General features: G+C 64.5%; 50 protein-coding genes and 1 pseudogene (1 of these 51 running past the window's edge). 13 read left to right on the top strand and 38 right to left on the bottom strand.

What is annotated here, in order from left to right; genetic code table 11:
* Together AC0L30_RS30145 and AC0L30_RS30140 are read right to left on the bottom strand one after the other, a co-directional pair.
* Positions 1-158, bottom strand: partial view of a ParA family protein gene (locus tag AC0L30_RS30145; protein ID WP_007598370.1) — the beginning only. 586 nt of this gene lie to the left of the window's left edge; only the first 158 of its 744 coding nucleotides appear in the window; it begins with the start codon at positions 156-158; its stop codon lies off the left edge, out of view.
* Between the two features lie 280 nt (positions 159-438).
* A pseudogene (locus AC0L30_RS30140) lies at positions 439-1,796 on the bottom strand (serine protease).
* Positions 1,797-2,046: 250 nt separating this feature from the next.
* On the opposite strand from AC0L30_RS30140, the gene AC0L30_RS30135 reads away from it, so the two are divergent.
* Positions 2,047-2,850, top strand: a complete 804-nt coding sequence (locus tag AC0L30_RS30135) for a HesA/MoeB/ThiF family protein (protein ID WP_473405861.1) — start codon at positions 2,047-2,049, stop codon at positions 2,848-2,850.
* A gap of 9 nt (positions 2,851-2,859) precedes the next feature.
* Here AC0L30_RS30135 and AC0L30_RS30130 read toward each other — a convergent pair whose 3' ends face one another.
* Entirely contained in the window at positions 2,860-3,867 is a 1,008-nt protein-coding gene (locus AC0L30_RS30130; protein WP_473405860.1) for an aldo/keto reductase, read from the bottom strand.
* Positions 3,868-3,982: 115 nt separating this feature from the next.
* On the opposite strand from AC0L30_RS30130, the gene AC0L30_RS30125 reads away from it, so the two are divergent.
* Positions 3,983-4,891, top strand: coding sequence for a LysR family transcriptional regulator (locus AC0L30_RS30125; protein WP_007598362.1), 909 nt, complete (start codon positions 3,983-3,985; stop codon positions 4,889-4,891).
* A 140-nt stretch (positions 4,892-5,031) separates the two neighbouring features.
* Here the strand turns inward: AC0L30_RS30125 and AC0L30_RS30120 are convergent, their stop codons facing one another.
* Positions 5,032-6,033, bottom strand: coding sequence for a 2-hydroxyacid dehydrogenase (locus AC0L30_RS30120; RefSeq protein ID WP_007598360.1), 1,002 nt, complete (start codon positions 6,031-6,033; stop codon positions 5,032-5,034).
* Positions 6,034-6,360: 327 nt separating this feature from the next.
* Here AC0L30_RS30120 and AC0L30_RS30115 point away from each other — a divergent pair, with 327 nt between their 5' ends.
* Positions 6,361-6,891, top strand: a complete 531-nt coding sequence (locus tag AC0L30_RS30115) for an SH3 domain-containing protein (RefSeq protein WP_007598358.1) — start codon at positions 6,361-6,363, stop codon at positions 6,889-6,891.
* Positions 6,892-7,043: 152 nt separating this feature from the next.
* On the opposite strand, the gene irrA is transcribed toward AC0L30_RS30115, so the two are convergent.
* Positions 7,044-7,535 carry an iron response transcriptional regulator IrrA gene (gene irrA, locus AC0L30_RS30110; RefSeq protein WP_007598357.1) on the bottom strand — a complete coding sequence of 164 codons (492 nt, stop codon included), beginning with the start codon at positions 7,533-7,535 and terminating at the stop codon, positions 7,044-7,046.
* A 354-nt stretch (positions 7,536-7,889) separates the two neighbouring features.
* Between irrA and fabA the strand changes: the two genes are divergently transcribed.
* From fabA to fabI, 3 genes are all read left to right on the top strand, one after another.
* Positions 7,890-8,411 (top strand): bifunctional 3-hydroxydecanoyl-ACP dehydratase/trans-2-decenoyl-ACP isomerase, encoded by a 522-nt coding sequence (fabA, locus tag AC0L30_RS30105; protein ID WP_007598355.1) that lies wholly within the window; start codon positions 7,890-7,892, stop codon positions 8,409-8,411.
* A 39-nt stretch (positions 8,412-8,450) separates the two neighbouring features.
* The gene (gene fabB, locus AC0L30_RS30100; protein WP_007598354.1) at positions 8,451-9,674 is read left to right on the top strand and encodes a beta-ketoacyl-ACP synthase I; all 1,224 of its coding nucleotides are present in this window, start codon (positions 8,451-8,453) and stop codon (positions 9,672-9,674) included.
* 156 nt (positions 9,675-9,830) lie between these two features.
* Positions 9,831-10,631: an enoyl-ACP reductase FabI gene (gene fabI / locus AC0L30_RS30095; RefSeq protein WP_354200276.1), complete on the top strand. Its 801-nt coding sequence runs from the start codon at positions 9,831-9,833 to the stop codon at positions 10,629-10,631.
* Positions 10,632-10,684: 53 nt separating this feature from the next.
* Here the strand turns inward: fabI and AC0L30_RS30090 are convergent, their stop codons facing one another.
* The 4 genes from AC0L30_RS30090 to AC0L30_RS30075 all read right to left on the bottom strand — a co-directional run bounded on the left by AC0L30_RS30090 (position 10,685) and on the right by AC0L30_RS30075 (position 13,690).
* Positions 10,685-11,281 carry a glutathione S-transferase family protein gene (locus tag AC0L30_RS30090; RefSeq protein WP_007598352.1) on the bottom strand — a complete coding sequence of 199 codons (597 nt, stop codon included), beginning with the start codon at positions 11,279-11,281 and terminating at the stop codon, positions 10,685-10,687.
* A 97-nt stretch (positions 11,282-11,378) separates the two neighbouring features.
* Positions 11,379-12,200 (bottom strand): hypothetical protein, encoded by an 822-nt coding sequence (locus AC0L30_RS30085; RefSeq protein ID WP_473405859.1) that lies wholly within the window; start codon positions 12,198-12,200, stop codon positions 11,379-11,381.
* A gap of 91 nt (positions 12,201-12,291) precedes the next feature.
* Positions 12,292-12,756, bottom strand: coding sequence for a GNAT family N-acetyltransferase (locus tag AC0L30_RS30080; protein ID WP_219678854.1), 465 nt, complete (start codon positions 12,754-12,756; stop codon positions 12,292-12,294).
* Between the two features lie 7 nt (positions 12,757-12,763).
* Positions 12,764-13,690, bottom strand: a complete 927-nt coding sequence (locus AC0L30_RS30075; RefSeq protein WP_027514694.1) for a hydrogen peroxide-inducible genes activator — start codon at positions 13,688-13,690, stop codon at positions 12,764-12,766.
* A gap of 114 nt (positions 13,691-13,804) precedes the next feature.
* Here AC0L30_RS30075 and katG point away from each other — a divergent pair, with 114 nt between their 5' ends.
* The gene (gene katG / locus AC0L30_RS30070) at positions 13,805-15,973 is read left to right on the top strand and encodes a catalase/peroxidase HPI (RefSeq protein WP_473405858.1); all 2,169 of its coding nucleotides are present in this window, start codon (positions 13,805-13,807) and stop codon (positions 15,971-15,973) included.
* A 240-nt stretch (positions 15,974-16,213) separates the two neighbouring features.
* Here katG and pnp read toward each other — a convergent pair whose 3' ends face one another.
* The 8 genes from pnp to rimP form a co-directional block, all read right to left on the bottom strand.
* Positions 16,214-18,367 (bottom strand): polyribonucleotide nucleotidyltransferase, encoded by a 2,154-nt coding sequence (gene pnp, locus AC0L30_RS30065; RefSeq protein WP_007598347.1) that lies wholly within the window; start codon positions 18,365-18,367, stop codon positions 16,214-16,216.
* A gap of 376 nt (positions 18,368-18,743) precedes the next feature.
* A complete protein-coding gene (rpsO, locus tag AC0L30_RS30060) occupies positions 18,744-19,013 on the bottom strand; it encodes a 30S ribosomal protein S15 (RefSeq protein ID WP_007598346.1) in 270 nt (89 codons plus the stop codon).
* Positions 19,014-19,016: 3 nt separating this feature from the next.
* Positions 19,017-20,135, bottom strand: a complete 1,119-nt coding sequence (truB, locus tag AC0L30_RS30055) for a tRNA pseudouridine(55) synthase TruB (protein ID WP_007598345.1) — start codon at positions 20,133-20,135, stop codon at positions 19,017-19,019.
* A complete protein-coding gene (gene rbfA / locus AC0L30_RS30050) occupies positions 20,132-20,563 on the bottom strand; it encodes a 30S ribosome-binding factor RbfA (protein ID WP_007598344.1) in 432 nt (143 codons plus the stop codon). The genes truB and rbfA overlap by 4 nt, the downstream gene beginning before the upstream one ends.
* 156 nt (positions 20,564-20,719) lie before the next feature.
* Complete coding sequence (gene infB / locus AC0L30_RS30045; protein WP_219678861.1) at positions 20,720-23,425, bottom strand: translation initiation factor IF-2; 2,706 nt, start codon at positions 23,423-23,425, stop codon at positions 20,720-20,722.
* A gap of 70 nt (positions 23,426-23,495) precedes the next feature.
* Complete coding sequence (locus AC0L30_RS30040; protein WP_007598339.1) at positions 23,496-24,179, bottom strand: RNA-binding protein; 684 nt, start codon at positions 24,177-24,179, stop codon at positions 23,496-23,498.
* 22 nt (positions 24,180-24,201) lie between these two features.
* Positions 24,202-25,812, bottom strand: a complete 1,611-nt coding sequence (gene nusA, locus AC0L30_RS30035; protein WP_007598336.1) for a transcription termination factor NusA — start codon at positions 25,810-25,812, stop codon at positions 24,202-24,204.
* 2 nt (positions 25,813-25,814) lie between these two features.
* Positions 25,815-26,594 carry a ribosome maturation factor RimP gene (gene rimP / locus AC0L30_RS30030; protein ID WP_035993842.1) on the bottom strand — a complete coding sequence of 260 codons (780 nt, stop codon included), beginning with the start codon at positions 26,592-26,594 and terminating at the stop codon, positions 25,815-25,817.
* A gap of 363 nt (positions 26,595-26,957) precedes the next feature.
* On the opposite strand from rimP, the gene AC0L30_RS30025 reads away from it, so the two are divergent.
* Positions 26,958-28,040, top strand: coding sequence for a DUF2336 domain-containing protein (locus tag AC0L30_RS30025; protein ID WP_007598332.1), 1,083 nt, complete (start codon positions 26,958-26,960; stop codon positions 28,038-28,040).
* Here AC0L30_RS30025 and trmB read toward each other — a convergent pair.
* The 16 genes from trmB to murJ all read right to left on the bottom strand — a co-directional run bounded on the left by trmB (position 28,037) and on the right by murJ (position 43,005).
* A complete protein-coding gene (gene trmB / locus AC0L30_RS30020) occupies positions 28,037-28,747 on the bottom strand; it encodes a tRNA (guanosine(46)-N7)-methyltransferase TrmB (RefSeq protein ID WP_219678871.1) in 711 nt (236 codons plus the stop codon). The two genes, AC0L30_RS30025 and trmB, sit on opposite strands and share 4 nt — an antisense overlap.
* Positions 28,744-29,901: a M20 family metallopeptidase gene (locus tag AC0L30_RS30015; RefSeq protein WP_473405857.1), complete on the bottom strand. Its 1,158-nt coding sequence runs from the start codon at positions 29,899-29,901 to the stop codon at positions 28,744-28,746. The genes trmB and AC0L30_RS30015 overlap by 4 nt, the downstream gene beginning before the upstream one ends.
* An 85-nt stretch (positions 29,902-29,986) precedes the next feature.
* Positions 29,987-30,400: a helix-turn-helix domain-containing protein gene (locus AC0L30_RS30010; protein ID WP_007598327.1), complete on the bottom strand. Its 414-nt coding sequence runs from the start codon at positions 30,398-30,400 to the stop codon at positions 29,987-29,989.
* A 210-nt stretch (positions 30,401-30,610) separates the two neighbouring features.
* Entirely contained in the window at positions 30,611-32,224 is a 1,614-nt protein-coding gene (lnt, locus tag AC0L30_RS30005) for an apolipoprotein N-acyltransferase (RefSeq protein WP_473405855.1), read from the bottom strand.
* Positions 32,221-33,339 (bottom strand): hemolysin family protein, encoded by a 1,119-nt coding sequence (locus AC0L30_RS30000; RefSeq protein WP_473365398.1) that lies wholly within the window; start codon positions 33,337-33,339, stop codon positions 32,221-32,223. The genes lnt and AC0L30_RS30000 overlap by 4 nt, the downstream gene beginning before the upstream one ends.
* Position 33,340: 1 nt before the next feature.
* Positions 33,341-33,850, bottom strand: a complete 510-nt coding sequence (ybeY, locus tag AC0L30_RS29995) for an rRNA maturation RNase YbeY (protein ID WP_007598322.1) — start codon at positions 33,848-33,850, stop codon at positions 33,341-33,343.
* A gap of 61 nt (positions 33,851-33,911) precedes the next feature.
* Positions 33,912-34,970 (bottom strand): PhoH family protein, encoded by a 1,059-nt coding sequence (locus AC0L30_RS29990; RefSeq protein ID WP_219678884.1) that lies wholly within the window; start codon positions 34,968-34,970, stop codon positions 33,912-33,914.
* A gap of 4 nt (positions 34,971-34,974) precedes the next feature.
* Positions 34,975-36,363, bottom strand: a complete 1,389-nt coding sequence (miaB, locus tag AC0L30_RS29985; RefSeq protein ID WP_219678888.1) for a tRNA (N6-isopentenyl adenosine(37)-C2)-methylthiotransferase MiaB — start codon at positions 36,361-36,363, stop codon at positions 34,975-34,977.
* 190 nt (positions 36,364-36,553) lie between these two features.
* A complete protein-coding gene (locus tag AC0L30_RS29980; protein ID WP_473405854.1) occupies positions 36,554-37,234 on the bottom strand; it encodes an HAD family hydrolase in 681 nt (226 codons plus the stop codon).
* A complete protein-coding gene (locus tag AC0L30_RS29975) occupies positions 37,235-37,690 on the bottom strand; it encodes a Fur family transcriptional regulator (protein WP_007598312.1) in 456 nt (151 codons plus the stop codon). It abuts the gene before it with no gap.
* 38 nt (positions 37,691-37,728) lie between these two features.
* The gene (gene rimI, locus AC0L30_RS29970) at positions 37,729-38,214 is read right to left on the bottom strand and encodes a ribosomal protein S18-alanine N-acetyltransferase (protein WP_473405853.1); all 486 of its coding nucleotides are present in this window, start codon (positions 38,212-38,214) and stop codon (positions 37,729-37,731) included.
* Positions 38,211-38,906, bottom strand: a complete 696-nt coding sequence (gene tsaB / locus AC0L30_RS29965) for a tRNA (adenosine(37)-N6)-threonylcarbamoyltransferase complex dimerization subunit type 1 TsaB (RefSeq protein WP_473405852.1) — start codon at positions 38,904-38,906, stop codon at positions 38,211-38,213. The genes rimI and tsaB overlap by 4 nt, the downstream gene beginning before the upstream one ends.
* 73 nt (positions 38,907-38,979) lie before the next feature.
* Positions 38,980-39,549 carry a NifU family protein gene (locus AC0L30_RS29960; RefSeq protein WP_219678898.1) on the bottom strand — a complete coding sequence of 190 codons (570 nt, stop codon included), beginning with the start codon at positions 39,547-39,549 and terminating at the stop codon, positions 38,980-38,982.
* Positions 39,550-39,714: 165 nt separating this feature from the next.
* Positions 39,715-40,209: a universal stress protein gene (locus AC0L30_RS29955; protein ID WP_473405851.1), complete on the bottom strand. Its 495-nt coding sequence runs from the start codon at positions 40,207-40,209 to the stop codon at positions 39,715-39,717.
* Between the two features lie 105 nt (positions 40,210-40,314).
* Entirely contained in the window at positions 40,315-41,367 is a 1,053-nt protein-coding gene (trpS, locus tag AC0L30_RS29950; protein WP_473405850.1) for a tryptophan--tRNA ligase, read from the bottom strand.
* A gap of 87 nt (positions 41,368-41,454) precedes the next feature.
* On the bottom strand, positions 41,455-43,005 hold the full coding sequence (gene murJ, locus AC0L30_RS29945) for a murein biosynthesis integral membrane protein MurJ (protein ID WP_473405849.1): 1,551 nt from the start codon (positions 43,003-43,005) through the stop codon (positions 41,455-41,457).
* A gap of 125 nt (positions 43,006-43,130) precedes the next feature.
* On the opposite strand from murJ, the gene AC0L30_RS29940 reads away from it, so the two are divergent.
* Complete coding sequence (locus tag AC0L30_RS29940; RefSeq protein WP_007598303.1) at positions 43,131-44,132, top strand: adenosine kinase; 1,002 nt, start codon at positions 43,131-43,133, stop codon at positions 44,130-44,132.
* 120 nt (positions 44,133-44,252) lie between these two features.
* Here AC0L30_RS29940 and AC0L30_RS29935 read toward each other — a convergent pair whose 3' ends face one another.
* Positions 44,253-45,947, bottom strand: a complete 1,695-nt coding sequence (locus AC0L30_RS29935) for an AMP-binding protein (protein WP_473405848.1) — start codon at positions 45,945-45,947, stop codon at positions 44,253-44,255.
* Between the two features lie 74 nt (positions 45,948-46,021).
* Positions 46,022-47,215, bottom strand: coding sequence for a serine hydrolase domain-containing protein (locus tag AC0L30_RS29930; RefSeq protein WP_007598301.1), 1,194 nt, complete (start codon positions 47,213-47,215; stop codon positions 46,022-46,024).
* Between the two features lie 348 nt (positions 47,216-47,563).
* Here AC0L30_RS29930 and AC0L30_RS29925 point away from each other — a divergent pair, with 348 nt between their 5' ends.
* Entirely contained in the window at positions 47,564-47,884 is a 321-nt protein-coding gene (locus AC0L30_RS29925; protein ID WP_007598300.1) for a hypothetical protein, read from the top strand.
* A gap of 125 nt (positions 47,885-48,009) precedes the next feature.
* A complete protein-coding gene (locus AC0L30_RS29920) occupies positions 48,010-49,503 on the top strand; it encodes an NAD-dependent succinate-semialdehyde dehydrogenase (protein ID WP_007598299.1) in 1,494 nt (497 codons plus the stop codon).
* Positions 49,504-49,625: 122 nt separating this feature from the next.
* On the opposite strand, the gene AC0L30_RS29915 is transcribed toward AC0L30_RS29920, so the two are convergent.
* The 3 genes from AC0L30_RS29915 to AC0L30_RS29905 form a co-directional block, all read right to left on the bottom strand.
* Positions 49,626-51,842, bottom strand: a complete 2,217-nt coding sequence (locus tag AC0L30_RS29915) for an SLC26A/SulP transporter family protein (protein ID WP_473405847.1) — start codon at positions 51,840-51,842, stop codon at positions 49,626-49,628.
* Between the two features lie 292 nt (positions 51,843-52,134).
* The gene (locus AC0L30_RS29910) at positions 52,135-53,049 is read right to left on the bottom strand and encodes a phosphoribosylaminoimidazolesuccinocarboxamide synthase (protein WP_007598297.1); all 915 of its coding nucleotides are present in this window, start codon (positions 53,047-53,049) and stop codon (positions 52,135-52,137) included.
* Between the two features lie 77 nt (positions 53,050-53,126).
* On the bottom strand, positions 53,127-54,044 hold the full coding sequence (locus AC0L30_RS29905) for a pirin family protein (RefSeq protein ID WP_007598296.1): 918 nt from the start codon (positions 54,042-54,044) through the stop codon (positions 53,127-53,129).
* A 272-nt stretch (positions 54,045-54,316) separates the two neighbouring features.
* Between AC0L30_RS29905 and AC0L30_RS29900 the strand changes: the two genes are divergently transcribed.
* Together AC0L30_RS29900 and AC0L30_RS29895 are read left to right on the top strand one after the other, a co-directional pair.
* The gene (locus AC0L30_RS29900; RefSeq protein WP_007598284.1) at positions 54,317-55,378 is read left to right on the top strand and encodes a helix-turn-helix domain-containing protein; all 1,062 of its coding nucleotides are present in this window, start codon (positions 54,317-54,319) and stop codon (positions 55,376-55,378) included.
* A gap of 145 nt (positions 55,379-55,523) precedes the next feature.
* Positions 55,524-56,948, top strand: a complete 1,425-nt coding sequence (locus AC0L30_RS29895; protein ID WP_473405846.1) for a serine hydrolase domain-containing protein — start codon at positions 55,524-55,526, stop codon at positions 56,946-56,948.
* The last annotated feature ends 120 nt before the right edge of the window (positions 56,949-57,068 follow it).

Raw genomic sequence — 57,068 nt, 5'->3', positions numbered from 1 at the left:
GTGGTGCGGCGGCGCTGCCAGTTGGACAGTGTGCCCTGCGGGTCGGTTTCGATGAGGCGAACGGTGAAGCCGGCCTGCTTGGCTGCCAGCGCGAGGCCGATGGCGAGCGTGCTCTTGCCGCTGCCGCCCTTTTGGGTGGCCAGTACGATCGTGTGCATTGAAGATCCTTTGGAGTGCTCGGGTCAGGGAAGCGCCACGCGAACGTGCATCGATCTCGATGCTGAGCTCTTCTCGCTCAGGACGTGCCGGCCCGATCCAAAGGGGATCGCGGAGGTCCGAATCAGCAGTCACGATGATGGCGGAATCGGAAAAGCCAGCGAATCCGTACCATTACTGGACCCGTACTCGTACGTGTGCCGTGTGCGCTGACGAGTTGATCGCGTGCCCCGGACACAGCGCAGCGGCATCTCATGCCGCACCGCGCCCGTGACACGAGAGTTACTTGCGCACGCAGATCACGCGCACAACGGCGGCTGTCGCATCTGTGGACGTGCCGTTCGCCGCGACACCATTCGCTTTCAGGAAATCACGCACCGTCTCCGCGGAGACCATCACCGCCTGCGACGCCGGCACCGCTGTCGCGGGTCCTGCGACCATCGCCGGCTTCAACAGTGCGATCCCTGCGAACTTGCCGTCGGTGTCGATGGCGGGGCTGCCGGAGAAGCCGACGGCCGGCGGCGGTGAGAGCGGGGAATCGCCGCCACCGACAGATGCCAGCGCGGCCTTGAGGCTTGACACACCGGCGGCTCCGCCCTGGCTCTGCGGATCAGCGATACCGATGACATCGATACTCGTCTTTGCCGCGCCGGCGGCGAGGCTGAAGGGCTTCAGGCCGGGGGCCCGTAGATATGCAGCAGCGCGAGGTCGTGTTCCCGGTCCTCGGCGAGCCGGTCGGCGCTGCCATAGCCGGCGATCGTGATCGCGAGACAGGAATCGGTGACGAGGCGGTCGGTGACGATCGCGCCATCGTCGCTGACGACGAGACCGGTGCCATACTCGACGGTCTTGCGCGGCGGCGGCCCGGCTTGCGGCCCTGACGGAAACGCGTTGAACGCGCTCGACATCGCGATCACGACCGGCTCGACCGTGTTCTCGGTCGCCTGATCGTAGAGGATCGTCATGATGCGGACTTCATCACCCCGAGAAGTGCCGCGCATGTAAAATTTCTTCAGGCCCTGCAGACCCGACAGCACGAAGAAGTCGGGCTTGACCACGGTGTAGTCGACCTTGCGACCCGGCTCCTTCTTCTCCGCTTCGGCAAGCTTGGCTGTGGTCGGGCTCGCCTCCTTGCGGCGGCTGAGCAGCACCTGCACCGTGCCATTGGGCGAGGTCCATTTCGAGCCGTTGGCGTCGGTCGCCTGCTGCGGCACCAGCTTTGAGGGAATGCCAAGCCGCGCGCCGCTGGTCATTTCCGTAACGATCTTCCAGCCGACGCTGTCCTGCTTCCGCCGCGCCGTCTCGGCGAGCGCGGCGCGTTCCTGCGGATTGAGTACGCCGGTCGGCTTGCCGCCCTTGGCCTTCTGATACTCCTTGATCGCCTCGACCAGGCGCGCGCTGACGTCACCGGTGATGGCGCCGTTGTACTGGCCGACCCAGGCGAGGTCGGACTGCAGCGACAGCCGCTCCGCCTGCGCCATGGCATCGGCCGTCGCAGCCGGCGTCTGCAATGCAGGAGGCCGGATCGGAACGGTCTGGACCGGCTTCGGCTTGGTGCCGGGCATCTGCGGTGTCGTCATCTGGGCGTTCGCGCCTGTCGCAGCCGCAAACATCAGTGTTGCCGCAAGCATCGATCTCATGACAAATCCAGCCAGCCCATTGAACGCAATGCCATTGAAGCACATCTCGTTGGTCGCGAACAATGTTGCGGTGGTTCAGGCCGGCGATAGAAGCCGTGGACTCAGGCCCTCATCCTGAGGAGCGGCCTCAAGGCCGCGTCTCGAAGGATCGCCCGCGGCCATAGCAGGGCCTGCATGGTTCGAGACGCGCGTTCCGCGCTCCTCACCATGAGGATCGACAGCGAGAGCGTAGTAGGAGAGGCGTAGGACGATGCTGAGCCCGGACGAACTCGAACGCTATGCCCGCCATATCGTGCTGCGCGATGTCGGTGGTCCCGGCCAGGCTGCGCTGAAGCGGGCCTCCGTGCTGGTGATCGGCGCCGGCGGGCTCGGTGCGCCCGCGTTGATGTATCTGGCGGCCGCCGGCATCGGTACGCTCGGCGTGGTCGATGACGATGTGGTGTCGCTGTCGAACCTCCAGCGCCAGGTCATTCACACCACGCCCGATATCGGCCGGCACAAGGTCGAGAGCGCGGCCGAACGGATCACGGCGCTCAATCCGCATGTCCGCTTCGTCGGCCACGCCACCTGGCTCAATGCCGACAATGCGCTGGCGCTGATCGGCGACTATGACCTCGTGCTTGACGGCTCCGACAATTTCTCGACCCGCTATCTGGCCTCGGACGCCTGCTTCTTCGCCAAGAGGCCGCTGATCACGGCGGCGCTCGGCACCTTCGATGGCTCGCTGACCACCATCCGTGCGCATGAGAAGAACGCGCAGGGCGAATTCAATCCGACCTATCGCTGCCTGTTCCCGGAGGCGCCGCCGCCCGGGACCGTGCCGGCCTGCGCCGAAGCCGGCGTCATGGGCGCGCTGGCGGGTGTGATGGGCTCGATGATGGCGCTGGAGGCGATCCGCGAGATCGTCGGCTTTGGCGACGGCCTGGTTGGCCGTCTCCTCATGATCGATGCGCGCGCGATGCGCTTCGAGACGCTGCGTTACGCGCGCGATCCGGCCAATCCGCTCAATGGCGATGGGCCTGTGATCACCGATCTCAGCGCCCATCGCACTTGATCGCAGCCGCTACGCCGTGGCCGGCTTCTCGCTGTCGAGATGCGCCATCTGCTCGGCGGCGTAGCGCGTACCGGCGGCGACATCGGGCGGGAAGGCCGTTGCCAGCATCGCGAGATGAGCTGGCGTCAGCGTGACCTTGGCCGCACCAAGTGCCTCGCTGAGGCGGTTACGGGTGCGGGCGCCGACCAGCGGCACGATCTCCTTCCCTTGCGCCGCCACCCAGGCGATCGCGACCTGTGCCGGCGTCGCGCCAATCTCGGCGGCGATGGTGCGCAGCTGCTCCACCAGAGCCAGATTGACCTCGAGATTCGATCCCTGGAAGCGCGGCGTCATCAGCCGGTAATCCTTGCCTGCCTTGCCGGAGTCCTTCGACCAATGACCGCTGATGAGGCCGCGCGCCAGCACGCCGTAAGCCGTGATGCCGATGCCGAGCTCGCGGCAGGTCGTCAGGATGTCGCGTTCGATGCCACGCTCGATCAGCGAATATTCGATCTGGAGATCGGCGATCGGGTGCACGGCATGCGCGCGGCGGATGGTGTCGGAGCCGACCTCGGACAGTCCGATATGTTTGATGTAGCCGGCCTTCACGAGATCGGCGATGCCGCCGATGGTTTCCTCGATCGGGATGTTGGGATCGAGCCGCGCCGGACGGTAGACGTCGATGTAGTCGGTGCCGAGCCGCTGCAGCGAATAGGCCAGGAAGTTCCTCGTTGCGGCCGGTCTCGTGTCCATGCCGGTGAATTCGCCGGCAGGACCGCGCAGCGCACCGAACTTGACGCTGATCTGCACCCTGTCGCGCGGCACGTCCTTGAGCGCTTCGCGCACCAGCATTTCATTGTGGCCCATGGCGTAGAAATCGCCGGTGTCGACCAGGGTGATGCCGGCATCCAGCGCCGCGTGGATCGTGGCGATGCTCTCGCCGCGATCGGCGGGGCCGTAGACCTCGGACATGCCCATGCAGCCGAGGCCGAGGCTTGAGACGGTGGGGCCGGTTGAACCGAGTTTGCGCTGTTCCATGATGGCTCTCCTCGAAAAGGCGGTGACTGCGCCGCGTGACGAGGCCAGATATGCGCCTGATCGATTACGCCGATAAGCTGGACAATCGAGAATGGCTTGTTCACAGTGGCGAACAATGCCCGAGCCCGACCTGCGTGATCTCGACGTCTTCGTGGCGGTCGCCCGCACCCGCAATTTCCGGCGTGCGGCGATCGATATTCGCGTGTCGGTGTCGAGCCTTAGCCAGCGATTGCGGGACCTGGAGGAGCGCCTCGGCGTCCGCCTGATGAACCGCACGACCCGTAGCGTCGCCCTGACCGAGGCGGGTGAGTTGCTGCTGTCGCGCGTGGCGCCGGCGCTGCGCGATGTCGGCGACGCCCTGGATCAGGTCCGGGGCCTGCGCGAGGTGGCCTCGGGCCGGCTGCGCATCAACGCGCCGCCGCCTGCGGTCGATCTCGTGCTGGCGCCGATGGTCGGGCCGTTCCTCAAGGCCTATCCGCAGGTCGACCTCGACATCGTCTCCGAGAGCGGGTTCGTCGATATCGTCAGCGCGGGCTTCGATGCCGGCGTGCGTTATGGCGAGCATCTCGCGCAGGACATGGTGGCGATCCCGCTGAGCGGCCCGCAGAGCTATGTCGTGGTCGCTTCGCCCGATTACCTCGCACGCCGCGGCAAGCCTGAGCATCCGAAGGATCTACTCGACCACGATTGCATCCGCGCCCGCTACTCCAGCGGTGTCATGCATGATCTGGAGTTCGAGAAGGCCGGTCAGCTGGTGAAAGTCGACCCGCCGGCAAAGCTGATCTCGACCAACATGGGCCTCTCCATGCGCGCGGCGCTCGACGGAGCCGGCATCTGGGCGACGCTTGATGGTTACGTCGGCGAAGCCCTGAAGTCGGGCGCGCTGGTCAGACTGCTTGAAGACTGGTGCGAGCCGTTTTCCGGACCGTTCCTGTACTATCCAAGCCGGCGCCAGACGCCGCCGGCGCTGCGGGCCTTCATCGATTTCGTCGCCGACTGGCGCAAGCGAAACGCCCGAGGATAGCAGACCCTCATGGTGAGGAGCGCGGAACGCGCGTCTCGAACCATGAAGGCCCGGATCTCGCCTGCGGCAATCCTTCGAGACGACCGCTACGCGGTCTCCTCAGGATGAGGCAGGAGAGCTTATCGCGCAGAAAGTTGAACTCAGAGCATGCTCGGCAGCACGCGATCCGGCGGCTTGTGCGCGTCGAGGAAGGTGCGGATGTTGATGATCACCTTCTCGCCCATCTCGACGCGGCCCTCGATCGTGGCCGAGCCCATATGCGGCAGCAGCGTCACCTTGCCGGCCTTGGCGAGCCGCACCAGCTTCGGGTTCACCGCGGGCTCGTGCTCGTAGACGTCGAGGCCGGCGCCGCCGATCTCGCCGCCTTCGATCAGCTTGATCAGCGTGTCCTCGTCAGTGACCCCGCCGCGCGCGGTGTTGACGATGTAGGCGTCCTTGCGGATCAGCTTCAGCCGGCGCGCCGACAGCAGATGGTAGGTCGCCGGCGTGTGCGGACAGTTCACCGAGATGATGTCCATTCGAGCCAGCATCTGGTCGAGGCTTTCCCAATAGGTCGCGCCCAGCTCTTCGGCGATCTTCGGCGCCACCGGCCGGCGGTTGTGATAGTGGATCTGCAAGCCGAAGGCGCGGGCGCGGCGTGCGACCGCCTGGCCGATGCGGCCCATGCCGATGATGCCGAGGCGCTTTCCGCCGATGCGATGGCCGAGCATCCAGGTCGGCGACCAGCCCGGCCAGGGTTTTCCTTCCGTCAGGATCGAGGCGCCTTCGATCATCCGCCTGGGCACGGCGAGGATCAGTGCCATGGTCATGTCGGCGGTGTCTTCGGTCAGAACCTTCGGTGTGTTGGTGACGGTGATGCCGCGGGCATGCGCGGCCTCGACATCGATGTTGTCGACGCCGTTGCCGAAATTCGCGATCAGTTTCAGCCTGCAGTCGGGCTGGTTGACGATGTCGGCGGAGATGTGATCGGTCACGGTTGGGACCAGCACATCGGCCGTGCGGGCGGCTTCCGCGATCTGCTCGGGCGACATCGGCGCGTCGTCGAGATTGATCCGCGCGTCGAATAGCTCGCGCATCCGGGTCTCGATCGAGTCCGGAAGCTTGCGCGTCACGACGACGAGGGGCTTTTTCTTCACCGACATGTCCTGCCCTCATGAGGCGTTGCGAGCCGCCTCTGTCGCCAAAGGCCGGCCGTTGAGGCCTCATTAACCCGGTTGTTCGACACTGCAACTGCCGTGTCGTCCCCGGCGTTTCCTTCAAGCTCTCCCGACATTTCCGGCCGGAAAATCGGGACAAACCGGTTGTTCAGATGCCCGTCCTCTCTAGCAGAAGGCCGGGCCAAGACAAGAACCACGGGTAAAGGGCTCGGGAACACCCGCATAGGCGGGTCACAGGGACGGCAGCGGCCTGGTTTTGGAATTTTGGGGCGAGGGCCCGGCTCGGCCGGACCTTCGACAGGAGACGGGTTGATGGCGTTGGGGCGTTTTTGTTCGGTGATGGCGCTCGTTTGCACCTGGTTGAGCGCTTCGGTCAGCCCGGGGCATTCGGCAAAGGACAGCACACCCCAGACTGCCTCGGGCCTCCCGGTGCCGCGCTACGTCAGCCTGAAATCGGATCACGTCAACGTCCGCGCCGGCCCGACCAAGGACAACGACGTCGCCTGGGTCTACACCCGCTCCGGCCTGCCGGTCGAAATCACCGCCGAGTTCGAGAACTGGCGCCGGGTCCGCGATTCCGAGGGCGCCGAGGGCTGGGTCTATCACTCGCTGCTGTCGGGCCGCCGTACCGCCGTCGTCACCATGAAGCACAAGGACGAGCTTGCGCCGATCTATGACCGCGCCGATCCCGACAGCGCGGTGGCCGCAAAGCTCCAGGCCGGCGTCGTCACGCAGGTGAAAAAGTGCACCACAAATTGGTGCCACGTCACCGGCAACGGCTTTGACGGCTGGATTCAGCAGGAGCGCCTCTGGGGCGTCTACTCGGACGAGCAGGTGAACTGACCCAACGGGTCATCCCGGGGCGATGCACAGCATCGAACCCGGGATCTCGAGATTCCGGGCTCGGTGCTGCGTACCGCCCCGGAATGACGGCGTAAAACAATATGGCCGGGAAATCCCGGCCATGAAAATCAAATCAGTGATGTAAGACGATCTCAGCGCTTCTTGCGCAGCCGTACGACCATGTCGATGCGGGCGATCTCGTAACCCGCGGGCACCTCCGGCATCTTGGACAGCGCCAGATGCGGATCCTCGATGTCGACCAGCTCGTGGCTGTTCTCGAGATAATAGTGATGGTGGGTCGTGACGTTGGTGTCGAAATAGGTCTTGGTGCCGTCAACGCTGACCTGACGCAGCAGACCGGCGTCGGTGAGCTGGTTCAGCGTGTTGTAGACGGTGGCCAGTGAGACCGGCACCTTGGCCAACGTCGCTTCCTCGTAAAGCATTTCAGCCGTGAGGTGTCGCGCACCCTTGCCGAACAGGAGCCAGCCGAGCGCCATACGCTGGCGCGTCGGGCGAAGCCCGGCGGATTGGAGCATTTCGTTGACGTCGTGCCACGGGCAACCGGTCAAAGCCGGCTGGCGGCCCGACATAAGAGCCGCCGCGTGAGCCTCGTCGTCGCGATGGGGCGCGTTATTTTCGTTCATTTCCAGCTTCGGGCACGCGTGAACACTGTGATCTCCAACATATATGGAGAGATAGATGCAGATGCAAGTTTCTCGCAACTAGAGTGGTTCTAATTAGCGCGGGAACCGGCCCGGCGGCCCGTCATTTTACCTTCATGAGAGCGCTTTGCTACCCGAAATGGCCTGTGTTAGAGAGCCCGCGGTTCCGCTTAACCGATTTTGGCGCGACCCGGCATTGAAGGCCGTTCGCTATCCATCCGGGGTCCTTCGTTATTCTCGTGTGACAATGGCAACAGCTGTTGCTTTTCGAACAGGATGGGGCCCATTTTCGCCGGAAACGCCGCTCAGTCGGGGTTAGAACACAAAGGCTTCCGCATGCTGAACAGGCGCAACGGTTACGAATATGAAGATCTGCTGGCATGTGCCCGCGGCGAGATGTTCGGCCCTGGCAATGCGCAATTGCCGCTGCCGCCGATGCTCATGTTCGACCGCATTTCGGACATCAGCGAGACCGGCGGCGAATTCGGCAAGGGGGTAGTGCGTGCCGAACTCGACGTGAAGCCCGACCTCTGGTTCTTCGGCTGCCACTTCAAGAACGATCCGGTGATGCCCGGCTGCCTCGGCCTCGATGCGCTGTGGCAAATGGTCGGCTTTTATCTGGGCTGGAGCGGCGGTGAAGGTCGCGGTCGCGCGCTTGGCCTGAACGAGCTGAAGTTCAGCGGCCAGGTGCTGCCGGAGGCCCGCAAGGTTGTGTACAACATCGATATCAAGCGCGTGATGCGTTCAAAGCTGGTGCTCGGTATCGCCGACGGATGGCTTTCGGTCGATGACCAGATTATCTATCGCGCGAAGGATTTGAAGGTCGGCCTGTTCAAGCAGGGCACGAGCCTGGGCTGAGCGCATCACCACGAAGATAACGATTGAGGCGAGGCTGTCATGAGGCGGGTTGTGGTCACCGGGATGGGCATTGTCTCTTCCATCGGAAACAACACCCAGGAAGTGCTTGCGAGCCTTCACGAGGCGAAGTCGGGCATTTCGCGGGCTGAGAAATATGCCGAGCTCGGCTTCCGTTCGCAGGTGCAGGGTGCGCCGACGCTCGATCCCTCGACGGTGGTCGACCGCCGCGCCATGCGTTTCCTCGGTCAGGGCGCGGCGTGGAATCACGTCGCAATGGAACAGGCGATCCAGGATTCCGGTCTTTCGCCTGACGAAATTTCCAATATTCGCACTGGCATCATCATGGGCTCCGGCGGCCCGTCTGCGCGCACCATCGTCGAAGCCGCCGACATCACCCGCACCAAGGGACCGAAGCGCGTCGGGCCGTTTGCAGTGCCGAAGGCGATGTCCTCCACGGCCTCCGCGACGCTTGCAACCTGGTTCAAGATCAAGGGCGTGAACTATTCGATTTCGTCGGCCTGCGCGACGTCGAACCATTGCGTCGGCAACGCCTATGAGACGATCCAGATCGGCAAGCAGGACGTCATCTTCGCTGGCGGCTGCGAGGAGCTGGACTGGTCGCTGTCGGTGCTGTTCGACGCCATGGGCGCGATGTCCTCGAAGTACAACGACACGCCCTCCACGGCCTCGCGTCCCTACGACGTCAACCGCGACGGCTTCGTGATTGCTGGCGGCGCCGGCGTGCTGGTGCTGGAAGAGCTCGAGCATGCCAAGGCGCGCGGCGCGCGCATTTACGGCGAGATCGTCGGCTACGGCGCGACGTCCGACGGCTACGACATGGTCGCACCATCAGGCGAGGGTGCCGAGCGCTGCATGCGCATGGCGATGTCGACCGTGAAGACCAAGGTCGACTACATCAATCCGCACGCGACATCGACGCCGGCCGGCGATCCGCCGGAGATCGACGCGCTCCGCAGGGTGTTCGGAAGCGGCGAGAAGTGCCCGCCGATCTCGGCGACCAAGGCGCTGACGGGCCACTCCCTGGGCGCAACCGGCGTGCAGGAAGCGATCTATTCGCTGCTGATGATGAACAATGGTTTCATCTGCGAGAGCGCCCACATCCAGGAGCTCGACCCCGTGTTCGCCGACATGCCGATCGTGCGCAAGCGCATCGACAACGTCAAGATCGGCACCGTGCTGTCGAACTCCTTCGGCTTCGGCGGCACCAACGCCACGCTGGTGTTCAGCCGGCTTGATGCGTGAGGTCCTTGCGGACGCGCTGGTAATTTTCTCGTCATGGCCGGGCTTGTCCCGGCCATCCACGTCTTTGCTCACGTCTTGGCCTCCGGCTTCGAAGGGCGTGGATGCCCGGGACAAGCCCGGGCATGACGAAAGCGGAAAGTGAAAGGTGACCGTGAAATGGAAGGTTTGATGAAAGGCAAGCGCGGTCTGATCATGGGCATCGCCAATGATCATTCGATCGCCTGGGGCATGGCGAAGACGCTGCATGCCCATGGCGCCGAGCTCGCCTTCACCTTCCAGGGCGAGGCGCTAGGCAAGCGCGTCAAGCCGTTGGCGGAGCAGCTTGGCGTCGACATGGTGCTGCCCTGCGACGTCGAGGACATCGCCAGCGTCGATGCCACCTTCGATGTGCTCCGCGAAAAATGGGGCAAGCTCGACTTCGTCATCCACGCGATCGGCTTCGCCGACAAGAACGAGCTCAAGGGCCGCTACGCCGACACCAGCCGCGAGAATTTTTCGCGCACCATGGTGATCTCCTGCTTCTCATTCACGGAAGTGGCAAAACGCGCCGCCGAACTGATGACGGAGGGCGGCAGCATGATCACGCTGACCTTCGGCGCCTCGGAACGCGCGATGCCGAACTACAACGTGATGGGCGTGGCCAAGGCGGCGCTGGAAGCCTCGGTGCGCTATCTTGCGTCAGATTTCGGACCGCGCGGCATCCGCGTCAACGCGATCTCCGCCGGCCCGATCCGCACGCTCGCCGGCTCCGGCATCGGCGAGGCGCGCGCGATGTTCGCCTTCATGCAGAAGCATTCCCCGCTCCGCCGCGGCGTCACGCTCGACGAGCTCGGCGGCTCGGCGCTGTATCTGTTGTCGGATCTCTCCGGCGGCGTGACCGGCGAGATCCACTATGTCGATAGCGGCTACAACATCGTCCTGATGCCGAGGCCGGATGATATGAAGACGGATGACTGAAGTGTGAGCATGACCTTTTCGGAAAACCGCTGCACACTTTTCCGGATCATGCTCTAACCCGCCGCGATCTGCTCCGCGCGCTGGAACGCCGGCCGTGCCATGCAGCGGGTGAGATAGGCCTCGAAGGCCGGGCGCGACGGCACCATCTTGAACAGGCGCACCGCGAAGTTCAGGCCCGAGCCGATCGTGATGTCGGCGGCGGAAAATTCCTCCCCGAGGACCCACGGCCCCTTGGCAAGCGCGGCTTCCAGCACGTCGAAGACCTGCGTTGCGCTGCCCCAGGCCGCGGTCGATGTCGGGATCTCGATCTTCGTGAAGATCTGGATGATGGCGGGTTCGATGCAGCCCGGCGAGAAGAACAGCCATTGCAGGTAACGCGCACGGCGCGGGTCCGTCACGGCTGGGGCCAGCCTGGTCTCGGGATAGCGATCGGCAATGTAGGCGCAGATGGCGGCGGCTTCGCCGAGCGCGGCATCGCCGTCGGTCAGCGCCGGAACCTTGCCCATCGGATTGACCTTCAGGTAGTCCGGCGCCTTCTGTGCGCCGGTCGAGATGTCCGTCAGCACGCGCTCATACGGCAGGCCACTCTCTTCCATCAGCCAGAGCGTCGTGAATGAGCGCGAACGGGGCGACCAATAGAGCTTGATCATGGAAGCGGACCTTTCATCGGTGGCAGCCGAACAGCGCGCAATTTCATGGCGCGTCCGCAGCGAATCCGCAATGCACTACGGTATGGAATGCTCCGGCTCAATCTTCCTTGAGATAGCCGGGGAGTCCGCGGTCGAGCCTGTCTGCGACGAGTGTTCGTGTCCTCTCGCGCAGCGTCGCGTTGGCTGAAGCTGCCGCGGGCGGCTCGGGGAACAGCGAGTTGTCGAGCTTGGTGAGCGGGTCTTCGGTCAGCCGCAGACTTGCGGCGAAGTTCGCGCCGAAATTCACAAAGGGGCGCTTGATTTCCTCATAGCTTCTGCCGTCGATCAGGTTGATCGAGATGTTGGCGAACAAATGCGAATGCCGGATCAGATTTCCGAGCTCCTGATTGAATGTGCCGATGCCGTTTAACATCAGGCGGGTGCCCGGCAGTTCTCCCTTGTACGTGGTCGCAACCAGATAGCGAGCGCAGCTCCCGTTCGGAGTGATGCCGCGCACGATCGCTGGCAGGCGTTCGTTGGGATCGGGAATGAATCGCGATTTCGGATTGTAGAAGGGTTCGAAGGCCCCCTTGGGGTAGGCGATCCTGCGAACACCGGGATCGCCACCCGTTGCGGCTTTAACCCGCGCAAACACGAGATCGTCGAGACCCCAGTCGATGGGAATCTCGGTCTCTTCGCTCTCGAAAATGGTCAGCCCGAATTTCTGGACGGAATAGCGCTCGCCAAGCCGGCACGGGCCGCTCTCGACCGCGACCGGCTGCTTCGCCACCGGTTTGGCCTTCGGCGTCGCCTTCTTGGCAACCGGTTTTGCCGGCACCGCCGTCTGAGTGGGAGGCGCGGTGGTTGCGGGAGGGGTTTGCGCGGCTGCCGTAGTGAGCAGGGACAGCAACGCGATCAGCGAGACAGCAATTCGAAACATCGATTCCGGGAGACCAGGGGCAGGAGGACGGCGGATACGCCACACTAAATTGGAACCGTGACAACCGCAAGCTGCACCAGGCGACCACTGCCTATCCGGAGGGCCGCTGCCGCCGCCAACGATAATACTTCATCACGAACCCGTTCGAGGGCTCGACCGCTTGCTTCTCGAACACAAAGCCCTCGCGCTCGTACCAGCGCCAGGCTTTCTCGTTCTCGCGGACGCAGCGCAGATACATCTCGTCCGGCATTTGCGTGCGCGTGAAGGCGAGCAATTGGCGGCCGAGCGATTGGCCCTGATAGGCGGGCGCGACGAACAGCATGTCGAGATAGAGTTTTGGCAAATGCAGCGCCAGCATTGCGGCGATCGTGCCGTCGTCGTCGGCGACGAACAGGCTCCAACCGTCCTCGATCTCGCGCCGGACGCGTGCACGCAGGTTTGCGAGCAGGAATTCACTCGTCTCGCCGAGCCCGGTCGAGACCCAGCTCTCCATCCAGACGCGGCCGATCTCGTCGTATTCGTCCGCGCGGGCCGGGCGGATGATGGGATGCGACATCGAGGGCTCAAATCGGCTTGCTGCGCACGGATGGGCGCGCGCGCACCTTGCCCGCCGACAGGCACACCACCTCGGAGATTTGCAGGAGTTGCCGCGCCAGCGGGCTGGTCTTGCGCCAGACCATGCCGATGGTGCGTGACGGCTGCGGGTCGCGGAAGCGCGCGAGCGAGACCGAGGCCGATCGCGTCTCCACCGACACGGCCATCTCTGGGATCAAGGTGACGCCGATGCCGGCGCTGACCATCTGGACCAGCGTCGACAGCGAATTGGCATCCAGCATCTCGCGCGGCGGCGCCGATTGCATGTTGCAGAATGACAGCGCCTGATCGCGGAAGCAGTGCCCCTCTTCGAGCAGCAGCAGCCGCATCTCGCGCATCATCTCCCGCGACGGTGCCGGCGTTCCCTCATCTGCGCTCGGCCGCACCAGCAGGAATTTTTCCTCGAACAGGGCGACCTCGGTGAGCGAGGGCTCCGACACCGGGAGCGCAACGATCGCGGTATCGAGTCGGCCTTCCACCAGTTCCTGGATCAGCCGCGGCGTCATCGTCTCGCGCACGCGGATGTCGAGCTCCGGATGCATGCGCGTCAAATTCTTGGTGATCGTCGGCAGCAGATAGGGCGCGATCGTCGGAATCATGCCGATGCGCAGCCGTCCGGAGAACCGGTCCTGCGAGGCGCGGGCGAAATCGCCGAGTTCGTCGACCGAGCGCAAAATGTCGCGGACGCGCTGCGCGAGCTCCTCGCCAAATCGGGTCAGCGCCACCTGCCGAGCGCTGCGCTCCAGCAGCAGGCCGCCGAGCGCCTCCTCCAGCTCCTTGATCTGCATTGACAGGGCCGGCTGCGAGATCGAACAGGACTCAGCCGCGCGGCCGAAATGACTGTGACGCGCCAGGGCGTCGAAATACCGGAGCTGGCGCAGCGTGAGATTTAGCATCAGAAAATCTTATCGCTGCGATCATTAAAGTCAACTTCCCCTGATCGAACGTGAAGCCTAGAGTGCTTCTACCTGGTCAATGGCGCGAGTTCGACGCCACCAGAGGAGGTATTCATGGACGACACTTCAAAGTGCCCGTTTTCGGGTGGAAAACGTGTGCCGGCGAACCGCGATTGGTGGCCGACCCAGCTCAGCATCGAGATGCTGCACAAGAATTCGGCCAAGTCCGACCCGATGGACAAGGACTTCGACTACGCCAAGGAATTCAAGTCGCTCGACCTGAACGCGGTCATCAAGGACCTGACCGCTCTGATGACCGAATCGCAGGAATGGTGGCCCGCCGACTTCGGTCACTACGGCGGCCTCATGATCCGCATGGCCTGGCACAGCGCGGGCACCTATCGCACCACCGACGGTCGCGGTGGCGCCGGCGCCGGACAGCAGCGTTTCGCGCCGCTCAACAGCTGGCCCGACAACGCCAATCTCGACAAGGCACGCCGTCTGCTCTGGCCGATCAAGCAGAAATACGGCCGCAAGATTTCCTGGGCCGATTTGATGGTGCTGGCCGGCAACGTCGCGCTGGAGTCGATGGGCTTCAAGACCTTCGGCTTCGCCGGTGGCCGCGCCGACGTGTGGGAGCCGGAAGAGCTCTATTGGGGTCCCGAAGGCACGTGGCTGGGCGATGAGCGCTACAGCGGCGAACGTCAGCTCGCCGAGCCGCTCGGCGCGGTGCAGATGGGCCTCATCTACGTCAATCCAGAAGGCCCGAACGGCAAGCCGGATCCGATCGCCGCGGCAAAGGACATCCGCGAGACGTTCGCCCGCATGGCGATGAACGACGAGGAAACCGTCGCGCTGATCGCCGGCGGCCACACCTTCGGCAAGACCCATGGTGCCGGCGATCCGTCGCTGGTCGGACCGGAGCCGGAAGCGGGCGCGCTCGAGGATCAGGGCCTCGGCTGGAAGAGCAAGCACGCTTCGGGCATTGGCGGCGATTCCATCACCAGCGGCCTCGAGGTGACCTGGACGACGACGCCGACGAAGTGGAGCAACAACTTCTTCGAGAACCTGTTCAAGTACGAATGGGAGCTGACGAAGAGCCCGGGCGGTGCGCAGCAGTGGACGGCCAAGGGCGCCGAGGCGATCATTCCCGACGCCTTCGACAAGTCCAAGAAGCATCGGCCGACGATGCTGACGACCGATCTGTCGCTGCGTATGGATCCGGCCTATGAGAAGATCTCGCGCCGCTTCCTGGAGAATCCCGATCAGTTCGCGGACGCCTTTGCCCGCGCCTGGTTCAAGCTCACCCATCGCGACATGGGCCCGATCCAACGCTATCTCGGCCCGCTGGTGCCGAAGGAAACGCTGATCTGGCAGGACCCGATCCCGGCCGTGAATCACGAGCTCGCGAGCGAGCAGGATATCGCCTCGCTGAAGACCAAGATCCTTGCCTCGGGTCTGTCGGTGTCGGAGCTGGTCTCGACCGCCTGGGCGTCGGCCTCGACGTTCCGCGGCTCGGACAAGCGCGGCGGCGCCAATGGCGCGCGCATTCGCCTCGCCCCGCAGAAGGATTGGGAAGTGAACGAGCCGGCTCAGCTCTCGAAGGTTCTGGGCAAGCTCGAAGCGATCCAGAAGGACTTCAACGCGTCATCCGGTGCGAAGAAGGTCTCGCTGGCGGACCTCATCGTGCTCGGCGGCACCGCCGCGGTCGAGAAGGCCGCCAAGGATGCCGGCGTCGACGTCAAGGTCGGCTTCACGCCGGGCCGCATGGATGCCTCGCAGGAGCAGACCGACGCCGCTTCGTTTGCTCCGCTGGAGCCGCGGGCCGATGGCTTCCGCAACTTCATCGGCAAGCGGCAGCAGTTCATGATGCCCGAGGAAGCTCTGGTCGATCGTGCGCAGCTGCTCCGGCTTACCGGTCCGGAGATGACGGTGCTCGTCGGCGGTCTGCGCGTACTCGGTGCCAATGCGAACGGTTCGAAGAACGGCGTCCTCACCTCGAAGGTGGGAACGCTGAGCAACGACTTCTTCGTCAACCTGCTCGACATGAGCACGCAGTGGACGCCGGCCGGCACCGACGGCACCTATGAGGCCCGCGACCGCAAGACCAACGCGGTCAAGTGGACCGGCACGCGTGTCGACCTGATCTTCGGCGCACACTCGCAGCTTCGCGCATACGCGGAGGTCTATGCCACGTCGGATTCCAAGGAGCAGTTCGTCAAGGACTTCGCCAAGGCCTGGACCAAGGTGATGAACCTCGACCGCTACGACATCGCGGCTTGAGGTGTTTGACCTCTCCCGCTTGCGGGAGAGGTCGACGCGCTCCGGGCGATGCGAAGCATCGTCCCGCGGCGGGTGAGGGCTCTCTCCTCATTGGGAGTCTCTCTGCGGAAGCAACCCTCTCCCCGACCCTTTCCCGCAAGCGGGAGAGGGAGCGCAGATCGGCCGGAGCAGGCACAAACGAACACAAACAAAAAGGGCGGCCGCGAGGCCGCCCTTCGTGTGTCTGGCAGGTAGCGAGATTTACTCGCCGGCTGCTTCGCGCGCGGGCTGCTGGCTCTCGCCCTTGCCCTCGAGGTCTTCGCCGGTCTCCTGGTCGACCACCTTCATCGACAGGCGGGTCTTGCCGCGGTCGTCGAAGCCGAGCAGCTTGACCTTGACCTTGTCGCCTTCCTTGACGACGTCGGAGGTCTTCTGCACGCGCGCCGAGGCGAGCTGGCTGATGTGGACGAGACCGTCTTTGGAACCGAAGAAGTTCACGAAAGCGCCGAACTCCATCACCTTGACGACGGTGCCGTCATAGATCTGGCCGACTTCCGGATCGGAGGCGATCGACTTGATCCACTTGATCGCGGCCTTCATGGCCTCGCCGTCGTTGGAGGCGACCTTCACGGTGCCGTCGTCCTCGATGTTGACCTTGGCGCCGGTCTTCTCGACGATCTCGCGGATCACCTTGCCACCGGTGCCGATCACTTCGCGGATCTTGTCGGTGGCGATCTTGAAGGTCTCGATGCGCGGCGCGTATTCGCCGAGCTCGGCACGGGCGTTGGTCAGCGCCTTCGACATCTCGCCGAGGATGTAGATACGCCCATCCTTGGCCTGGCCGAGCGCGACCTTCATGATCTCTTCGGTGATGCCCTCGATCTTGATGTCCATCTGGAGCGAGGTGATGCCCTGCTCGGTACCGGCGACCTTGAAGTCCATGTCGCCGAGATGGTCCTCGTCACCGAGGATGTCCGAGAGAACCGCGAAGCGCTTGTCTTCGAGGATCAGCCCCATCGCGATGCCCGCGGTCGGCCGCTTCAACGGCACGCCGGCGTCCATCAGCGCGAGCGAGGCGCCGCAGACCGAAGCCATCGACGAGGAGCCGTTGGATTCGGTGATCTCCGATACCACGCGCGTGGTGTAGGGGAATTCGTGGTGCGGCGGCAGCACCGGGTGGATCGCGCGCCACGCGAGCTTGCCGTGGCCGATCTCGCGGCGCTTGGTGCCGCCGAGGCGGCCGGTCTCACCGACCGAGTAGGGAGGGAAGTTGTAGTGCAGCAGGAACGTCTCTTTGTACGTTCCCGACAGCGCGTCGATGTACTGCTCGTCCTCGCCGGTGCCGAGCGTGGTCACGACCAGCGCCTGGGTCTCGCCGCGGGTGAACAGGGCCGAGCCGTGGGCGCGGGGCAGCACGCCGACTTCGGCGACGATGTTGCGCACGGTCTTGGAATCGCGGCCGTCGATGCGCTTGCCGGTGTCGAGGATGTTCCAGCGAACGATCTTGGCTTCGAGCTCCTTGAACACGCCGCCGATGCGCAGCTTGTCGTATTTCGGCTCCTGGCCTTCCGGGAAGTAGTGCGCGATCACCTTTTCCTTGACCTTGCCGACCGCGGCGTAGCGATCCTGCTTGACCGGAATGGCGTAGGCGGCGCGCAGTTCCTGCTCGACCATGCCGAGCATTTCCTTTTCGAGCGCCGAATTGTCGATCGTGGTGACCTCGCGCGGCTCCTTCGCGGCCTTTTCGGCGAGCTCGATGATCGCGTTGATCACCGGCTGGAAGTGGCGGTGACCGAACATCACGGCGCCGAGCATGATCTCTTCGTTCAGCTCCTTGGCTTCCGATTCGACCATCAGCACGGCGTCTGCGGTGCCGGCGACGACGAGGTCGAGCTGGGTGTCGACCATCTCGTCGAGCGTCGGGTTGAGGATGAACTCGTCATTGGCGAAGCCGACGCGCGCGGCGCCGATCGGGCCCTTGAAGGGAGCGCCCGACAGGGTCAGCGCAGCCGACGAGGCCACCAGCGCGACGATATCGGGATCGTTCTCCATGTCGTGCGAGAGCACGGTGACGATCACCTGGGTCTCGTTGCGCCAGCCGTCGACGAACAGCGGACGGATCGGGCGGTCGATCAGGCGGGAGACCAGCGTTTCCTTCTCGGTCGGACGACCTTCGCGCTTGAAATAGCCGCCGGGAATGCGGCCGGCTGCGTAGGTCTTCTCCTGGTAGTCGACGGTCAGCGGCAGGAAGTCGACGCCTTCGCGCGGTGACTTCGCGGCAACGACGGTGGCGAGCACCACGGTCTCGCCGTAGGTCGCGACGACGGCGCCGTCGGCCTGGCGGGCGATCTTGCCGGTTTCGAGCTTGAGAGGGCGTCCACCCCAGTCGATCTCGACTGAATGCTTATTGAACATAGAGGTCTTCTTTCATGGGTTCTCGAAAGAAGGACGGGTCGAAAAACAAAAACCATGCGCAAGATTGCGGGACGTTGATCGAAGCGGGCGATCAGCGTCCTGCGATCCTGCCATGGTTTTTGGATTTCGGATGGCGTCCATCCCTTCGGGTCATACGGGCGCCTTGCCCGTTGTGCCCAGCCGCCGGATTGCTGCTGGACTGTCAGTCGGCACGAACGCGAACACCGAAGCGCGGTGTTCGCCCATCATGCCCGGATGCTCGCCGTCAACGGCTCGCATCCGACGCGCACGCAGCCTCGACGAAAAACCTTTAAACAAACGCTTTCGTTCGAAATCACGCGCGAAAACGCGCGCCGGTTGGCGCGCGCAAGAACTCTTAACGACGAATGTTGTGCTTCTCGAGCAGCGCCTTGTAACGCGCCTCGTCCTTCTTCTTCACATAGTCGAGGAGCGAGCGGCGGGTCGAGACCAGCTTCAAGAGGCCGCGACGCGAATGGTTATCCTTCACGTGGGTCTTGAAATGGTTGGTGAGGTTGGCGATGCGTTCCGACAGGATCGCGACCTGAACCTCTGGCGAGCCGGTATCGCCGGCCTTGTTGGCATTCGTCTTGATGACTTCCGCTTTGCGTTCTGCGGCAATCGACATCGGTCAATTTCTCTCGTTGCGATCGGCGCTGGCAGTCAGGCCGGTCAGGTTGAACACACGCTTGGGGATGATTTCGCCATTGCCGACTTCGGCAAGCGCGAGAAGCCGGCCTGCCACCGTGACATAGACTGTGCCGCTACAAGTGGGCGCATCCCGTCCGCGCAACAAAACGGCCTGGCCCCGATGGAGCCTTGCCGCATCAGCCCGAGTGACGGCCAGTGCCGGGATGTCGTCCAGCGCGGTCTCAACGGGCATAAGCGCGTCGGCGAGGCTACCCTCGCCGGACGCGGCTCTATCGCACAAAGCCTCCAACTGATCCAGCGGAATCATGTCGTTCTCGCCAAATGGGCCGACCAGGGTCCGCCGCAGCGCGCAGATATGGCCGTAAGTGCCGAGAATCCGGCCCATATCGCGGGCCAGCGCGCGGACATAGGTGCCCTTGCCGCACTCGGCCTCGAACACGGCCCGGTCACTATCCGGTTGATCTACAAGGCTTAAACGGTGAATCTCGACGGGGCGGGGGGCCAGTTCCACGATCTCGCCGTCGCGGGCGAGGTCGTAGGCGCGCTCGCCCTGGACCTTGATCGCGGAATAGCGCGGCGGGATCTGCTGGATTACCCCGGTGAAACGGGGCAGCAGGGCCTCGATGGCCTCCCGGGTCGGGCGCTGGTCCGAGGTTGCGGTCGCCCGGCCCTCGATGTCGTCGGTGTCGCGCTCCTCGCCCCAGCACACCGTGAACCGGTAGCGCTTGCGGCCGTCCATGACGAAGGGGACGGTCTTGGTGGCCTCGCCGAGCGCGATCGGCAGGCCGCCGGAGGCGAGCGGATCGAGCGTGCCGGCATGGCCGGCGCGCTTGGCGTTGAACAGGCGCTTGAGCACGGCAACAGCCTGCGTCGAGGTCATGCCGATCGGCTTGTCGAGCACGACCCAGCCGTGGACGTCGCGGCGATCGCGGCGCGGCTGGTTGCCCTTCTGCTTGTTGGCGCGCGGATCGTTGTTGACGCGGCGCGGCTCCTGGTGCGGCTGAGAATTGCCGCTCACATCCGCAAAATTATTTTTCTGCACGTCGAGCTGATCGGCCTCTTCGCCGCCGATCGTGCCGTGAGCCGGGTCCATCGTCATCGTTCTTCTTCCCGATCCGTATCCGGATCCTGTTCCAGGTCCTTCTGCACCGCGGGTGTTCGCAAAAGCTTCTCGATCCGTTCCGCTTCGTCGAATCGTTCGTCGACGCGGAAGCGAAGGTCAGGTGCAAATTTCAGGTTAACGCGCCGCGCGACCTCGCCGCGCAGGAATTTCTTGTTGCGCTCGAGCGCAGCGAGGACGACCTCGGTGTCGCGGCCACCGAGCGGCATCACGTAGACTGTCGCGAGCTTCAGGTCGGGCGACATCCGCACCTCCGGCACGGTGATGATGTGGCCTTCGAGGTCAGCATCATGCACGCTGCCTTGCGCCAGAATCTCGGCTATCGCATGGCGAACCTGCTCGCCGACCCGCAACTGACGTTGCGAGCCGCCGGACGCGGAACTCTTTTTCTGATGATGGCGGGGCATGGTCTGAAAATCACCTCGTCATGCCCGCTTTTGGGACACGGGCATTGTCATTTGTCTTGCTGAAACGAAGAGGGGTGGATGGCCGGAAAAAATCCGGCCATCGCACTCCCGCAATTCAGTTCAAAAAAGATCCAGGCGCTTCGGTAAGATTTGGACTTACAGGGAGCGCTGGATCGTCTCCACGCGGTAACACTCGATGACGTCACCGGCGCGCATGTCGTGATAGTTCTCGAAGGCCATGCCGCATTCCTGACCGGACTGGACTTCCTTCACTTCGTCCTTGAAGCGCTTCAGCGTCGACAGCTTGCCTTCGTGCACGACGACGTTGTCGCGGATCAGACGCACATTGGCGCCACGTTCCACGGTGCCGTCGGTGACGCGGCAGCCAGCGACCTTGCCGACCTTGGAGATGTTGAAGATCTCCAGGATCGCGGCATTGCCGAGCATGGTTTCCCGCAGGGTCGGCGCGAGCAGGCCGCTCATGGCCTTCTTCACGTCGTCCACGAGGTCGTAGATGATGTTGTAGTAACGGATCTCGATGCCGTTGCGCTTGGCGGCCGCAGCGGCCTCCTTGTTCGCACGAACCGAGAAGCCGATGATCGCGGCGTTGAAGCCTTCCGCGAGCGTCACGTCCGATTCCGAGATGCCGCCGACACCGGCATGCAGGATACGCGCGGCGACTTCGTCGGTGCCGAGCTTCTCCAGCGAGCCGAGGATCGCTTCCAGCGAGCCCTGCACGTCGGCCTTGATGATCAGCGGGAATTCCTTGCGGCCCGCCGTCTTCAGCTGCGACATCATCTGCTCGAGCGAGCCGCGCATGCCGGAGATCGAGGCAGCCGCGTTCTCGCGCTTCTGGTGCGCGCGGTAGCTGGTGACCTGGCGGGCGCGGGCTTCGTTCTCGACCACGGCGAGACGATCGCCGGCTTCCGGCGGACCGTTGAAGCCGAGCACCTCGACCGGCACTGACGGACCTGCCTCCTGCACCGTCTCGCCCTGATCCGAGATCAGCGCGCGGACGCGGCCCATTTCAGCTCCGGCGACGATGATGTCACCGACACGGAGCGTGCCGCGCTGGACCAGAACGGTCGCGACCGGACCGCGGCCACGATCGAGCTTGGCTTCGATCACGGTGCCTTCGGCCGGACGATCCGAATTGGTCTTGAGGTCGAGGATGTCGGCCTGGAGCGCGATCATCTCGAGCAGCTTGTCGAGATTGGTCTTGTTCTTCGCCGACACTTCGACGTCGACGACTTCGCCGCCGAAGGATTCCACCTGCACCTCGTGCTGGAGCAGCTCGGTGCGCACGCGCTCGGGCTTGGCGTCGGGCTTGTCGATCTTGTTGATCGCAACAATGATCGGCACCCGCGCCGCCTTGGCGTGGTTGATGGCTTCGATCGTCTGCGGCATCACGCCGTCGTCGGCCGCAACCACCAGCACGACGATGTCGGTGACCTTGGCGCCGCGGGCGCGCATCGCGGTGAACGCGGCGTGGCCGGGCGTGTCGATGAAGGTGATCTTCTTGCCGCTTTCGGGCGACAGCACCTGATAGGCGCCGATATGCTGGGTGATGCCGCCGGCTTCGCCGGAGACGACATTGGCATGACGGAGCGCGTCGAGCAGCGAGGTCTTGCCGTGGTCGACGTGACCCATCACGGTCACCACCGGCGAGCGCGGCTCGGTGTCGGTGGAATCGTCGATGGCGTCGAACAGGCCTTCTTCAACGTCGGACGCGGCAACGCGCTTGACGGTGTGACCAAGCTCCTCGGCGATCAGTTGCGCAGTGTCGGCATCGATCACGTCGGTGATCTTGTGGATCGCGCCCTGCTTCATCAGCATGCGGATGATTTCCACCGCGCGCTCCGACATGCGGTTGGCGAGCTCCTGGATGGTGATCGCTTCCGGAATGACCACCTCGCGGATGAGCTTTTCTTTCGGCTCGTTCGCGGCATGGCCCTTCAGGCGCTGGGTGCGGCGGCGGAACGAGGCGATCGAGCGCTCGCGGACGTCGTCGGCATTGAAGGCGGTGACGACCGTCAGGCGGCCGCGCTCCTTCTGCGGGCCGGGCTTGTGGGTGGGCTTGGGAGCGACCACAGGCCGCGCAGCGCCGCCGGGGCCGCGACGGATCTGGCGCGGACCTTCGTCCTCGTCCGGTCCGGCTGCGACAGCGGGGGCGCGGCCCACCGGGCCTCCCGGCCGCTGTGTGGTCGTTCCGGGCCGCGCGGTCGTTGTTCCCGGGCGTGCCGTGGTGGTTGTGCCGGGTCGCGCCATCGGCGCGCCGGGGCGCGCTGCAGGAGCGGCCGAGGTCGCCGTTGCGGGGCGCGCCGCGGATTGCGGCTGCTCGCCTTCGCCAAAACGCTTCTTGGCCTCGGTTTCGGCCTTCCGCTTGGCTTCCTCTTCGTGGCGGTGACGCTCCTCTTCGGCCTTGCGGCGGGCTTCGGCGGCCTCGCGATCGGCACGCTCGGCGCTTTCGCGGACCGCGCGGCGCTGGGCCTCTTCCTCGGCATGGCGGCGCTCTTCGACTTCGCGCACCTTGGCATCGGCCAGCGCGCTGGCGCGGGCGGAACGTTCGTCTTCGGTCAGCGTGCGCAGCACCACGCCGGAGCCGGCGTTGCGCGGCGGCGCGGGGCGGGCCGGAGCAGGCTTGGGCGCGGCGGCGGCCGGCGCGGGCTTCGCCACCTCGGCCACCTGCGGCTCGGGGCTGCCGTCGACACGGCGCTTGCCACGCTTCTCGACCACGACCTGCTTGCTACGGCCATGACTGAAGCTCTGGCGCACGGTGCCCGTTTCGACGCGCGGCTTGAGCGATAGCGTCTTGCTCGGAACGCTCAGCTTCTTGTCGCCAGGGGTCTTGGTATCAACCATTAAGCAGTCCTAATCCTGATCTTGTTGTCTTGTGCGTTGCCGCACCGTGCTATCGGGTGGTCGTTGTCTCTCAGAAATCCTGGCCGGGCTTTTCGGCAGTCCTGTCAGCGTCCGCCATCCGGTATCGGACCAGCATCTGGCTACGTGACAGGAATGACTTGCTCGCCGGGCCCGCGAGCAGGGCAGCATGTATCACATTTGACCGGGTAAGTGCCAAATCCAATTCTGTCGATTTTAGTGCGGTGACGACGGGAATCGGCGGCTTGGCGCCGCGATTTCCCTCATTTTGACGCGCCAGCATGTCCAATTTGCGGATTCCGTCCGCGGCCCCGTCGCTGGCATGGATCAGGACCTCGACCGTACCTTCCCGAAGCGCGCTTTCGACCTTGCCGAAACCGGCGACGATCTGGCGCGCTTTGGCCGCAATCCCAAGGGCTTCGACCACGCTCCGGACCAGGAGCGCCTCGATCTCGGCGGGAAGCGTCTGAGGGATGCGCAGCTCGCGCTTGAAGGCTTTGGTAAAATGGTGACGCCGAACGGCTTCCGCAACCACCTCGCGCGAGGCGGTGACCCACATGCCGCGTCCGGGCAGCTTGCGCTTGAGATCGGGAACTATGTGCCCTTGGGGCGAGACGACGAAGCGGATCAGCTCGTCGATCGGCCGGACCTCGCGGCTGACCGCACACATCCGCATGGTCGCGGACCTTTCGGTCCGCGGTCCATGGTCGAGTTCGGGGTCAGTATCGGCGAGCATCCGGGTGACATCCTCCTTCGCCCTAAGCCGGCTGATCTTCGGTCGCCTCGGCCTCTTCAGCGGGCTTGGCGAGATCGGCCTCGGTAATCCAGCCGGCCTTGACGCGGGCCTGCATGATCATCGCTTCAGCATCGTCACGCGAGATATCGAGGCCATCGAGCGCACCCGGATATTTGGTCTGTTCGCCGCCTTCCTTGCGCTCGGTCCAGCCGACCAGATCGTCCGTGGCGCAGCCGGCGAGATCGTCGACCGTCTTGATGTCGTTCTCGCCGAACTTCACCAGCATCTTCGAGGTGACGCCGGGCACGTCCTTGACGGCGTCCTCGACCCCGAGCTCCTTGCGCCTGGCCTCGAGCTCGGCTTCCAGCTGTTCGAGATATTCACGGGCGCGGTTCTGGAGCTCCTGCGCGGTCTCCTCGTCGAAACCTTCGATGCCGGCGAGTTCCTTGACGTCCACCATCGCGAGTTCCTCGACCGACGTGAAGCCTTCCGACGCCAGCAATTGGCCGACCACTTCGTCGACATTGAGAGATTCCATGAAGACGCGGGTGGAGTTCTCGAAATCGGCCTGGCGGCGCTCCGATTCCTCCTGCTCGGTCAGGATGTCGATGTCCCAGCCGGTGAGCTGCGAGGCCAGTCGCACATTCTGGCCGCGGCGGCCGATCGCCAGCGAGAGCTGGTTGTTGGTGTCGGGCACGACGACCTCGATGCGCTCGCGGTCTTCGTCGATGACGACCTTGGAGACTTCGGCCGGCGCCAGCGCGTTGACCACGAAGGTCGCGATGTCGGGCGACCAGGGGATGATGTCGATCTTCTCGCCCTGCAATTCGTTCACCACCGCCTGCACGCGCGAACCGCGCATACCGACGCAGGCGCCGACCGGATCGACCGAGGAATCACGGGAAATCACGCCGATTTTCGCGCGCGAGCCTGGATCGCGGGCAACCGCCTTGATCTCGACGATGCCGTCATAGATCTCGGGCACTTCCTGCGCGAACAGTTTTGCCATGAACTGCGGATGGGTGCGGGAGAGGAAGATCTGCGGGCCGCGGGTCTCGCGGCGGACGTCGAAGATGTAGGCGCGGACGCGGTCGCCGTTGCGGAACACTTCGCGCGGTAGCATCTCGTCGCGGCGGATGATGGCCTCGCCGCGGCCGAGATCGACGATGACGCTGCCATATTCGACGCGCTTGACGACGCCGTTGACGATGTCGCCGATGCGGTCCTTGAATTCCATATATTGCCGGTCGCGCTCGGCTTCGCGCACCTTTTGCACGATCACCTGCTTGGCCGACTGCGCGGCGATACGGCCATATTCCAGCGGAGGCAGGGTGTCGGCGATGGTGTCGCCGACCTGGGCACCGGGATTGGCGCGCTGCGCATCCACCAGCGAGATTTGGTTGGAATGGTTTTCGACCGTCTCGACCACCAGCATGTGGCGCGACAGCCGAAGCTCGCCCTTCTTCGGGTCGATCTCGGCGTGAACGTCGGTCTCGCTGCCGTAACGGGCCCGCGCCGCCTTGGCGATGGCATCCTCCATCGCCGCGATGACGATGCCGCGGTCGATCGATTTCTCGCGCGCAACGGCGTCGGCGATCTGAAGCAATTCAAGTCGATTGGCGCTGACTGCCATGGCTAGTCTCCTTCGTCAGGATCGATCTCGCCCCGCCGCGCGCGTTCGGCGGCCAGGCGATGTTTCTTGGTATTGGTCGGAGCCGGCTTTTTCGTCGCGGCCGGCGCCGGCTTCTTGGTCGGTTTGGTGTTCTTGGTCGTTTTTTCGCTGATGCTGGCGTGCGGCGCCGCCGGCGGCTCGAGGCCGAGATTGCGGCGCATCTCGCGTGCCTGGGCCTTGCCGCGGCGCATGGATTCCGCGATCAGCTCGTCGGTCAGCACCAGCCGGGCCTCGGCGATGTCTTCCATCGTCAGGAGAACGTCGGCAGTCTCGCCCGCCTTGACATCGTCGCGATGCAGATGCACGCGGTCGCCTTCGACGGGGCCGATCGTGCCGCGGAACCGCTTTCGGCCCTCATGGGCGACCGCCATCTCGACCTTCACCAGATGGCCGACATAACGCTCGAAATCGGAGCGGCGCACCAGCGGGCGGTCGATCCCCGGTGAGGAGATTTCCAGCCGATAGGCGCGATCGACGGGATCGGCGACGTCGAGCACGGGCGACAGCGCCCGCGAGATCGCCTCGCAATCCTCGATCTGCATGGAACCGTCCGGCCGCTCGGCCATAACCTGCACGGTGCAGCCGGATTCCCCGGAAATACGGATCCGCACCAGGCGGTAGCCCATGCCTTCGAGCACCGGTCCGGCGACCGCGGACACCCGTGCCGCCACGCCCGGCTCGACTACGAGCCTCGGCTCGGCCAGCAATTCGGCATCCGTGGAACCAGGGTTCGGTTCGGTCATGTCAGAGGTCAAGGCGCTCGATATGGTTAAGGCTTGGTTTAAGATCTCAAAGCTCGCTTCGGAACTCTCCCGACAGATCGCCGGGCCGCACATCTTCCACCAAGCCGCGTTCAGGTAATAAAAAAGAGCGGGTCCTTTCGGGCCCACTCTCACTACGCGGATCGTATGAGAAGATGAATTGGCGCTGATATAGCCCTTTCCGTCTTCCCGGACAAGGCCCATGCAGGGCAGGCTGGGCTTTTTGCGCCCTGCCTGCGGCCCCGCGCAACGCTTCCTTCACCTCCGAGGCCTAAATTCCCTGCTTGTGGGGCGGCTTGGACCAAGGGCGCACCCGCGGCGTGCCCCGTACGAGTTTGCGTTTTCATGACCGTTGCCACGTCGCTCATTCCCGGACTGGACGATATCGTCAAACGCGGCGACCCGCGGCGTCGCGGCGAGATCGCGCACGCCATCTCCCAATTGTTCTTTCAGGACGCCGAGAACCTCCGTCCCGATGTCATCGATCTCTTCGACAATCTGCTGATCGATCTCGTCCCGCATGCCGAGCTTGCCTCGCGCGTCGATCTCGCCGAACGCTTCTCACGCCTGAGCAACGCGCCCCGGCATCTCGTGAGTCAGCTCGCGCGCGAAAACGAAATCGCGGTGGCGGGTCCCGTGCTGCGCCATTCCCCCGTGCTCGACGACGATGCTCTCGTCGAGATCGCGCGACTGAAGGGCCAGGGCCATCTGCTGGCGATGAGCGAGCGCCCCACGCTGTCGGCTGTCATCACCGACGTGCTGGTCGAGCGCGGCGATCGCGACGTGGTGCGCCGCGCCGCCGGCAATTCCGGCGCGGAGTTCTCGCCTGGCAGCTATTCCGAGTTGATCAAGCGTGCCGCGCAGGATGGCGTGCTGACGCTCAGGATCGGCCAGCGTAGCGATCTTTCGGGCGAGAACCTGAAACAGCTTCTTGACGGTACGCTCGACGTCATCCGCCGTCGCCTCTCGAGCGTGGTCAATCCCGTGCGCCAGGTCGAGATCAAGCGCGCCATGGCGGCCATCGAGGAAGCCACGCTGCCGCCGGGCCCGCGTCGCGATTTCTCGGGAGCGCAACGTACGATTCTGGCCTTGCATCGCGGGGGCCATCTTGGCGAGAGCGCGCTGTTTGGCTTCGCGAAGGCCCACAAATACGAGGAGGCGATCGCGTCGCTCTCGGCGATGTCCGGCGTCCGTCTCTCTGTCCTCGACCGCCTGATCACGGGTGACCGCTACGATCCAATTCTGGTTCTGGCACGTGTGCTGAATGTCAGCTGGCCGACGGTGCGGGAGCTGATCCTGATGTGGTACGGCCCGAATCGCACGCCAGCCGATGCCGACCTTGAGCAGGCGCGCGCGAACTTTACTCGGCTGATGCCGACGACCGCAGAGCGCGTCGTGAATTTCTGGCGCAACCGGCAGACGATCTAGACCCGCCTGAATCGCAGATACGCCGCCTTGCGGCCTTCGCGCGTGGCCTTTCGGCCGTAGCGCGTCATCGTGTATCCGTCCCACGGCAGGCGAAAATCATCGGCGCGCTCCGCGAGCCAGACAAAGTCCTGCGAACGCGACAGATGCGACAGCGTCCAGGCGCAGTAATCGTCGATGTCGCAGACGAAACGAAATTCGCCGCCGGCTTTCAGCACGCGCGCCATCGCGGCGATGGTCCGGTCCTGCACGAAGCGCCGCTTCCAGTGCCGCCGTTTCGGCCAGGGATCGGGATGGATCAGGTCGATCCGCGACAGCGAAGCCTTCGGCAGCCAGGCCAGGAGCTCGGCGGCATCGCCTGCGAACAGGCGGATGTTGCCGATCTCGGCGGCCTCGATCTGCGCGAGGATCTTCGCCATGCCGTTGACGTAAGGCTCGCAGCCGATGAAGCCGGTTGTGGCGAAGTTTTGCGCTTCTGCCGCAAGATGCTCGCCGCCGCCGAAGCCGATCTCAAGCCGCAAATCGTCGACGGCGGGGCCGAAGAGCTCGCGGGCATCCGCCGGTGCTTCGCGGTCGATGGCGAGCGCAAGGCGCGGCAGCAGATGATCGATCAGCTCGGCTTGGTGCTGCCTGAGCTTGTGGCCCTTGCGGCGTCCGAAGAAGGCGCGCTCGCTGTCCTCGCGATCGGGATCTGATTTGCGCTCACTCATCGTAGCGTCTGGTACAGGCGATGGAGCAGCCGCGCGCGCGGTTCGAGCGACGAGACATAGAGCTGCTCGTAATGGGTGTGCGCGCCCTTGCCGTCGACGCCGAGCCCGTCGAGCGTCGCGGTGTGGGCGGCGGTGAAATTACCGTCCGAGCCGCCGCCGGTGTGAACGTCGAGCAGCTCGAAACCGATCTCCGTGGCAACGGTCTTTGCATGTTCGTACAGCGAGGCGCCTGCATTGCTCTTCTCGTAAGGCGGACGATTGAGCCCGCCCGTGACCTTGACGGTGACGCCATCCGTCTTCGATGTCAGGGCGAGGATCCTGCCGACGAATTCATCCGCGTCCTTGAAGCTCGGCACGCGCAGATCGATTTCGGCATGGGCTTCTTCCGGCGTCACGTTGGGCCGCGTGCCGCCGCGCACCACCCCGACATTGACGGTGACGCCGCGCGCCAGATCGTTCATCGCTTCCAGCGCCAGGATGACATTGGCGAGCTCGCGGATCGCGCTGCGGCCATCCTGGGGCCGCGTGCCGGCATGCGCGGGCACGCCCTTGATGAACACTTCGAATCGCCCGACGCCCTTGCGGCCGGTGACGATCTTGCCACCGTCGCGGGCCGGCTCCGTCACCAGCACGTATTTCGCCTTGCGCCCTTCGGTCTCGATGAGTGCGCGAGAGGTGGGGCTGCCGATCTCCTCGTCGGAGGTGAACAGATGGGTGATGCCGAGCGGCGGGCGATCGGCCGTGGCACAAAGCGCGCGAAAGGCGTGATGGGCGATGTAGGCGCCGCCCTTCATGTCGTAGATGCCGGGACCGAACGCGCTGTCGCCTTCGACCTTGAACGGCAGGCGCTCGATGAATCCCATGGGATGAACGGTATCGAGGTGGCTCAGCACCAGGATGCCGGGCCGGTCCTGGCCCCAGGTCGAGCGCGCCACGAGATGATCGCCGCAGCCGTCGACGCCGGCGATGCGCTCGAGCGTAACAGGGAGATCGCGGTATTGCTCCGCGACCATCGAGACCAGCTTGTTGACCTGTTCAGGTGCGTCCGTTGGCGTCTCGACCTCCACCCAGCGGCGGATGCCATCGAGAATAGTTTGGGAATCGAACCAATTGGAGCTGACCATGAGCGCATCTGTGCCTTTGAATCGCATCATCGAGGAGGACGCGCATCAAAGCGCGGCCGCAAATGACGACATAGGCCAGATTTGACGCAGTCTCAAATCGGATTGAGAGGGCGCGTCAGCGCTTGTCGGGGCCTTCGCGGGCCGCGATCTGCTCGACGAGATCGACGATCGAGCGGCGCATCTTCGAATCCGTGATTCGGGTGAACGCTTTGGTCAAAGCGAGTCCTTCGGAAGTCGCGAGGAAATCCGAGACGTAAGACGGCGATGCGCCTTCTGCGAAGCCGTCCGGCCCCGCCACGCCGCTCGGACCGCCCTCGAACAGGAAGGACACCGGCACCTGGAGAATTTCGGCAATTTGCTGGATGCGGCTCGCGCCGACCCGGTTTGTGCCCTTCTCGTATTTCTGCACTTGTTGGAAAGTCAGGCCCAAAGCTTCACCGAGCTTTTCCTGGCTCATGCCCAACATGATGCGGCGCATCCGCACGCGACTGCCGACATATTTGTCAACAGGGTTGGGCGCTTTCGACATTTCCTCAGCCCTCCAAACATCACCTTCGGCGCAATCAGGAATGCCTCAGGTGTAAGCAACGTCAAAATCAGACCCTGTTATTGGAAAACATTGCGGAGAAATTTAGCAATGCCCACTGTCTTTTGCAGCCGGTGCAGAATGAGGAGGCCGCGTGCAGTCTGTCAACCGTGGGACTACGGTTGTCAAAAGTTATCGGCCGCGGCTGCGTGATCAGGGGCGCCGCTTGGCAACACGTCGGCGGACCGCCAGAAACACGGCGAGCGCAACGAGCATGGCCGCGGGGACATCGCCCACTCGCGCATAGATGGTCGGCGGGATCGCGGCGGGCAGATTTGCATCCAAAACGCCTTCGATTCCGAGACCGAGGCTGGCGACGATGCGTCCCACCGGATCGATCACTGCGGAAACGCCGGTATTGGCGGAGCGAACCAGCGGCAATCCGAGCTCGATCGCGCGCATCCGCGCCTGTTCGAGGTGTTGATAGGGGCCGGTCGAGATTCCGAACCAGCCGTCATTGGTGAGATTTACGATCCAGCCCGGACGCTCATTGCGTCCAGCCACCTCGCCGGGAAAGATTGCTTCGTAGCAGATCAGCGGCAGCGCGGACGGCGCGCCGGGGACCGGCAGCGCATGCCGCACGGTGCCGGGAATGAAGCCACCGCGCACACGCGTGAGTTGCTCGAAACCGAGCTTCTCCATCAGACCCTGGTAGGGAAGAAACTCGCCGAACGGCACCAAATGCAGCTTGTCGTACATAGAGAGCACGCTGCCGTCGTGATCGATCACATAGATCGAATTATAGGCGCGGGTGATCGGCGTGCCCCGCGGCAGGTCGGGCGCGCGGACCGAGCCCGTGATCAGCACCGTGCCCTTGGGCAGAAGCTCCGCGATTTGCGCCATCGCATCGGCTTCGCGAGTGAGGAAGAACGGAAAGGCGGATTCCGGCCAGATCAGGATGGTGGCATCACGCACGCCGGTCGATCGCGGTCCGGAGGCGCGGTCCGACAAGGCCAGATATTTCTTCATCACCTCCGCCTTGGCGGCGTAGTTGAATTTCGCGTCCTGCTGGAGATCCGGCTGCATCAGGCGCAACTTGGTGCCGGCGACCATCGTGGTCGGATGCAGCGACAGGCGGATCGCGCCGAAGATACCCATGACAAGCAGGAGCGCCAGGGCCGCGGCCGGTGCGCGCCACGCCAGGCGGCGATCGGGCGTGCGGTCGATCAGCGCCGCGGGGCTCGCGAAGATCGCAACCGTCAGGAACGTCATGCCCCACAGGCCGATCAGCGACGCCGTTTGTGCCAGCGGCAGCGGCTCGGACAGCGCATAGCCGAACGCGTTCCAGGGAAAGCCGGTCAGCGCATGACCGCGCAGCCATTCGGTGATGGTGAGGCTTGCCGCGAGCGCAAGCACGCGCGTCGCGTTCTTGGTCCAGAGCAGGCGGGCGAGCGCAAAGCCCATTGCTGTGAAGATGGACAGATAGGCCGGCAGGCCCAGCACGGCGAACGGCGTCAGCCAGGCGAATACATCAGCGTCGACGAAGAAGGCGTAGCCGATCCAGTAGAGGCCGGGCACGAAATAGCCGAGTCCGAACCAGTAGCCGGTCAGCGCTGCGGCGGGGACGCCGCGATATCGTCCCGCGCCGGCGCCGTCGATCAGCCAGACCAGCACCGGAAAGGTGATGAAAAGCACCGGGAAGGCGTTGAACGGTGCCAGCGCCAGCACCGAGAGCGCGCCGGCAGCCATCGCGACGAGCGCGCGCTTCCATCCCCAGGTCAGGATGATGGCAAGCGCGATCTGGCGAAATCGCTGGAAAGGGCTCACTGCGGACCGGTCCCGTCGCTTGGCGGCGGGGTGGGGGTGTCGCTGGCCGCCGGCTGGCTGCCATCCGGCGCGGCCTCGCGGCGCCGGCTCTCGCGCTGGGTGCGCGGTGCGGGACGCTCCTTCCGCGTCGAGATCCGCAGTCGCTTGACCCGGCGCGGATCGGCATCGAGCACCTCGATCTCGTAATGGCCGGGGCCCGAGATCACCTCGCCGCGCACCGGCAGGCGCCCGACGAAACTGACGAGATAGCCGCCCAGCGTCTCCACTTCCTCGCCGGCCTCGCCGGTGACGAAATCTTCGCCGATCACGGTGCGGACGTCGTCGAGGCTGGCGCGGGCATCCGCGATGAAGGCGTTGTCGGGCAGCCGCACGATCGAGGGCGGCTCGTCACTGTCATGCTCGTCGTCGATCTCGCCGACGATCTGCTCGACGATGTCCTCGAGCGAGACCAGCCCGTCGCTGCCGCCATATTCGTCGACCACCAGCGCCAGATGGATGCGAGTGGCCTGCATCTGCGCGAGCAGGTCGATCGCCCGCATCGACGGCGGCACGTAGAGCAGCTTGCGGATGATGCGCGCTTCCTCGAGCGGCAGCGCGAGATCGACCGTACGCAGATCGAGCCCGGCCGGCAGCGGTTTCTTGCGCTTGGTTTTCGTGACCCCCGACACGCGCGCACGCGCGGTCATGAAGGCAAGCAGATCGCGGATATGGACGATGCCGACGGGATCGTCGAGCGTCTCGTTGTAGACCACAAGGCGCGAATGGCCGGCGCTCTCGAAGCGGTCCATCAACTCGCCGAGCGGGATGTCGCGCTTCACCGCGATGATGTCGGCGCGATGCACCATGACATCGGCGATGCGACGCTCGTGCAGGCCGAGGATGTTGCGCAGCATGGTGCGCTCGACCGTCGAGAAGCCGGTGTCGTCGGGCGTCGTGGCGTCGAGCACGACCTGGAGGTCGTCGCGTACCGAACCCGCCTTCCAGCCGAACAGGCTGCGAATGGCACGCAGCAGCCAGCCTTCCGCGGTCGGGCGCATCACCTCGCCTGAGGTCACCACGACCGGTAAATTGGCCGTGTGGCGCGGATTGTCGTGAATCGGGTCCGAATCCGGCATCTCAATGCGTCCCTGGGCGGTCGGCATAGGGGTCGGGAATGCCGAGATGAGCCAGGATCTCTCGTTCGAGCGCTTCCATTTCCTCGGCGTCGTCTTCGTTTTCGTGGTCGTAGCCGACCAGATGCAGGAAACCGTGCACGGCGAGATGGCTCAAATGATGATCGAACGGCTTTTGTTCCTCGTCCGCCTCACGCCGCATGGTCTCGTAGGCGATCGCGATGTCGCCGAGCATGCGCGGCGCATCGCCCGGTTTCCATTCGCCTTCCGGCTGCAGCGCGGGAAACGACAGCACGTTGGTCGGCTTGTCGATGCCGCGCCAGTTGCTGTTCAGCGTGCGGATGCCGGCATCATCGGTCAGCATCACCGCCACTTCCGCCTCCGCAACGTCTTCGTCGACATTCTCGGCGGCGGCCGCCACGGCGCGCTGGATCACGGCTTCGGATTCGGGCTCCCGCTGCCAGCAATCGGCGACGACGAGGACCTCGGTGATGGGAAGATTGGGGTGTGACATTGTCCTTGTTCCGAACGAAGGGGCGCCGTGTCCGCGCCCATATGGTCCGGTTGCTGCCTCGTCAGGATTTACCGGCGGCCGGCCGCTGCGGCGCCCCTTCGTAGGCGGAGACGATCCGCGCCACGAGCTCGTGGCGGATCACGTCTTCGGCCTTGAAATGAACTTGCGCAATGCCTTCGACGCCGCTCAGCAGGCGCGTCGCTTCGGCGAGGCCCGAGGTCTGGCCGTTCGGCAAATCGATCTGCGAGGGATCGCCTGTCACGATCATGCGGCTATTCTCGCCGAGGCGGGTCAAAAACATCTTCATCTGCATCGACGTGGTGTTCTGCGCCTCGTCCAGGATGATGGCCGCGTTGGTCAGCGTGCGGCCGCGCATGAAGGCGAGCGGCGCGATCTCGATCTCGCCGGTCTGCAGCGCGCGCTCGACGATGCGCGCGTCCATCAGGTCATAGAGCGCGTCGTAGATCGGGCGAAGATAAGGATCGACCTTCTCGCGGAGATCGCCGGGCAAAAAGCCGAGCCGCTCGCCGGCTTCCACCGCCGGGCGGGACAGGATGATCTTGTCGACTTCCTTGCGCTCGAACAGTTGCGCGGCATGCGCGACCGCGAGCCAGGTCTTGCCGGTGCCGGCGGGGCCGATGCCGAACACCAGCTCGTGGCGCTTCAGCGCGCGGATGTAGGAATCCTGCGCCGCCGTGCGCGCGCGCACCGGGCGCTTGCGCAAATTGATGCTGTCGAAGGTGGATTTGGCTGACTTGGCGTCGAACTCGAACAGCGAGCCCTGCGCGATCACGGCACGGATCGCGCCCTCGACCTCGCCCTGGTCGAGGTCCTGTCCCTTCACGGCCTGGGCGTAGAGCGTCTCCAGCACGCGGCGCGCGGCATCGCAGCCGTCACGCGAGCCGCCGATGGTGATGTGATTGCCCTTGGAATCGACGACGACACCGAGCCGCCGTTCGATCTGTGCCAGATGCTGGCCGTAAGGGCCGACCAACGCGGATGCGGCGCGGTTGTCGTCGAAGTCGATGACGACCTGGGTCTCGGGCGGAACCTGCATGTCGCGGTCAAATTTGCGGCTGGGAGCGATGGAAGAAGACGAATCCGATGCGCTTTTGGGCAAGGGTTCAGGCTCCAGTGGCGATGGGCGATAAAGCGGGCTCGTGCGCCATGGCGAGCTCGCCGAGGAAGCTGTAGCGTTCGAGGCTGTCGATCCGGACCGGCAGGATTTGTCCGATGATGTCGGGCGAGGCCATCACATGCGCGGGCTGGAGGAAGGCGGTCCGGCCGACGATCTGGCCATCCCTGCGGGCCGGACGCTCGAACAGCACATCGACGGTTGAGCCAATCGCAGCCTTGTTGAAGGCCGATTGCTGGCTGTCGATCAGTTCCTGGAGCCGCTCCAATCGCTGGTCCATCTCGGAGGGGGACACCGTCTCCTGCATATCCGCGGCCGGCGTTCCCGGCCGGGCGGAGTATTTGAACGAATACGCAGCAGCGTAGCCGATTTGCGTGACAAGCGCGAGGGTCGCGAGAAAATCTTGCTCGCTCTCGCCCGGGAAGCCGACGATGAAATCTGATGAGAAAGCAATGTCTTGGCGTGCGGACCGGAAACGGTCGATGACATCAAGATAATCATCGGCGGTATGTTTCCGGTTCATGGCGGCCAAAATCCGGTCCGAGCCCGACTGCACCGGCAGGTGCACGAAGGGCATCAGCGCGCCGAGATCGCGATGGGCTGCAATCAGACTGTCATCGACATCGCGAGGATGGCTGGTCGAATAGCGCAGCCGCGCGATGCCCGGGAGTGCCGCGAGGTGCTCCAGCAGCCTGCCGAGCGGCCAGCTTTTTCCGTCCGGTCCCTCGCCGTGATAGGCGTTGACGTTCTGTCCGATCAGCGTGAGCTCGCGTACGCCGTTCTCAGTGAGCCGCTTTACGTCATCGACGATCTTTGCCACCGGCCGCGAGACTTCCGAACCACGCGTGTAAGGCACGACGCAGAAGGTGCAGAACTTGTCGCAGCCTTCCTGCACCGTGACGAAAGCGGAAATGCCGCGGGCGCGGATCGCGCCGGGCTTGGGCTGCGCGAGGAAGCCGAACTTGTCCTCCGCAGGGAATTCGGTCTCGACGGCGCGGCCTTCATTGCCGGCGCGCTTCAAGAGCTGCGGCAAATGATGATAGCTCTGCGGTCCCACCACGACGTCGACCGCGGGCGCACGGCGCACGATCTCCTCGCCTTCGGCCTGTGCCACGCAGCCCGCGACCGCGATCTGCATGGTGCGCCCATCGCGCGCGGCGGCGTCCTTGGCGACGCGCAGGCGGCCGAGCTCCGAATAGACCTTTTCCGAGGCCTTCTCGCGGATATGGCAGGTATTGAGGATGACGAGGTCGGCGTCGTCAGCGCTGGCCGTCTCCACGAATCCTTCCGGGGCCAGCGTGTCCACCATGCGCTGGGCATCGTAGACGTTCATCTGGCAGCCATATGATTTGATGTGCAGCTTGCGCGGCGGCGTCATGGAACCCGGAAATGAGGTGGGAGGACCGCCCTCAGATATAGGCTGGGGCTGCGGAAATCCAGCGATTGGGGTCTTTTTGGTCGCATTCCGGGGCGCGGCGCAGTCGCGAACCCGGAATCCAGAGGTTTTGGCACGAGATTCCGAGTTCGATGCTGGCGCATCGCCCCGGAATGACGCCGAGAGGAGGGATTCAACTCGCCAGGCTGTCCGCCGCGACCCGCCGGACCAGCTCCGGCAATTGCCGCATATCGTCGAACGTCAATCCGGCCCCGGCGGCCCGTAGTCTTTCAGCGTGGCCTGGCGGGCAATGGCTGCCACCGTGAAAGCCCAGCACGGTCATCCCGGCGGCATGCGCGCCGGTCACCCCGGGGACGCTGTCCTCGATTACGAGGCACCGCTCCGGCGCGACTTTCATCTGCGCGGCGGCGAACAGAAAAAGATCGGGCGCGGGCTTGCCGCGCGCGACCTGGCTCGCGGAAAAGATGTTCGGAGCGAGCAGATCGTAGAGACCGGCGCAGGTCAGGCCGTGGTGGATCTTCTCCGGCGTGCCGCTCGACGCAACGCATTTGGGCAAATCGATTGCGCCGATCGCTGCGGCCACATGGGTGATCGGCTGCAAATCGCTGGCATAAAATTGCAGCGTCGCCGCATTCACCTGGCTTTCGAGATCATCGGGAAGATTGCGGCCGATCTCCTGTTCGACCATTCGCCGCGCATCTTTCTCGGATACGCCGAGAAAGCGGACCAGCACCTGCTCCGATGTGATCGGATAGCCGTGCCGGGACAGCACATCCGCATGCGCGCGACAGGAGATCACCTCGCTGTCCACGAGCACGCCGTCGCAATCGAAGATGACGAGATCGATCGCCACTTAACTTGTGGGTTTGTCGTCGTCGAGCGGGACGCAATAGAGTTCGAGCCGATGGTCGACCAGCTTGTAACCGAGCTTGCGCGCGATCTCCGCCTGGAGCTTCTCGATCTCCTCGGAGGTGAACTCGATCACCTTGCCGTCGCGCAGGTTGATGAGGTGGTCGTGATGGCTGTCGCGCATCTGCTCGTAGCGCGCGCGGCCTTCGCGGAAATCATGGCGCTCGATGATGCCCGCATCCTCGAACAGTTTGACGGTACGATACACCGTCGAGATCGAGATCTTGTCGTCGACCGCGACACAGCGGCGGTACAGTTCCTCGACGTCGGGATGATCGACCGCCTCCGCGAGCACGCGGGCGATGACACGGCGCTGCTCGGTCATGCGCATGCCGGTGGCGGCACAGCGCGCCTCGATGCCGGACGCCTTGGAAGCGGGGGAAGGTTTAAGACCAGTCATGTAATGTCCGCCTGACGGGGCGCTTTCTGCCATCAATGTTACGACAAGTCACGTCGCATCAGAAGTGCGTTCAATTGTTCCCCGTTCGGCTGCTTATAGTAGCGTTCGCGGCGTCCGACCACCATGAATCCGGTTCTGTCGTAGAGCCGCCGTGCCGGCTGGTTATTTTCCTCGACCTCCAGAAATATTGTGCGCACGCCGCGTCCTGCCAGATGGCCGAGATGGGTCATCAGCAGCGTGCGAGAGAGGCCGCGGCCGCGATGGGCCTGGTCGACCGCGATCGAGAGGATCTCCGCTTCGTCCGCACCGATCCGCGACACCGCGAAGCCCACGGTGTTGCGGCCCAGGCGCAACCGGTGCACCAGCGTGTTGCGCTCGCTGAGCATGCTCTCGAACTCGCCTTCGCCCCAACCGCGCGCGAAGGAGGCGCCGTGGAGCTGCGCGAGCCGTGCGACGTCGCGCGCGACAGCCGGCTCGACGACGGGCGTGCCGCCGCGCCACCATTCCGAGAACCAATTCATCATGAGATTGCGGCTTGCGCTGCAAGCGGCAGTTGTGCGGGCGGCTTTGCGTCGGGCGCCCGCAGATAGAACGGCCGCGCCGGATTTGTCGCGGGATCGGCGGCGGCGCCAAGCCATGCGACCCAGCCGATGTCGGGCGCGGGCTGCGCGTCGACCGCGACCGGCTGCGGCATATCTTTCGGCCAGCGCTCAGCGAGGATCTTCGCGGCATTGCCGACCAGATGCGGCGCGCCGAATTGCGAAGCCGCGATCGCTTCGTCGATGGGAGCGACGCCCGGCGGCACCAGCTGACTGCCGTCACCGGCCACGATCTGGAAATAGACGTGGTCGTGCCGCGCGTCGATCGCCGAGATCACCGGTGCCGCTCCGCTCAGGCCGACGACGGCGGCGGCATAGGCCGACAAGGTGGTCAGGCCGACGGCGGGCCGCTTCGCAGCAAGCGCAAGGCCGCGGGCCGCCGAAATGCCGACGCGCAGGCCGGTGAAACTTCCGGGGCCCATGGTGACCGCGATGCGGTCGAGCGCGGTGAAGGCGAGATTGGCTGACTGCATCACGCGCGCGATCATCGGCATCAGCGCTTCGGCGTGGCCGCGCTTCATCAGAAGCTGCTCCTGCGCGAGGAGCTGGCCGGAATCGGTGTCGAGAACGGCAACCGCGCACGCTTCCAGCGCGGTATCGATGGCAAGGATCAGCATGGAACGATCATAGCATCATCCCGGTCGTCATGGCCGGGCTTGACCCGGCCATCCACGACTTTGCGGCCCCAGCCTACATCGGCCGGACTTCGACCACGTCGGGGACGAAGTGCTTGAGCAGGTTCTGGATGCCGTGCTGGAGCGTCGCGGTCGACGACGGGCAGCCGGCGCAGGAGCCCTTCATGTTGAGATAGACGATACCGTCCTTGAAGCCGCGGAAAGTGATGTCGCCGCCGTCATTGGCGACCGCCGGGCGCACGCGGGTCTCGATCAGATCCTTGATCATGTCGACCGTCTCGGCATCGGCCTCGTCGAAGAACTCGTCCTCGTCGTCGAGATCGGCATCGCTCGCGGCCGCACCGTCGGCGAGCAGCGGCGCGCCGGACATATAGTGCTCCATGATGGCGCCGAGGATCGCGGGCTTGAGCTGTTGCCATTCACCGTTCGCCTTGGTCACGGTGATGAAATCCGATCCGTAGAACACGCCGGTGACGCCGGGGACTTCGAACAGTTTTTCGGCAAGCGGCGAGCGTGCGGCCGATTCGCGGTTGGCAAATTCCATCGGTCCGCCGTCGACCACGACGCGGCCGGGAATGAACTTCAGCGTGGCGGGATTGGGAGTGGCTTCGGTTTGAATGAACATGGTTTTCTCCAGACGTCGCCGGTTCAAGGCCGGCGCGTGCTCTATCCACTAGCAGATGGCGACGGCGAACGCACGGTCAAGGGGTTGGGAGCGTGTTTCGTTGCTATATCAGCAGGTTAGGGTGCATAAACTCCCGCGGCGTCACGGGCATGACGAGCGCCTGGGTTACGACAGCGAATCCACGCTCTGGTCGCTCAGCGCACCGGAAATGACCGTCACCGGCACCGGGAACGTGCCCAGCGCGTGCGCGAGCAGGTTGACCAACGGCCCCGGGCCTTCCGCGCCCGGGTTCGCGGCGAGCACCAGCATGGCGATGTCGGGGTCCTCGTCGATCACCGCCAGCAGCTGTTCCATGGCGGCGCCTTCACGGATCACCCGTTCCGGCGTGATCGCGGCGATGCCGTTGGCCCGGCCGGCGGCACGGTCGAGCGCGGCTTCTGCCGCCTCCTGCGCTTCGGCGCGCATGATGTCGGCGACCCCCAGCCATTCCTGGCTCTGCTGTTCGGGCTCGATGATGCGGAGCATCACCACGCCGCCGCCGGCGCGCATCGCCCAGCGGCTGGCGTAATAGACCGCGCGGTCCCATTCGGCGGTGTCGTCGACGATGACGAGGCATTTGGGCTTGTGACCCGGCTCGAAGCAAAGTCGCTTGCTGGTCATGCATGTCCCGGAATGTGCACGACCTGCATGCTGCCACACTCCCTCTCGCTTTGGGAGGGGGAAGCGGCCGGCGTCGTGGCGCCGGCCAAGTTTCGCGAACGCGCCTTAACGTGGGCGAATGAAGCCGACGATGTCCTTCGAGAGCTTCATGGTTTCGTCGGCGATGGCGCGGGCCCGGTCGGCACCATCATTCAAAATCGCGTCGATATGGTCGGGATCGGCGACGAGACGCTTCATCTCGCCGGCGATTGGCGCGAGTTTCGTCACGCACAGCTCCGCCAGCGCGTTCTTGAAGCTGGAGAACTGGCCGCCGCCGAACTCGCGCAGCACGTCGGCCTTGGCGCGGCCCGAGAGCGCGGCAAAGATGCCGACGAGATTATCGGCCTCGGGGCGACCTTCCAGGCCCTTTTCCTCAGACGGCAGCGGTTCCGGATCAGTCTTCGCCTTGCGGATCTTCTGCGCGATGGTGTCGGCATCGTCGGTCAGGTTGATGCGCGAATTGTCGGAAGCATCCGACTTCGACATCTTCTTGGTGCCGTCGCGCAAGCTCATCACGCGCGTCGCCGGGCCCGTGATCAAGGGTTCCGGCAGCGGGAAGAACAGACCGTCATTGGCGCCCTGCGCGCGGATGGAATCGCCGAAATCATTGTTGAACTTCTGCGCGATGTCGCGCGAGAGCTCGAGATGCTGCTTCTGGTCCTCGCCGACCGGAACGTGGGTGGCGCGATACAGCAGGATGTCGGCGGCCATCAGCACGGGATAGTCGAAGATCCCGACCGAGGCGTTCTCGCGGTCCTTGCCGGCCTTCTCCTTGAACTGGGTCATGCGATTCAGCCAACCCATGCGCGCGACGCAGTTGAAGATCCAGGCGAGCTCGGCATGGCCCGAGACCTGGCTTTGGTTGAACACGATGTGCTTCTTGGGATCGATGCCGCTGGCAATGAACGCCGCAGTCACCTCGCGGGTGTTGCGCGCGAGCTCGGCCGGGCCGCCCCAGACGTCCATGCCCATCGTGATCGCGTGCATGTCGACGACGCAATAGATGCAGTTGTGGGTTTCCTGCATCTTCACGAAGTTGACGATCGCGCCGAGATAGTTGCCGAGGTGCAGATTGCCCGTCGGCTGGACGCCCGAAAAAACCCGTTCAACGAATGGCATGGTTAGCTGTCCTGGCAAGCTTTCCTGGAGATAATCGGGCGTCGTTTCCAACAGCGGCGCTGCCCCGTCAAGGGGATTTCGCTGACCTCAGGCGCCGGGATCGGGCTGGGCGGGGCGCTTCAAGGCAGCGGCCGCCTCGCGCCAGGACGCGACGCCGAGGATTTGCAGGAGCAAGCCATAGACGACGATTCCGGCGGCGATCTGTGATCCCAGCGCAATGAAGCGGATCAGCCCATGGGCCTGTGAAGGCAAGAGGCCCGCGGTCAGCCATAGCAGGCCGCCCATGACGAGCGCGGCGAGCACGATTCGCGGCAGCCGGTTGCGGGCGGCGGCATCGACCGAGAAGCCGAATTCACGCGTGCCTTTCCGAAGCAGCGAGATCGCGCTGCTCCAGGCGCCGGCGGCAATGCTGGCAGCGATCCCGCTTGCGCCGAAGAAGTGACCGAGCAGGACTGCGAGCGCGACCGCGACCACGAACCCTTTGACGGTCGCCAGCAGCGGCGTCATCGTGTCGCTGCGGGCAAAATAGGCCGGCGACAGCGCCTTGATCAGCACATGAGCCGGCAGGCCCAGCGCCAGCCACATCAGGGCGCGCGCCGTGGCCGCGCTGTCCTCCGCGCCAAAGGCGCCGTGTTCGAATAGCAGCCGCACGATCGGCTCGGCCAGCACGATCAGGCCGAGCGCCGCCGGCAATGCCAGCCCGGTCGCGAGTTCCAGCGCGCGCGATTCCGCATGCGCAACCGCATCACGGTCGCCGTTCCTCACCGCGCGCGTCAGCTCCGGCACCAGCACCGTACCCATGGCGACGCCGACGATGCCAAGCGGCAGCTCGATCAGGCGGTTGGCGAAATAGAGCCAGGAGACCGCGGCGGGCGTGGCGGAGGCGATGATCGCACCGGCCACCATCAGCCATTGCGGGCCGGAGCTCGCGATCATGCCCGGGATCGCCTTGGCGAAGAAGCCGCGCATGTCCTTGTCGAAGCTCACGCGCAGCGGTGCCGCCAGACGCGCACTTCGCTGCGACAGCAGCATCAGCAGCTGCAACAGGCCGGCGATGCCGACGGTGGCCGCCAGCATCCACGCGGCAAAGACGGCATCGACGTGCCAGACAAGCAGCAGCGTGATCGCGGCGATCAAGGCGATGTTGAACAGCAGCGGTGAGAACGCGGTGAGTGCGAAGCGCCCCTGCGCGTTGAGCAGGCCCATCAGTACCGTGACGGGTCCCGCGAAGGCGAGATAGGGCAGCATCAGCCGCGCATTCTGGACGGCGAGATCGAGCGATGCGCTGCCGACGAAGCCCGGCGCGATGATCATGATGATCAGCGGCATCAGAAGTGCAATTACGACCGAGATTGCGATCAGGCCCGCGCTCACCGTGCCGAGCACGCGTCCCGCGAACGCCGCCGCAGCCGCCTCGCCTTCGCTGTCACGAACGCGCAGCCAGGCCGGGATCAACGCCGCATTCAAGGCCCCCTCGCTGAGCAGGCGCCGCACCACATTGACGAGCTGAAATGCCGCCAGAAACGCGTCCGCCACGGCGCCGGTGCCGAGCAGCGCCGCGATCAGGGAATCGCGTGCAAAGCCCAGCAGCCGTGAAGCCAGTGTCCCCGTCGAGACGGTCAGGAAGGAGCGGATCATCGGAACTGCATAATACCGTTGCTTGCCCGCGGAGGGCCGGCCGTGATAGGCCGCGAGCCAGATTTCAGACCGACAGGAAGCGGATTTCCGCGGGTATCGCAATCCGCCAAACAGGATCAAGGTGAATGGCTGACGTGAAATATGACGTTCTCGGCATCGGCAACGCGCTGTTCGACGTGCTGGTCAAGACCGATGAAGCCTTTCTGGGCAAGCACGGCATGACCAAGGGCAGCATGTCCCTGATCGACGAGGCGCGGGCCGCCGCCATCTACAAGGACATGGGCCCGGCGACGGAAGTTTCCGGCGGTTCGGCTGCCAACACCATCGTCGGCATCGGCAGCCTTGGCGCGCGTGCCGCCTATGTCGGCAAGGTCAAGGACGACCAGATCGGCAAGCTCTACGTCCACGACATCCGCGCGGCCGGCGTCGCCTTCAACACGCCCGCGGCGAAGGACGGCCCTGCGACCGGCTGCTCCTACATCCTGGTGACCGATGACGGCGAGCGCACCATGAACACCTATCTCGGCGCCGCGCAGGATTTGTCGCCCGCCGACATCGACCCGGCCGAGATCGCCGCGGCCGGCATCGTCTACCTCGAGGGCTATCTCTGGGACCCCAAGAACGCCAAGGACGCCTTCGTCAAGGCGGCCAAGATCGCCCATGATGCCAGGCGCAAGGTGGCGCTGACATTATCGGATTCCTTCTGCGTCGATCGTTATCGCGACGAATTCCTGGGGCTGATGCGCAACGGCACCGTCGATATCGTGTTCGCCAACGAGTCCGAGCTGCATTCGCTCTACCAGACCTCGGACTTCGACACGGCGCTCAAGCAATTGCGCAACGACGTCAATCTCGGCGTGGTCACCCGCAGCGAAAAGGGCTGCATGGTGGTTTCGGCTGAAGACGCCGTCGCAGCGCCGGCGTCTCCGATCGCGAAACTCGTGGACACCACCGGCGCCGGCGACCTCTTCGCTGCCGGCTTCCTGTTCGGTCTGGCGCGCAACCTGCCCTACAAGCAGTGCGGCGAGCTCGGCGCGCTCGCGGCCGCCGAAGTGATTCAGCACATCGGCGCGCGTCCGCAGGTGTCGCTGAAGGAGCTGGCTGAGCAGCGCGGGTTGACGGTTTAAGGTGGACTCTCTCTCTCACCCGTCATTGCGAGGAGCGCAGCGACGAAGCAATCCAGACTGCCTCTGCGGAAAGATTCTGGATTGCTTCGCTGCGCTCGCAATGACGATTGAGTTGGCAACCTACGCAGTCTTCGCGGCCTTCAGTCCAAGCCGTTGCTCCACCTCGTCGCGCATCAGGAATTTCTGGATCTTTCCGGTCACGGTCATCGGAAACTCGTCGACGAATTCCACGTATCGCGGAATCTTGTTGTGGGCGATCTGGCCGTCGCAGAAGGCGCGCACCTCTTCCATCGTCAGCGTCTCGCCGGACCTGACCCGGATCCAGGCGCAGAGCTCCTCGCCATAGCGGGTATCCGCAACGCCGAAGATCTGCACGTCCTGAATCTTGGGGTGCCGATAGAGAAATTCCTCGATCTCGCGTGGATAGAGGTTCTCGCCGCCGCGGATCACCATGTCCTTGATGCGGCCGACGATGTTGCAATAACCCTCGTCGTCGATGATGGCGATGTCGCCGGTATGCATCCAGCCATTGGCGTCGAGCACATCCGCGGTCTTCTCCGGCTCCTCCCAATAGCCCAGCATCACGCTGTAGCCACGGGTGCAGAGCTCGCCCCGTTCGCCGCGCTTGACGATCTTGCCGTCGAGATCGACGACCTTGACCTCGACATGCGGATGGATTCGCCCGACCGTCGAGACGCGGCGATCGAGCGGATCGTCGACGGCGCTCTGGAAGCTGACCGGGCTCGTCTCGGTCATGCCATAGGCGATCGTGACCTCGCCCATGTTCATCTCGCTATTGACGCGCTTCATCACCTCGATCGGGCAGGGTGCACCGGCCATGATGCCGGTGCGCAACGATGTCAGATTGAAGTTCGAGAATTCGCTGTGGTCGAGTTCGGCGATGAACATCGTCGGCACACCGTACAGCGCGGTGCATTTTTCCTGCTCGATCGTCCGCAGCGTCGCGAGCGGATCAAACCCCTCGCCGGGATAGACCATGGTCGCGCCGAGCGTGACGGAGGCGAGATTGCCCATCACCATGCCGAAGCAATGATAGAGCGGCACCGGAATGCAGATGCGGTCCGCTTCGGTCAGGCGCATGGCGCGGCCGACGAAATAGCCGTTGTTGAGAATGTTGTGATGGGTCAGCGTCACGCCCTTGGGCGATCCCGTCGTTCCACTGGTGAACTGGACGTTGACGGCATCGTCGAATTGCAGGGAGGCACCGAGCGCGGCGAGCTGCTCACGGTGCGGGGGTCCGGCCATGCCGGCGACCTCGTCGAACGGAATCGTGCCCGGACAGGCGGGGCCGCCGATCTGGATCACGATGCGCAAGTCCGGCAGCCGCGCGGCGCGCAATTGCCCGGGCTTGGCGGTCGCAAGCTCCGGCAACAGCGTGTTGAGCATGTCCATGTAGTTGCTGGTCTTGAACGCCGTCGCGGTGACGATGGCGCTGCATCCGACCTTGTGAAGCGCGAATTCCAGCTCGCTCAGCCGGTAGGCCGGATTGATCGTCACCAGGATAAGGCCGGCCTTGGCGGCGGCGAATTGTGTCAGCGTCCATTCCGGCCGGTTCAGCGACCAGATGCCGATCCGTTCGCCGCGTTCGAGACCGAGCGCGACAAAGCCGGCGGCGAGCGCGTCGACCCGCTCGGCAAACTCCCTCCATGTCCACCTCACGCCGTGGCTGGGCGAGACCAGCGCCTCGCGATCGCTCCAGCGTCGCGCGGCCTGATCGAGGCTGCGCCCAATGGTGTCGCCGAGCAGCGGCGTGTCGGAGATGCCGCAAACGTAACTGTCGGCTTTGTCTGCCAAGATCATGTCCTCCAGTCAGGTGCGTGACGGCCGGGACAACAAGCCCGGCCGTGACGCGTCGAGTCAGGCGCGCCTCACGCCGCCTTCTGCCCGCTGCCGGCATCGAGCCCGGCATAGACGCCGCGCTCGAAGCCGGCAAAAGCCTCGAGACACTTTGCGTCGGCGAACGGCAGCAGCTGCATCAGGATCACGCCGGTGACGTCGCGCGCCGGGTCGATCCAGTAATAGGTGTTGGCGAGGCCCGCCCAGGCGAGGCTGCCCGCGCTGCGGCCCTCAGCCGTTTTGGCGGTGTTGATCATGAAGCTGAGGCCCCACTTCTTCACCTGCTCCGGATAGAGGTCGACGTCGTTGGTGTACATCGGCGCCGCCGTGGTCATCTTGCCCATGGCGAGATCGCCGATGTGGTTCTGCCCCATCGTCGCGATGGTCTCGGCCTTCAGCACCTGATTGCCGTTGCCGCGGCCCTTGTTGAGGATCATCTGGGTAAACCTGATATAATCGGCCGCGGTCGAATAAAGGCCGCCGCCACCCATATGGAATTCCGGCTCCTGTTCGAGCTCGAACGGGATCGCGGCGAGCTGGCCATCCTCGCCACGCGCATGCATGCCGACCAGGCGCTTGCGCATGTCGGCGGTGATCTTGAAAGCGGTATCGCTCATGCCGAGCGGTGCGAACAGATTGTCGCGCAGATAGGCATCGAGGCGCTTGCCGCTGACGGCTTCCACCGCCTTGCCGACGAAATCGATATTGGTGCCGTATTCCCAGCGCGTGCCGGGGTCGGTCATAATAGGCGTCTTCAATGCCGCGTTCTGGCAGGTGGTGATGGCGGGGATGCCGTTCTTGTCCAGATAGACCGCGAGATCGCCGTTCCACATGTTGTAGCAGAAGCCTGCCGTGTGGGTCATGAGCTGGCGCAGCGTGATCGGCCCCTTGGCCGGCCGCAGCTTGGCCTCGCCCTTGGCGTCAAAGCCTTCGAGCACCTGCGGCTTGGCGAGATCAGGCAACACCTCGCCGATCGGCGCATCCAGCGACAGCTTGCCCTGTTCGACAAGCTGCATCGCGCCCGCTGATGTCACCGCCTTCGTCATCGATGCGATCCAGAACACGCTGTCGGCGGTCATCGCATCCGGCTTGGACAGGTCGCGTTTGCCGAACGCGCCCTGATACAGCACGTCGGTACCGCTGGCAGCAATGGCGACGACGCCGGGAATCTCTCCGGCTTCGCTCTTCTGGCGCAGAATCTGATCGATCTCAGCTTTGCCTTGCATACGCGTTTCCTCCGGTTTGATTATTGTTGGAAGCGATCGATTGTCCTCCCGCGTCCGCCGCCCGGCAAGCACATCCGCGTACCTGCCGCGGTCGCGATGTCGTGACTTGACGGTCCGTCACCCACGCAGGACGACAATAGGCCGAACCGCAACACGCAGTCACAATCTTCGGTGGATGTCCGCAACCAGCCGTGCCCTTGGATGGGCCTGGGCGAAATGTTTCGAAAGTTTTCGAGCACTTGAAACATTTTGTGAGTTGTGGCGTTCAGCACCGGGCCCAATCGCGGGCAAACGTTAAGACTTGATGCAAATTTGGCGGCCGCCCACCGGCCGCCAGGGGGACCTCAGATGATTTCGACCTGGAGCGAATGGAAGCGCTATCCCCGTGCCGGACGGGGCGAAAACCTGGAAGCGCCGATCGCGCCTGGGATCTATGAGGTCCGCATCGCCGGCACCGGTGCGCTCTATTCGTTCGGCGCGGTCGACAATCTGGCGCAGGCGCTTGCGCTGCTGCCGGTCGGCTCGAAGTCCTGGTTCGGCCGCCGCAACGCGTCCGACGTCCCCGATCTCGAATACCGGACCTGCGCGACCTCCTCCAAGGCCGACGCCAAGGCGGCCGCCGAGCGCATGATCGGGCGGCGCGAGACCTATCTGAGCGGCGCGGCGTAAGGACGCGCCGCTCCTAGCCTGGCTCCCAGCAGATGTGCGTTGCGGGACGGTGCATTGCGCGCCGCTTCTCCCTATATTCCGGCCGAACCGGAACAGCCCGCAAAACGCCCCGCAGGAGCAACGCCATGACCCCGTCCGCCGCCGCACGTGCCCAGCACGCCACGTCCAATTTGCGCGACCGGTTGAAGGACCCGTCGCTGCTGAAGGAGGCCTGCTACATCGACGGCGCCTGGGTCGGCTCGCCGGTCTTCGCGGTCAACAATCCCGCCACCGGCGTCGAGCTTGCAAAGGTTCCGCAGCTCTCCGCGGATGATGCCACCAGGGCCGTCGAAGCAGCCGAACGCGCCTTCCCGGGCTGGGCCAAGCACACCGCCAAGCAGCGCTCCAATATCTTGCGCAAATGGTTCGAGCTGATCATCGCCAATCGCGAGGATCTCGCGCTGATCCTCACCTCTGAGCAGGGCAAGCCGCTCAGTGAAGCGCTCGGCGAGGTCGACATCGGCGGCGCCTATGTCGAATTTTTCGCCGAGGAAGCCCGCCGCGTCTATGGCGAGACCATTCCGACGCAGCGGCCGGATGCGCGCTTGCTCGCGATCAAGCAGCCGATCGGCGTCTGCGGCGCGATCACGCCGTGGAATTTCCCGAACTCGATGATCACACGAAAGGTTTCGCCGGCGCTTGCGGCCGGCTGCACCGTGGTGCTCAAGCCCGCCAATGAAACGCCGCTGTCGGCGCTGGCGCTTGCCGCGCTCGCGGAGAAAGCCGGCGTGCCCAAGGGGGTGTTCAACATCATCACCGGCGATGCCGCGCCGATCGGCAAGGTGCTGTGCGAGCATCCGGCCGTGCGTTTCGTCGGCTTCACCGGCTCGACTGCGGTCGGCAAGATTCTCTACCGGCAGGCCTCCGTCGGCGTGAAGCGGCTCGGCCTCGAGCTCGGCGGCAACGCGCCGTTCATCGTGTTCGACGACGCCGATATCGATGCGGCGGTCGAAGGCGCCATCGTCTCGAAATACCGTAACATGGGCCAGACCTGCGTCTGCGCCAACCGCATCTACGCCCAGGACAAGATCTACGACGAGTTCGTGCAGAAGCTGTCGAAGAAGGTCGCGGCGATGAAGATCGGCGACGGTACGGAAACCGGCGTCACGCAAGGCCCGCTGATCAATTTGAAAGCGGTCGACAAGGTCGAGCGCCACATTGCGGACGCCGTGAAGCGCGGCGCCAAGGTCGTCACCGGCGGCAAGCGCAGCGAGCTCGGACGCTCGTTCTTCGAGCCGACGGTGCTCTCCGACGTCAAGCCGGACTCGCTGGTGGCGCAAGAGGAAACCTTCGGCCCGCTCGCGCCGGTGATCCGCTTCAAGGACGAGGCCGACGTGATCGCGATGTGCAACGCCTCGCCGTTCGGGCTCGCCTCCTACTTCTACTCCCGCGATCTCGGCCGCGTCTGGCGCGTCGCCGAAGCGCTGGAGTCGGGCATGGTCGGCGTCAACACCGGCCTGATCACCACCGAAGTCGCGCCCTTCGGCGGCGTCAAGGAAAGCGGCCTCGGCCGCGAAGGCTCGCATCACGGCATGGAAGAATATGTCGAGATCAAATACGTGATGATGGCGGGGGTGTAAGGGCTCGCCATCATTCCTCCACGTCATTGCGAGCGAAGCGAAGCAATCCAGAATCTTTCCACCGAGACAGTCTGGATTGCTTCGTCGCAAGAGCTCCTCGCAATGACGAAGCTACGCGCTAATCACCGCCTCAACACCGCGATCGTCCGGTTCGCAAAGGTCAGCCGCTCGGCCATCACCGAAACGAAATAGGTCAGCAGCTTGTGGCTGAGTGCGGGATCCTCGACCTTGATCGCGTCGAACTGGTGCGTATTCAGCACGTAGAGCACGCTGTCGACTTCGGCCTGGATGGTGGCGCTGCGCGGTGTCTGTGACACCAGCCCCATCTCGCCGATCGTGGTGTAACGGCCGAGGCTGCGCACGCGGGTGGTTCGGTCGCCGTCGGCCGGAATCATGATGCCGACGCGGCCGTCGAGGATGAAATGCATGGAATCGGCGGGATCGCCGGCCTGCACGATGACCTCGCCGGCTTCGACCTCGATGCGCTGGCAGCGGCGGATCAGTTCGTCGGCGCCATCCTCGCTGCCAAGCATTCGCGTGAACCAGTCGCGCAGGCTGGCTTCTTCCTGCGCCAGCTCCTGATGCTGCGAGATGAGCTCGTTCTCGCACCATTCCAGCGCGCGATCGAGCTCGGGGATGATGGTGACGCCCTCGCCGACGAAGTCGCTGGAGCGCAGCACCTTCTCGGCCGCAGCCGACAGATGCACCAGGATCAGCTCGACGCCGAGTTCGCCAGCGCTGCGCTTGATCTGGGCGAAGCTATAGGCAGCCGATGAATCGACGCCGGTGACGAGCTTGAAGTCGAACAGCAGATAGCGACATTCGGGGCGCTCCTGAAGCAGCCGCTTGACGTGCTGGTAGAGCCGGTTGGCCGAGCCGAAGAACAGATAGCTCTGGAGATTGAGGCCCTGGATCTTGCCGCCATGGGCCAGCAGCACGTCCTGATCGTCGCGCGAGCGGTCGAGCGAGGAGCGGTACTCCGAGCCGTCGAAACTGTACTTGATCGACTCCACCCGTGCGGCGCTGAACGCAAACGTCGCGCAGCCGATGATGACGCCGATCAGGATGCCCGGCACAAAACCCCAGGCGACGATGATCGCGATGATGGTGATCAGCGACAGATATTCCAGCTTCGACAGCCGCTTGCGCGACTCGACGATCCATTTGTGCAGCTGGTCGGCGCCGAGATAGAGCAACAGGCCGCCGAGCACGAATTTGGGGATGAAGCCAAGCAGCTCGGGTGCGACGGCGAGCACCAGCAGCGACAGCGCTGCGGCCGTGAGGCCGGACAGGCGCCCGCGGCCGCCGCTGGAGAAATTAAGCATCGAGCGGCTGGTCGAGCTGCAGCCGGGATAGCCGCCCAGCATGCCGGTCAGGATATTGGCGGCGCCGGTGACGTTCAGCTCAGATTCCAGATTGGCTTCGCGATGCGTGGCCACCTCGATGCCGGTGGTGTTGAACAGCGTGCTCGAGGCGGTGACGAAGAAGACGGCGACGACATTGCCAAGCAGGTCCGGGATGGCAAACCAGGGATAGCGGGCGAGATCGTCGCTGTGCCAGGGCAGCATGAAGGCCGCTTGCGGCGGAGCCTGAAAGGTCCAGCCCAATGTGTGCGCGTCATCGAAGGAAACGCCGGTGATCCAGAACGCCAGGTACGCGGTGAGCACGCCGCCGACCAGGATGATCGGCAGTCCGAACGGGCTGCGCGAGCGGTGCCAGGTGAGATACAGCACCAGGGCCATCGCGCAGGCGGCACCCAGCTCCAGCAGGATGGTACGGTTGGCGAAGTGCGACAGTGTCGCGAATTGCAGGGGATGGTCGGTGATCACCCGGACCGCACCCATGACGATGAGAAGTCCGGTTGCGCCGAGGAAGCCGCCGACCACCGGATAAGGCACGTAGCGGATGGCGCGGCCAAGCCGGGTCAGGCCCAGTCCACACAGCACCAATCCTGTCAGCATCGTCGACAGGCCGAGCGTGATCAGGACCGGTGACAGCAACGGCGCTGGCAGGTTCGCCGTCTCGATGCGTTCGACCACGGAGGCCGCCAGGATACCCGTCACCGCCGCGGTCGAGCTGTCGGGGGCTGCAATCGCGAAGGGCAGGGAGCTGCCGAGCGCGACGACGGCCGCAAGCACCGCAGAGCTGACGAAGGTTGCCGTGATGCCGTAGGACAGATAGGGCGACAACGGCCCCGCGAAGATCAGCAGCGAGTAGGACAGTCCGAATGTGACGGTCAGGACGCTGGCGGCGCTCCCGCCCAATATATCATTCAGCGCGCGCTTGAGGGCCGGAGTAAGCCCGGTCGACGGAGTGAAGCCAATCGCTGGATCTGTCACGCCGTGACACTCGCTCGTGAATATTCCCCTCCGAGAGGTAGACGACTGCGAGCCTGGCGCAACAGGATTCTTGCAAGCCGGATGGAAGAAACCGAGGCGCCTACCATTCGGCGTCGTCCTGGCGAAAGCCCGGACCCATTACCCCAGGGAGCAGTTTGGCGAAGACTGTGCGTTCGGGATTTGCACCGAACGCACGCGATAGACCTCGCGGTATGGGTCCTGGCTTTCGCCAGGACGACGCCGGGAGGCATCGAGCCGGCGGGCAATGACGGAGCGGGACGAAACAGCCGAGCTAAATCTTCAGCTCACTCCCCGTCACCCGGCGGTATGCTTCCAGATATCGCTTGCTGGTCGCGTCCACCACGCTTGCGGGCAAAGGCGGCGGCGGGGCGTCGCCATTCCAGCGGCCGGCGCGGCGTTCGACGTCGAGATAGTCGCGCAGCGGCTGCTTGTCGAAGCTCGCCTGCGGCTGGCCGGGCTTGTAGGCGTCGACGGCCCAGAATCGCGAGGAGTCCGGCGTCATGACTTCGTCGATCAGGATGATGCGGCCGTCCTTGTCACGGCCGAATTCGAACTTGGTGTCGGCGATGATGATGCCCTGCTCGCGGGCGAGCTCCTCGCCGAGCGTGTAGATCGCGCGCGTCATGCTCTCGAGCGTGTAGGCCGTCTCGTCGCCGACGACCTCGCGCATCTTCGCGATGGTGATGTTCTCGTCATGGCCGGTCTCGGCCTTGGTCGCCGGGCTGAAGATCGAAGGCTCCAGCTTCTCGCTTTCGACAAGGCCTGCTTTCAGCTTCTCGCCGGCCAGCGTCCCGCTTGCCGCATATTCCTTCCAGGCCGAGCCCGAGAGATAACCGCGGATCACGCATTCGATCGGAAATACCGTGGTGCGGCGGCACAGCATGGCGCGGCCGAGAATTTCGGCGCGATGCGGCTTCAAGGCCGGCACGGCGGCGATGATCTCGTCGGTGTCGGCGCTGATCATGTGATGCGGCACCACGCCTTCGAGCTCGCCAAACCAGAAGGCACTGATTTGCGTCAGCACCGCGCCCTTCATCGGAATGGTCTCGCCCATCACGACGTCGAAGGCGCTGATGCGGTCGGTGGTGACGAGCAGCAGGCGGTCGTCGTCGACGGCGTAGATATCGCGCACCTTGCCGCGCCCGATCTTAGGCAGGGGCAGGTCGCTGGAGAGCATGGCGGTCATCGGCAGAACTTTCGGAGCAAGGCCTTGCGACAGGACATCCGGCCGCGCCTGATCGCGCGACCGGAAACCGGGATAGCCTATTCCGGCAGCGGAATGAACTCATGTTCCTGCGGAACTGCGGCGAAGCGGCCGGTTTTCCAGTCCTGCTTGGCCTGCTCGATCCGCTCCTTGCTGGAGGAGACGAAATTCCACCAGATGTGGCGCGGGCCCTCCAGGGCGTCGCCGCCCAGAAACATCATCCGCGTGGCCTTGAGCGCCCTCACCGTGATGCGGTCGCCCGGACGGAAGATTAGCAGTCGCGGCCCCTCATAGCGCTCGTTCGCGATCTCGACCTCGCCATCGACGACGTAGATGGCGCGCTCCTCGTGATCGGGATCGAGCGGCACGATCGCGCCCGCGACCGCCGTGACCTCGGTATAGAACCAGGGCGACACCATCGAAACAGGCGAGGTGACGCCGAAGGCCGAGCCCGCGATCACCTTCGCGGTGAAGTCGCGCTCGGAGACCATCGGCAGGTCACCCGCGCCGTAGTGCTGGAACGACGGTGCGATCTCTTCCGATCCGGCCGGCAGCGCGATCCAGCTTTGCAGGCCCAGCATCTTCTGCCCCGAGGCGCGCTGCACATCCGGCGTGCGCTCGGAATGCGCGATGCCGCGGCCGGCTGTCATCAAATTCATCGCGCCGGGCTGGATCTCCTGGATGTTGCCCTCGCTGTCGCGATGCATGATCGCGCCGTCGAACAGATAGGTGACGGTAGCAAGCCCGATATGCGGGTGCGGCCGTACGTCCATGCCCTTGCCGGAGACGAATTGCACCGGCCCGAAATGATCGAAGAAGATGAAGGGTCCGACCATCTGCCGCTTGCCGTGCGGCAGCGCGCGCCGCACCGCGAAGCCGTCGCCGAGATCGCGCGTGCGCGGCACGATGACGAGATCGAGCGCATCGCAGGACATGGGATCGCCGAGCACGGGATCGTTCGAGGGTTGCCAGCTCATGGTAGGGCTCCTTTTGGCTTTTTCGAGCTAAATCGTAGCAGGATTTCGTGCGGCCGTCGCGGCTAAGCCTGGGCCACACACTCCGCCGTCATCGCCCGCGAAAGCGGGCGATCCAGTACGCCGCGGCCTATCGGTTCGATCACTGCCGTCTCGGCGTACTGGATCGTCCGGTCAAGCCGGACGATGACAGCTGTGGTGCGGATGGTGCTTGAAAACATACGCCTGACGAAGGATGTTTGGCTGATGTCAACCGCGACCCATCGCATCACCCGATGACCCTTGCCGCAACCGAGCTCGCCTTTCGCGCCGCCGCCGTGGCGCTGCTGCTGGTGCTGGCAGCGTCATTGCTCTCGGATTTCCGCAATGTGCTGGCAGCCCGGCTCGGTGCGGCCTTTGCGCTCGGCTCGGCCGCGCATGCTGTGAGCTATTCCGTCGGAACTTCATCGCTGGTCCCGGCATGGCATGCGCCGCTGATCGCAGTGTCGACCGGCAATATCGTGGTGTTCTGGCTGTTCACGCGCGCATTGTTCGACGATGAGTTTCGCCTGCGCCGGTGGCACGGATTGACCTGGGGGTTGGTGACAGCGTTCAGCTTCGTCAGTTGTCTCTGGATCGCACCCGGCGGGCATGTCCGGTTCGCCGTCACCGCGGTGAACCTGATTGTGCTCGGCTTCATTGCGCTCGCGATCATGCAGACGATCGGCTCATGGTCGGCCGATCTGGTCGAGCGCCGCCGCCGTGTTCGCATCTTCATCGTCTGTGCTGCCGCGCTCTATGGCGGATTGAACGCGCTGCTCCAGATCCTTGTCGCCGGCAGCGAGGTCGGCGATGTCGCCAACACCGTCAACGCCGGCGTGCTCGCCGGCATCGTTGTGGCCATCGTCTATGCGATGATGCGGGTCGACGGCGCCGACCTGTTTCCGGCCGCCGCGGAGGCTGCGCCGGCGATCGCGGCGAGCCAGCCTGTGGGCGAGGACGCCGCCGACCAAAAGCTGATCGACGCCCTGATGCGGCTGATGGCGCACGAGCGGATCTATCGCCAGGAGAACATCAGCATCGGCGTGCTCGCGGGCCGGCTGAAAATTCCCGAATACCGGCTCCGTCGGCTGATCAACCAGGGGCTCGGCTACCGAAATTTCAATGTGTTCCTGAACAACCACCGGATCGAGGAGGCCAAGGCCGCGCTGGCCGATCCCGCTCAGGCCGAGGTCCCCGTCATCACCATCGCGATGGACTCTGGCTTCCAGTCGCTCGGCCCTTTCAACCGCGCCTTCAAGGCCGTGACCGGCGTGACGCCGACGGAATACCGGCGGCTCAAGGTGAATGCTGTCTAGGCCTTAGTGCACTGAAATATCTAGAGTATCTCAGAATCGGCGAGCGTCTCGCGGTTTCCAGCTACGCCGTTTTCCAAATTCGGCGAGCGGGCATCGCGTGAATGCCGCTTCGTCTCCGGCACACGCCTCAAGCCGGAGCAAGCCCGTGACCCGCCGCAAGATTGTCCTTCTCACCGCCACCATCGTCTTTGCCGGCCTCGCGCTCGGCGCGGTTCGCGCCCATGACGTGCCCAAGGTCGCCACCGGCTTCATCGCCGACGTGCTCTGTTCCGAGACGTTTGTCTCGGGCCTCGATGTCAGGCGTAATTTGACGGAGACCATTGATGCGATGCCGGGCGCCGGTTTGCTCACCTGGGCGATGGACTATCAGGTCGATCGCGCGCGCAAGGACGTTACGGTGACGCTGTTCGGCATTGGCCGCAGCCATGCCGTGTATCGCGAGGGCCTCGGCTGCACGCTTGAGCACGGTGCGGAGATTGCCGACGTCCGGCTGCCGCCTGATGACAGGCAGCCGGCGTTGTTGCCCGAGATCGCCGGCCCCGCAATCGTGTCGCCGCAAAGCCCGGAGCTGTCAGCCGCGCTCGATCGCGCCTTCGCTGAGCCGACATCGCCGCCATTCCGCCGCACCCGCGCAATCGTCGTCATGAAATCGGGTCGCGTCATCGCCGAGCGCTATGCGGACGGCATCGGACCGGAGACGCCGCTGCTCGGCTTCTCCATGACCAAGTCCGTGATCTCGGCTCTCACCGGGATTCTCGTGCGCCAGGGCAGACTGAAGCTGGACGGGCCCGCACCGGTCGCCGCCTGGACAAATCCGGACGATCCGCGTCACGCCATCACCCTCGATCAATTGCTGCGCCACACCGCGGGCCTGGCGCTCGGCAGCTCGCTGCAGGCCTCGCTCGGCTCGGCGTTCGAGCCGGTCAATCGCATGAAATTCGTGGAGGCCGACATGGCCGCCTATGCCGCGAGCATGCCGCTTGCGACCGCGCCGGGCACCGTGTGGAATTATCACGATGGCAACACCATCATGCTCGCGCATCTGATCCGCAAGGCCGCCGGCGGCAATTCCGAAGGAGCGCTTGCCTTCGCGCACCGCGAATTGTTCGTGCCGCTCGGCATGCGCCACGTCACGCTCCAGCTCGACGGCGCCGGCACGATCAAGGGGTCGAGCGAGATGCTCGCATCCGCGCGCGACTGGGCGCGGTTCGGCCAGCTCTATCTCAACGACGGCGTCGCCGGCGGCAAGCGCATCCTGCCCGAGGGCTGGGTGAATTATTCGGTGTCGGCGACGCCCAATGCCTGGGTCGGTATCGGCGCCGGCTTCTGGACCAACCAGGGCGACAGCTATGGCGCGACCTTCCGCGTCGAGCACGGCTGGCCGCGTGATGCCTTCTTCGCCAAGGGCACGATCGGGCAGTACACGATCATGATTCCCTCGGAACGTCTGGTGATCGTGCGGCTCGGCCGTTCGCCAAACTGGCCGCCGGAAGCGGACGGTGTGTTTGATCTGGTGCGCGACGTGGTTAAGGCAGCGCGCGACAAAGGGAAGGTGGCGGGGGCGAACTGAGGTGCTCTCTTCCCTTCTCCCCTTGCGGGAGAAGGTGGCGCGATGTCCAGACCGGATAGATAGGTAACACAGTAGACCAGATGGATGGGTGACAGTTCTCTGTCGGCTGGGAGGATCAGC

This window comes from Bradyrhizobium sp. MI1.11, assembly GCF_055811255.1.
This window is presented reverse-complemented; position numbering and strand designations above follow the sequence as displayed.

What these genes read in the sequence shown, in the direction of transcription:
- AC0L30_RS30135 (WP_473405861.1), top strand. Translation starts at nt 2,047, where the DNA reads ATGCTGAGCCCGGACGAACTCGAACGCTATGCCCGCCATATCGTGCTG.
- AC0L30_RS30130 (WP_473405860.1), bottom strand. Translation starts at nt 3,867, where the DNA reads ATGGAACAGCGCAAACTCGGTTCAACCGGCCCCACCGTCTCAAGCCTC.
- AC0L30_RS30125 (WP_007598362.1), top strand. Translation starts at nt 3,983, where the DNA reads ATGCCCGAGCCCGACCTGCGTGATCTCGACGTCTTCGTGGCGGTCGCC.
- AC0L30_RS30120 (WP_007598360.1), bottom strand. Translation starts at nt 6,033, where the DNA reads ATGTCGGTGAAGAAAAAGCCCCTCGTCGTCGTGACGCGCAAGCTTCCG.
- AC0L30_RS30115 (WP_007598358.1), top strand. Translation starts at nt 6,361, where the DNA reads ATGGCGTTGGGGCGTTTTTGTTCGGTGATGGCGCTCGTTTGCACCTGG.
- irrA (WP_007598357.1), bottom strand. Translation starts at nt 7,535, where the DNA reads ATGAACGAAAATAACGCGCCCCATCGCGACGACGAGGCTCACGCGGCG.
- fabA (WP_007598355.1), top strand. Translation starts at nt 7,890, where the DNA reads ATGCTGAACAGGCGCAACGGTTACGAATATGAAGATCTGCTGGCATGT.
- fabB (WP_007598354.1), top strand. Translation starts at nt 8,451, where the DNA reads ATGAGGCGGGTTGTGGTCACCGGGATGGGCATTGTCTCTTCCATCGGA.
- fabI (WP_354200276.1), top strand. Translation starts at nt 9,831, where the DNA reads ATGGAAGGTTTGATGAAAGGCAAGCGCGGTCTGATCATGGGCATCGCC.
- AC0L30_RS30090 (WP_007598352.1), bottom strand. Translation starts at nt 11,281, where the DNA reads ATGATCAAGCTCTATTGGTCGCCCCGTTCGCGCTCATTCACGACGCTC.
- AC0L30_RS30085 (WP_473405859.1), bottom strand. Translation starts at nt 12,200, where the DNA reads ATGTTTCGAATTGCTGTCTCGCTGATCGCGTTGCTGTCCCTGCTCACT.
- AC0L30_RS30080 (WP_219678854.1), bottom strand. Translation starts at nt 12,756, where the DNA reads ATGTCGCATCCCATCATCCGCCCGGCCCGCGCGGACGAATACGACGAG.
- AC0L30_RS30075 (WP_027514694.1), bottom strand. Translation starts at nt 13,690, where the DNA reads ATGCTAAATCTCACGCTGCGCCAGCTCCGGTATTTCGACGCCCTGGCG.
- katG (WP_473405858.1), top strand. Translation starts at nt 13,805, where the DNA reads ATGGACGACACTTCAAAGTGCCCGTTTTCGGGTGGAAAACGTGTGCCG.
- pnp (WP_007598347.1), bottom strand. Translation starts at nt 18,367, where the DNA reads ATGTTCAATAAGCATTCAGTCGAGATCGACTGGGGTGGACGCCCTCTC.
- rpsO (WP_007598346.1), bottom strand. Translation starts at nt 19,013, where the DNA reads ATGTCGATTGCCGCAGAACGCAAAGCGGAAGTCATCAAGACGAATGCC.
- truB (WP_007598345.1), bottom strand. Translation starts at nt 20,135, where the DNA reads ATGACGATGGACCCGGCTCACGGCACGATCGGCGGCGAAGAGGCCGAT.
- rbfA (WP_007598344.1), bottom strand. Translation starts at nt 20,563, where the DNA reads ATGCCCCGCCATCATCAGAAAAAGAGTTCCGCGTCCGGCGGCTCGCAA.
- infB (WP_219678861.1), bottom strand. Translation starts at nt 23,425, where the DNA reads ATGGTTGATACCAAGACCCCTGGCGACAAGAAGCTGAGCGTTCCGAGC.
- AC0L30_RS30040 (WP_007598339.1), bottom strand. Translation starts at nt 24,179, where the DNA reads ATGCTCGCCGATACTGACCCCGAACTCGACCATGGACCGCGGACCGAA.
- nusA (WP_007598336.1), bottom strand. Translation starts at nt 25,812, where the DNA reads ATGGCAGTCAGCGCCAATCGACTTGAATTGCTTCAGATCGCCGACGCC.
- rimP (WP_035993842.1), bottom strand. Translation starts at nt 26,594, where the DNA reads ATGACCGAACCGAACCCTGGTTCCACGGATGCCGAATTGCTGGCCGAG.
- AC0L30_RS30025 (WP_007598332.1), top strand. Translation starts at nt 26,958, where the DNA reads ATGACCGTTGCCACGTCGCTCATTCCCGGACTGGACGATATCGTCAAA.
- trmB (WP_219678871.1), bottom strand. Translation starts at nt 28,747, where the DNA reads ATGAGTGAGCGCAAATCAGATCCCGATCGCGAGGACAGCGAGCGCGCC.
- AC0L30_RS30015 (WP_473405857.1), bottom strand. Translation starts at nt 29,901, where the DNA reads ATGATGCGATTCAAAGGCACAGATGCGCTCATGGTCAGCTCCAATTGG.
- AC0L30_RS30010 (WP_007598327.1), bottom strand. Translation starts at nt 30,400, where the DNA reads ATGTCGAAAGCGCCCAACCCTGTTGACAAATATGTCGGCAGTCGCGTG.
- AC0L30_RS30000 (WP_473365398.1), bottom strand. Translation starts at nt 33,339, where the DNA reads ATGCCGGATTCGGACCCGATTCACGACAATCCGCGCCACACGGCCAAT.
- ybeY (WP_007598322.1), bottom strand. Translation starts at nt 33,850, where the DNA reads ATGTCACACCCCAATCTTCCCATCACCGAGGTCCTCGTCGTCGCCGAT.
- miaB (WP_219678888.1), bottom strand. Translation starts at nt 36,363, where the DNA reads ATGACGCCGCCGCGCAAGCTGCACATCAAATCATATGGCTGCCAGATG.
- AC0L30_RS29975 (WP_007598312.1), bottom strand. Translation starts at nt 37,690, where the DNA reads ATGACTGGTCTTAAACCTTCCCCCGCTTCCAAGGCGTCCGGCATCGAG.
- rimI (WP_473405853.1), bottom strand. Translation starts at nt 38,214, where the DNA reads ATGATGAATTGGTTCTCGGAATGGTGGCGCGGCGGCACGCCCGTCGTC.
- tsaB (WP_473405852.1), bottom strand. Translation starts at nt 38,906, where the DNA reads ATGCTGATCCTTGCCATCGATACCGCGCTGGAAGCGTGCGCGGTTGCC.
- AC0L30_RS29960 (WP_219678898.1), bottom strand. Translation starts at nt 39,549, where the DNA reads ATGTTCATTCAAACCGAAGCCACTCCCAATCCCGCCACGCTGAAGTTC.
- AC0L30_RS29955 (WP_473405851.1), bottom strand. Translation starts at nt 40,209, where the DNA reads ATGACCAGCAAGCGACTTTGCTTCGAGCCGGGTCACAAGCCCAAATGC.
- trpS (WP_473405850.1), bottom strand. Translation starts at nt 41,367, where the DNA reads ATGCCATTCGTTGAACGGGTTTTTTCGGGCGTCCAGCCGACGGGCAAT.
- murJ (WP_473405849.1), bottom strand. Translation starts at nt 43,005, where the DNA reads ATGATCCGCTCCTTCCTGACCGTCTCGACGGGGACACTGGCTTCACGG.
- AC0L30_RS29940 (WP_007598303.1), top strand. Translation starts at nt 43,131, where the DNA reads ATGGCTGACGTGAAATATGACGTTCTCGGCATCGGCAACGCGCTGTTC.
- AC0L30_RS29930 (WP_007598301.1), bottom strand. Translation starts at nt 47,215, where the DNA reads ATGCAAGGCAAAGCTGAGATCGATCAGATTCTGCGCCAGAAGAGCGAA.
- AC0L30_RS29925 (WP_007598300.1), top strand. Translation starts at nt 47,564, where the DNA reads ATGATTTCGACCTGGAGCGAATGGAAGCGCTATCCCCGTGCCGGACGG.
- AC0L30_RS29920 (WP_007598299.1), top strand. Translation starts at nt 48,010, where the DNA reads ATGACCCCGTCCGCCGCCGCACGTGCCCAGCACGCCACGTCCAATTTG.
- AC0L30_RS29910 (WP_007598297.1), bottom strand. Translation starts at nt 53,049, where the DNA reads ATGACCGCCATGCTCTCCAGCGACCTGCCCCTGCCTAAGATCGGGCGC.
- AC0L30_RS29905 (WP_007598296.1), bottom strand. Translation starts at nt 54,044, where the DNA reads ATGAGCTGGCAACCCTCGAACGATCCCGTGCTCGGCGATCCCATGTCC.
- AC0L30_RS29900 (WP_007598284.1), top strand. Translation starts at nt 54,317, where the DNA reads ATGACCCTTGCCGCAACCGAGCTCGCCTTTCGCGCCGCCGCCGTGGCG.